53 protein-coding genes, 2 pseudogenes and 1 riboswitch (2 of these 56 only partly in view) are annotated in these 57,671 nt (G+C 41.5%); of the genes and pseudogenes, 14 read left to right on the top strand and 41 right to left on the bottom strand.

What is annotated here, in order from left to right:
* On the bottom strand, window positions 1–554 hold the 5' portion of the coding sequence (locus AC1D69_RS04835) for a queuosine precursor transporter (protein WP_495455017.1). It extends 133 nt beyond the left edge of the window; the window shows 554 of its 687 coding nt (coding positions 1–554); it begins with the start codon at window positions 552–554; its stop codon lies beyond the left edge, outside the window.
* A gap of 522 nt (window positions 555–1,076) precedes the next feature.
* Here AC1D69_RS04835 and AC1D69_RS04830 point away from each other — a divergent pair.
* Together AC1D69_RS04830 and AC1D69_RS04825 are read left to right on the top strand one after the other, a co-directional pair.
* A complete protein-coding gene (locus tag AC1D69_RS04830; protein WP_495455016.1) occupies window positions 1,077–2,765 on the top strand; it encodes a methyl-accepting chemotaxis protein in 1,689 nt (562 codons plus the stop codon).
* Between the two features lie 288 nt (window positions 2,766–3,053).
* Window positions 3,054–3,296, top strand: a pseudogene (locus AC1D69_RS04825) (transposase); the annotation flags it as partial.
* Between the two features lie 60 nt (window positions 3,297–3,356).
* Here the strand turns inward: AC1D69_RS04825 and AC1D69_RS04820 are convergent.
* From AC1D69_RS04820 to cobD, 12 genes are all read right to left on the bottom strand, one after another.
* Complete coding sequence (locus tag AC1D69_RS04820; RefSeq protein WP_495455015.1) at window positions 3,357–4,751, bottom strand: L-cystine transporter; 1,395 nt, start codon at window positions 4,749–4,751, stop codon at window positions 3,357–3,359.
* A gap of 206 nt (window positions 4,752–4,957) precedes the next feature.
* Window positions 4,958–5,767: an adenosylcobinamide-GDP ribazoletransferase gene (gene cobS / locus AC1D69_RS04815; protein ID WP_495455014.1), complete on the bottom strand. Its 810-nt coding sequence runs from the start codon at window positions 5,765–5,767 to the stop codon at window positions 4,958–4,960.
* On the bottom strand, window positions 5,764–6,336 hold the full coding sequence (cobU, locus tag AC1D69_RS04810) for a bifunctional adenosylcobinamide kinase/adenosylcobinamide-phosphate guanylyltransferase (RefSeq protein WP_495455013.1): 573 nt from the start codon (window positions 6,334–6,336) through the stop codon (window positions 5,764–5,766). The genes cobS and cobU overlap by 4 nt, the downstream gene beginning before the upstream one ends.
* On the bottom strand, window positions 6,333–7,403 hold the full coding sequence (gene cobT, locus AC1D69_RS04805; RefSeq protein ID WP_495455012.1) for a nicotinate-nucleotide--dimethylbenzimidazole phosphoribosyltransferase: 1,071 nt from the start codon (window positions 7,401–7,403) through the stop codon (window positions 6,333–6,335). Before cobT ends, cobU begins: the two co-directional genes overlap by 4 nt.
* A 45-nt stretch (window positions 7,404–7,448) precedes the next feature.
* Window positions 7,449–8,225, bottom strand: coding sequence for an ABC transporter ATP-binding protein (locus AC1D69_RS04800; protein WP_495455011.1), 777 nt, complete (start codon window positions 8,223–8,225; stop codon window positions 7,449–7,451).
* Entirely contained in the window at window positions 8,222–9,268 is a 1,047-nt protein-coding gene (locus tag AC1D69_RS04795; RefSeq protein ID WP_495455010.1) for a FecCD family ABC transporter permease, read from the bottom strand. The genes AC1D69_RS04800 and AC1D69_RS04795 overlap by 4 nt, the downstream gene beginning before the upstream one ends.
* The gene (locus tag AC1D69_RS04790; protein ID WP_495455009.1) at window positions 9,265–10,317 is read right to left on the bottom strand and encodes an ABC transporter substrate-binding protein; all 1,053 of its coding nucleotides are present in this window, start codon (window positions 10,315–10,317) and stop codon (window positions 9,265–9,267) included. The genes AC1D69_RS04795 and AC1D69_RS04790 overlap by 4 nt, the downstream gene beginning before the upstream one ends.
* 73 nt (window positions 10,318–10,390) lie before the next feature.
* Entirely contained in the window at window positions 10,391–10,582 is a 192-nt protein-coding gene (locus tag AC1D69_RS04785) for a hypothetical protein (protein WP_495455008.1), read from the bottom strand.
* Window positions 10,568–10,782: riboswitch (cobalamin riboswitch) on the bottom strand. Its footprint overlaps the gene before it by 15 nt.
* Window positions 10,783–10,875: 93 nt before the next feature.
* Window positions 10,876–11,475, bottom strand: a complete 600-nt coding sequence (locus tag AC1D69_RS04780) for a histidine phosphatase family protein (RefSeq protein ID WP_495455007.1) — start codon at window positions 11,473–11,475, stop codon at window positions 10,876–10,878.
* Window positions 11,466–12,440: an adenosylcobinamide-phosphate synthase CbiB gene (cbiB, locus tag AC1D69_RS04775; RefSeq protein ID WP_495455006.1), complete on the bottom strand. Its 975-nt coding sequence runs from the start codon at window positions 12,438–12,440 to the stop codon at window positions 11,466–11,468. The genes AC1D69_RS04780 and cbiB overlap by 10 nt, the downstream gene beginning before the upstream one ends.
* Window positions 12,437–13,159: an adenosylcobinamide amidohydrolase gene (locus AC1D69_RS04770; RefSeq protein ID WP_495455005.1), complete on the bottom strand. Its 723-nt coding sequence runs from the start codon at window positions 13,157–13,159 to the stop codon at window positions 12,437–12,439. The genes cbiB and AC1D69_RS04770 overlap by 4 nt, the downstream gene beginning before the upstream one ends.
* A 16-nt stretch (window positions 13,160–13,175) precedes the next feature.
* A complete protein-coding gene (cobD, locus tag AC1D69_RS04765; RefSeq protein WP_495455004.1) occupies window positions 13,176–14,267 on the bottom strand; it encodes a threonine-phosphate decarboxylase CobD in 1,092 nt (363 codons plus the stop codon).
* 167 nt (window positions 14,268–14,434) lie between these two features.
* On the opposite strand from cobD, the gene lplA reads away from it, so the two are divergent.
* Window positions 14,435–15,436: a lipoate--protein ligase gene (gene lplA, locus AC1D69_RS04760; RefSeq protein ID WP_495455003.1), complete on the top strand. Its 1,002-nt coding sequence runs from the start codon at window positions 14,435–14,437 to the stop codon at window positions 15,434–15,436.
* Between the two features lie 96 nt (window positions 15,437–15,532).
* Here lplA and AC1D69_RS04755 read toward each other — a convergent pair whose 3' ends face one another.
* The 7 genes from AC1D69_RS04755 to AC1D69_RS04725 all read right to left on the bottom strand — a co-directional run bounded on the left by AC1D69_RS04755 (window position 15,533) and on the right by AC1D69_RS04725 (window position 21,087).
* On the bottom strand, window positions 15,533–15,655 hold the full coding sequence (locus AC1D69_RS04755; protein ID WP_495455002.1) for a hypothetical protein: 123 nt from the start codon (window positions 15,653–15,655) through the stop codon (window positions 15,533–15,535).
* Between the two features lie 34 nt (window positions 15,656–15,689).
* A complete protein-coding gene (locus AC1D69_RS04750; RefSeq protein ID WP_495455001.1) occupies window positions 15,690–16,649 on the bottom strand; it encodes a DnaJ C-terminal domain-containing protein in 960 nt (319 codons plus the stop codon).
* Between the two features lie 254 nt (window positions 16,650–16,903).
* The gene (locus AC1D69_RS04745) at window positions 16,904–17,647 is read right to left on the bottom strand and encodes a hypothetical protein (protein ID WP_495455000.1); all 744 of its coding nucleotides are present in this window, start codon (window positions 17,645–17,647) and stop codon (window positions 16,904–16,906) included.
* A complete protein-coding gene (locus tag AC1D69_RS04740) occupies window positions 17,640–18,365 on the bottom strand; it encodes a hypothetical protein (protein WP_495454999.1) in 726 nt (241 codons plus the stop codon). The genes AC1D69_RS04745 and AC1D69_RS04740 overlap by 8 nt, the downstream gene beginning before the upstream one ends.
* 37 nt (window positions 18,366–18,402) lie before the next feature.
* The gene (locus AC1D69_RS04735) at window positions 18,403–19,611 is read right to left on the bottom strand and encodes a hypothetical protein (RefSeq protein ID WP_495454998.1); all 1,209 of its coding nucleotides are present in this window, start codon (window positions 19,609–19,611) and stop codon (window positions 18,403–18,405) included.
* Between the two features lie 180 nt (window positions 19,612–19,791).
* Window positions 19,792–20,052 (bottom strand): YqkE family protein, encoded by a 261-nt coding sequence (locus AC1D69_RS04730; RefSeq protein ID WP_495454997.1) that lies wholly within the window; start codon window positions 20,050–20,052, stop codon window positions 19,792–19,794.
* A 72-nt stretch (window positions 20,053–20,124) separates the two neighbouring features.
* Window positions 20,125–21,087, bottom strand: a complete 963-nt coding sequence (locus AC1D69_RS04725; RefSeq protein WP_495454996.1) for a LacI family DNA-binding transcriptional regulator — start codon at window positions 21,085–21,087, stop codon at window positions 20,125–20,127.
* Window positions 21,088–21,582: 495 nt separating this feature from the next.
* On the opposite strand from AC1D69_RS04725, the gene AC1D69_RS04720 reads away from it, so the two are divergent.
* From AC1D69_RS04720 to AC1D69_RS04690, 7 genes are all read left to right on the top strand, one after another.
* On the top strand, window positions 21,583–23,193 hold the full coding sequence (locus AC1D69_RS04720) for a spore germination protein (protein ID WP_495454995.1): 1,611 nt from the start codon (window positions 21,583–21,585) through the stop codon (window positions 23,191–23,193).
* 3 nt (window positions 23,194–23,196) lie between these two features.
* Entirely contained in the window at window positions 23,197–24,396 is a 1,200-nt protein-coding gene (locus AC1D69_RS04715; protein WP_495454994.1) for a Ger(x)C family spore germination protein, read from the top strand.
* 21 nt (window positions 24,397–24,417) lie between these two features.
* Entirely contained in the window at window positions 24,418–25,524 is a 1,107-nt protein-coding gene (locus tag AC1D69_RS04710; protein WP_495454993.1) for a GerAB/ArcD/ProY family transporter, read from the top strand.
* Between the two features lie 19 nt (window positions 25,525–25,543).
* Window positions 25,544–25,777, top strand: coding sequence for a hypothetical protein (locus AC1D69_RS04705; protein ID WP_495454992.1), 234 nt, complete (start codon window positions 25,544–25,546; stop codon window positions 25,775–25,777).
* 49 nt (window positions 25,778–25,826) lie between these two features.
* Complete coding sequence (locus AC1D69_RS04700; RefSeq protein WP_495454991.1) at window positions 25,827–26,909, top strand: GerAB/ArcD/ProY family transporter; 1,083 nt, start codon at window positions 25,827–25,829, stop codon at window positions 26,907–26,909.
* Window positions 26,910–27,069: 160 nt separating this feature from the next.
* Window positions 27,070–27,309 carry an EamA family transporter gene (locus AC1D69_RS04695; protein ID WP_495454990.1) on the top strand — a complete coding sequence of 80 codons (240 nt, stop codon included), beginning with the start codon at window positions 27,070–27,072 and terminating at the stop codon, window positions 27,307–27,309.
* Window positions 27,310–27,399: 90 nt separating this feature from the next.
* Window positions 27,400–28,200, top strand: a complete 801-nt coding sequence (locus tag AC1D69_RS04690) for a Cof-type HAD-IIB family hydrolase (RefSeq protein WP_495454989.1) — start codon at window positions 27,400–27,402, stop codon at window positions 28,198–28,200.
* 82 nt (window positions 28,201–28,282) lie between these two features.
* On the opposite strand, the gene AC1D69_RS04685 is transcribed toward AC1D69_RS04690, so the two are convergent.
* Window positions 28,283–29,368, bottom strand: coding sequence for a site-2 protease family protein (locus tag AC1D69_RS04685; RefSeq protein WP_495454988.1), 1,086 nt, complete (start codon window positions 29,366–29,368; stop codon window positions 28,283–28,285).
* 269 nt (window positions 29,369–29,637) lie between these two features.
* On the opposite strand from AC1D69_RS04685, the gene AC1D69_RS04680 reads away from it, so the two are divergent.
* A complete protein-coding gene (locus tag AC1D69_RS04680) occupies window positions 29,638–30,732 on the top strand; it encodes a peptidylprolyl isomerase (RefSeq protein WP_495454987.1) in 1,095 nt (364 codons plus the stop codon).
* 89 nt (window positions 30,733–30,821) lie between these two features.
* Here the strand turns inward: AC1D69_RS04680 and AC1D69_RS04675 are convergent, their stop codons facing one another.
* The 9 genes and pseudogenes from AC1D69_RS04675 to AC1D69_RS04635 all read right to left on the bottom strand — a co-directional run bounded on the left by AC1D69_RS04675 (window position 30,822) and on the right by AC1D69_RS04635 (window position 40,583).
* The gene (locus tag AC1D69_RS04675) at window positions 30,822–32,330 is read right to left on the bottom strand and encodes an alpha-glucosidase/alpha-galactosidase (protein ID WP_495454986.1); all 1,509 of its coding nucleotides are present in this window, start codon (window positions 32,328–32,330) and stop codon (window positions 30,822–30,824) included.
* Window positions 32,331–32,457: 127 nt separating this feature from the next.
* Window positions 32,458–33,357 (bottom strand): AraC family transcriptional regulator, encoded by a 900-nt coding sequence (locus AC1D69_RS04670; RefSeq protein ID WP_495454985.1) that lies wholly within the window; start codon window positions 33,355–33,357, stop codon window positions 32,458–32,460.
* Window positions 33,354–34,145: an MBL fold metallo-hydrolase gene (locus AC1D69_RS04665; RefSeq protein ID WP_495454984.1), complete on the bottom strand. Its 792-nt coding sequence runs from the start codon at window positions 34,143–34,145 to the stop codon at window positions 33,354–33,356. The genes AC1D69_RS04670 and AC1D69_RS04665 overlap by 4 nt, the downstream gene beginning before the upstream one ends.
* 409 nt (window positions 34,146–34,554) lie before the next feature.
* Complete coding sequence (locus AC1D69_RS04660; RefSeq protein WP_495454983.1) at window positions 34,555–35,613, bottom strand: sulfate ABC transporter substrate-binding protein; 1,059 nt, start codon at window positions 35,611–35,613, stop codon at window positions 34,555–34,557.
* Window positions 35,614–35,650: 37 nt separating this feature from the next.
* The gene (locus tag AC1D69_RS04655) at window positions 35,651–36,715 is read right to left on the bottom strand and encodes a sulfate/molybdate ABC transporter ATP-binding protein (protein ID WP_495454982.1); all 1,065 of its coding nucleotides are present in this window, start codon (window positions 36,713–36,715) and stop codon (window positions 35,651–35,653) included.
* Between the two features lies 1 nt (window position 36,716).
* Window positions 36,717–37,487, bottom strand: a pseudogene (locus tag AC1D69_RS04650) (ABC transporter permease).
* Between the two features lie 324 nt (window positions 37,488–37,811).
* Window positions 37,812–38,396: a TetR/AcrR family transcriptional regulator gene (locus AC1D69_RS04645; RefSeq protein ID WP_495454981.1), complete on the bottom strand. Its 585-nt coding sequence runs from the start codon at window positions 38,394–38,396 to the stop codon at window positions 37,812–37,814.
* Window positions 38,397–38,401: 5 nt separating this feature from the next.
* The gene (locus AC1D69_RS04640) at window positions 38,402–39,034 is read right to left on the bottom strand and encodes a YigZ family protein (protein ID WP_495454980.1); all 633 of its coding nucleotides are present in this window, start codon (window positions 39,032–39,034) and stop codon (window positions 38,402–38,404) included.
* A gap of 193 nt (window positions 39,035–39,227) precedes the next feature.
* Entirely contained in the window at window positions 39,228–40,583 is a 1,356-nt protein-coding gene (locus tag AC1D69_RS04635) for a glucose-6-phosphate isomerase (RefSeq protein WP_495454979.1), read from the bottom strand.
* Between the two features lie 188 nt (window positions 40,584–40,771).
* Between AC1D69_RS04635 and AC1D69_RS04630 the strand changes: the two genes are divergently transcribed.
* Window positions 40,772–41,671: an NAD(P)-dependent oxidoreductase gene (locus AC1D69_RS04630; RefSeq protein WP_495454978.1), complete on the top strand. Its 900-nt coding sequence runs from the start codon at window positions 40,772–40,774 to the stop codon at window positions 41,669–41,671.
* A gap of 179 nt (window positions 41,672–41,850) precedes the next feature.
* Here AC1D69_RS04630 and ppnP read toward each other — a convergent pair whose 3' ends face one another.
* Together ppnP and tkt are read right to left on the bottom strand one after the other, a co-directional pair.
* A complete protein-coding gene (gene ppnP / locus AC1D69_RS04625) occupies window positions 41,851–42,162 on the bottom strand; it encodes a pyrimidine/purine nucleoside phosphorylase (RefSeq protein WP_495454977.1) in 312 nt (103 codons plus the stop codon).
* A 45-nt stretch (window positions 42,163–42,207) separates the two neighbouring features.
* Window positions 42,208–44,247 (bottom strand): transketolase, encoded by a 2,040-nt coding sequence (tkt, locus tag AC1D69_RS04620; protein ID WP_495454976.1) that lies wholly within the window; start codon window positions 44,245–44,247, stop codon window positions 42,208–42,210.
* A gap of 745 nt (window positions 44,248–44,992) precedes the next feature.
* On the opposite strand from tkt, the gene AC1D69_RS04615 reads away from it, so the two are divergent.
* On the top strand, window positions 44,993–45,556 hold the full coding sequence (locus AC1D69_RS04615) for a hypothetical protein (RefSeq protein ID WP_495454975.1): 564 nt from the start codon (window positions 44,993–44,995) through the stop codon (window positions 45,554–45,556).
* Window positions 45,557–45,643: 87 nt separating this feature from the next.
* On the top strand, window positions 45,644–46,210 hold the full coding sequence (locus AC1D69_RS04610; RefSeq protein WP_495454974.1) for a TlpA family protein disulfide reductase: 567 nt from the start codon (window positions 45,644–45,646) through the stop codon (window positions 46,208–46,210).
* A 132-nt stretch (window positions 46,211–46,342) separates the two neighbouring features.
* Here AC1D69_RS04610 and AC1D69_RS04605 read toward each other — a convergent pair whose 3' ends face one another.
* From AC1D69_RS04605 to AC1D69_RS04565, 9 genes are all read right to left on the bottom strand, one after another.
* Window positions 46,343–46,666, bottom strand: coding sequence for a 2Fe-2S iron-sulfur cluster-binding protein (locus AC1D69_RS04605; RefSeq protein WP_495454973.1), 324 nt, complete (start codon window positions 46,664–46,666; stop codon window positions 46,343–46,345).
* Between the two features lie 105 nt (window positions 46,667–46,771).
* On the bottom strand, window positions 46,772–49,648 hold the full coding sequence (locus AC1D69_RS04600) for a VWA domain-containing protein (protein WP_495454972.1): 2,877 nt from the start codon (window positions 49,646–49,648) through the stop codon (window positions 46,772–46,774).
* Window positions 49,632–51,626 (bottom strand): vWA domain-containing protein, encoded by a 1,995-nt coding sequence (locus tag AC1D69_RS04595; protein ID WP_495454971.1) that lies wholly within the window; start codon window positions 51,624–51,626, stop codon window positions 49,632–49,634. Before AC1D69_RS04595 ends, AC1D69_RS04600 begins: the two co-directional genes overlap by 17 nt.
* 118 nt (window positions 51,627–51,744) lie before the next feature.
* Entirely contained in the window at window positions 51,745–52,680 is a 936-nt protein-coding gene (locus AC1D69_RS04590) for a DUF58 domain-containing protein (RefSeq protein ID WP_495454970.1), read from the bottom strand.
* On the bottom strand, window positions 52,677–53,666 hold the full coding sequence (locus AC1D69_RS04585) for an AAA family ATPase (RefSeq protein WP_495454969.1): 990 nt from the start codon (window positions 53,664–53,666) through the stop codon (window positions 52,677–52,679). Before AC1D69_RS04585 ends, AC1D69_RS04590 begins: the two co-directional genes overlap by 4 nt.
* Window positions 53,667–53,777: 111 nt before the next feature.
* Window positions 53,778–55,487, bottom strand: coding sequence for a DUF8809 domain-containing protein (locus AC1D69_RS04580; RefSeq protein WP_495454968.1), 1,710 nt, complete (start codon window positions 55,485–55,487; stop codon window positions 53,778–53,780).
* A 43-nt stretch (window positions 55,488–55,530) separates the two neighbouring features.
* On the bottom strand, window positions 55,531–56,475 hold the full coding sequence (locus AC1D69_RS04575) for an ABC transporter permease (protein WP_495454967.1): 945 nt from the start codon (window positions 56,473–56,475) through the stop codon (window positions 55,531–55,533).
* Window positions 56,472–57,401, bottom strand: a complete 930-nt coding sequence (locus AC1D69_RS04570) for an ABC transporter ATP-binding protein (RefSeq protein ID WP_495454966.1) — start codon at window positions 57,399–57,401, stop codon at window positions 56,472–56,474. Before AC1D69_RS04570 ends, AC1D69_RS04575 begins: the two co-directional genes overlap by 4 nt.
* Window positions 57,398–57,671, bottom strand: the 3' portion of a protein-coding gene (locus AC1D69_RS04565) for a DUF8725 domain-containing protein (protein WP_495454965.1). 2,093 nt of this gene lie beyond the right edge of the window; the window shows 274 of its 2,367 coding nt (coding positions 2,094–2,367); its start codon lies off the right edge, out of view — the gene reads right to left on this strand; the stop codon is at window positions 57,398–57,400. The genes AC1D69_RS04570 and AC1D69_RS04565 overlap by 4 nt, the downstream gene beginning before the upstream one ends.

The following is a 57,671-nucleotide window of genomic DNA, read 5'->3' as shown; positions in this document are numbered from 1 at the left end:
GAAAAGGCTATTAAACAAAAGATTAATGTATCCACGAAAGAACTGATCATCGTACTTCCATTATTACGAATCCAGAAATGCTCGGGCTTCGGATAGAACTTTCGAATCCAGCTGTACAACTTCACATCGAGAAACTGACTTACGAAGTATGCGCTTAGACTACCTACAGCTAGTCTTGGCATAAGTCCAAATACCTTCTTCAACGAATCTTGAGCAAAGTCTCCTTCTGCTGGCGTAAACAAAAGTGCCATCTGCATAATGACTGTTGTCATCAATAAGGTAAAGAACCCGAACCATACCGCTTTGCGAGCTTCTTCCTGCCCATACTTCTCATTTAGCAGATCGCTAGTCATATACAGACTCACGTACATGGTATTTCCTAAAGTCATAACAATACCAAACATATCGATCGTTTTGGTAACCTGAATATTAGCAATGACCGTAGCAACTCCAATCCATGCATAGAGCCCCTTCTTACCGAATAGGCGGTAACACAACAGAAAAAGCGAAAAGTTTACGAGCACATATACAATGCCCCACCCTAAATTAAACATGATTAATCCTCCTAGTTTTGATACGCGGGATGGTTACGAACCGCGGTCTTAAACGTCTACAACGTTCAAAACATGATCTACTTTAACATAAAGGACAGCTACTGACTAGCCTTATTTTAGAATCCTCCTTTTATTTATCCATAAGAGAGAACTCACTATATTTCTTTGGAAAAGTGACCAAAGACCTAGTATAATTAAGTATATGGAAATAATTTCATCACATGTTGTATTTTCTGAAATATTTCAGTTGAGCTATGAAAAAACACTATTCAATTATCTATTATTTTTGTAAAATAGTAACTACGTCATTGAATAGTTTCATTTATATTCTTTATTTGGTTGTTATTTCCGAAAGTTATGGACTAAGGTCCCCCCTTTTATCCTAATAAGCCAGAAACTATCATCCAACAAAAGACCACCTTTCTATACTGTGCTAGAAGCTGAGAATCGCAATATCACGATAGCATCCAGGGAACCGAATCAGAATTGCAGAATCTTAAGCCGAATAAGGAGATGAACCATATGTTTAAAATTAGAGATTCTATTGGACGTAAATTCATGTTTGTTGTTTCTATTGTGTTATTAATCGCTGCTTTACTCTTCAGTATAAGCTTCTATAATGTGTCTATGGGAATAATCAAAGACTATGTATTACCCAAGGTTGACAGCAGCCTTCAAACTAACTCCGATGATATTTACAAAAATCTTAACACATCTCAAATATTGCAGACTCAAAAAGGTAACGAAGGTTCTCAAAGCATGATTTCCTCTTACTTCGATCAAAAAATAAAGAAGTTTGAACTACATAACATCTATCTTGCAGACGTTAAGGATAATAAAGTAACCATTCTCGCTTCCAACACGCATTCACCAATGAAGGCGCAGGAGTCTGTTGAATTCCAAGCTGAAATGAATGCTGCCGTCAAGAATAAAATAGCTGTAAGTGATGTATATACAAATAAATTTGGTACGTTTAAAACAGAATTCATCGCAATCCCAGGAAGTACTATGATTCTTGCCATCAGTGTGGATGCGAGCTTTATTCCTGCAGAAACTCAACTCATCTTATGGATTTGTATAGGAATCACAGTACTTGTTATGGCTGTTGGACTTCTCATTGCGTTCTTTAGTGGCCGGGGTATTATCCGTCCCATTGTTAAACTTGTAGCGCACAGTAATCTTCTCGCACAGGGTGACCTACAACAAGAGATAACGGTCAAGGGACATGATGAAATAGCTCAACTTGCAAGTAGCTTCCATCGAATGACTCATAATTTAAAAGATATGATCGAACACGTGCAACAGACTTCCCTTGAAGTATTGAGTGGATCTGATGATTTGATGAAACGTACTGATTCTATGAAGACTATGGTTGAACAATCCAACTCCGTTCTGAGGGAAATTGACAAAGGCAGTGAAAGTATAGCCTCTACTTCAAGAGAAAATGCCATCGCCATGGATGAAATCACTCAAGGTATCAGCCATATTGCTAATTCTTCAGGTGACGTATCTGAACAGGTATCCGAAGCTTCTAATGAAGCAACTAGTGGTAATCTACTTGCACAGCGTGCTATCGATCAGATGCAACAAGTAGAGCAAATTTCCCTTGATTCATTAGAATCCTTCCGTTTAATGAATGAACGTTCGCAAATCGTAGGAGAAGTGGTGACCTTCATTACTGATATTACGAAGCAAATACAAATGCTCTCACTAAACGCCTCTATTGAAGCAGCTCGTGCAGGTGAGCATGGAAAAGGTTTTGCGGTTGTTGCAGGTGAAGTCCGTAAGCTATCCGATCTATCACGTAATGCGACGCAACAAATTGGAGAACATTTGTTATCGATTCAGAGAGATACCGAAGAATCCGTTACGACGATGAGCCGTGTTAATCAAGAAGTTCGCTCAGGTAAAGAGTTAGTACAAGATGCCGGAAAAGCTTTTAACCAACTTAATATGCTCATTCAAAATGTTAATCAGACCATACAAACCGTATCTGCAGCTACACAAGAAGTATCCGCTGGTACGGAAGAGGTAAGTGCCTCAGTCGAAGAGACTGCTCAAATCACCTCGAAATCACGTGACCAGATGCGTGAAATTTCAAATACAAGTGAACAACAGCTCAATGAGATGGAGGCGCATCGTACAACCGTTGCTAGTCTTCACGAATATGCTCTGCAACTGCAAGAATCGATTCAGAAATTCAAGATTTAACATATGTATTAAACTTTAGGGGCTGTCCCAAAAGTCATGAAAATGGCTAGGGGTGCCCCATTGTAATTTTTAGGAGAAAGTTAGGTGTTCCGAGAGAACGCTCCGCGAACGGACCGTTTTCTCCAATCGCTGTGGTCTCCAAATTTCTGGATTGAAACCGCTCAGCGGTTGAAATTCGGAGACCAAGTTTTTTTTGCAACTTTTCAACCGATAACAACACAAAAAAATCGCTATTTTTGGTAAAATGGAAGTACCAGCAACCATTTCAAAAGGAGCGATTTCTTTTCTTTGTACATTCAATATAACTTGAACCAGCTTTTCCTACCAATGGATTTGGAAGAAGACATTCCTCAAAATAACCTCGTTCGTCTCGTCAATGTAGCCGTAAATCGACTGGACGATGCGATCTTAGACGCAGCCTATCCCGGTGGTGGACGTGACAGCTATCATCCTAAAATGCTTACTAAAGTCATCATTTACGCCTACACCCAACGAATCTATTCCTCCCGTCAAATTGCAAAGTCCGTCCGAATTCAAAAATAACAGGACAGGGATAGCTCCCTGTCCTGTATTTCTAGTCTTCTACTTGACTTAAGCTTGTGTTGAATCTAAATCTATATTCTGATCAAGATAAACCTTGGAATCATTTTCTTTTAGAATTTTGCTAGTAATAAGACCTGAAGTCATGGAATCATTTACATTCAGTGCAGTACGTCCCATATCGATCAGAGGTTCCACAGAGATCAGTAAACCTGCTAATGCAACAGGTAAACCCATCGTAGAAAGTACAATAAGTGATGCGAAGGTAGCACCCCCGCCAACACCTGCAACTCCAAAGGAACTAATAACAACTACTAGAATCAATTTCAGAATAAAACCCCAACTTGTTACATCTATTCCCACTGTTGGAGCAATCATTACTGCAAGCATTGCTGGGTAGATTCCAGCACATCCATTCTGACCAATCGTAGCCCCGAAGGTAGCCGATAGGTTCGCGATCCCTGTAGATACTCCTAGTTTTCTTGTCTGAGTCTCTATATTCAGCGGAATGGTAGCTGCGCTTGAGCGTGAAGTAAATGCGAATGTGAGTGTAGGTAGAACTTTTTTCAGATATACTAACGGGTTAAATCCGAATAACGTGATCAATATTAAATGAATAATAAACATAACAATCAAAGCTACATACGAAGCAATTACGAAGTTAATTAACTTTAAAATTTCATCAATCTGGGTCGTAGCAATAGTCTTAGTAATCAATGCCAAGATACCGTACGGAGTCAGTCTTAACACAAGAGTAACCATCCGCATGACAACAGCATATACCGCATCGATCAAATCACGGAAGACTTGTGCCTGTTTCGGTTTCTTACGATCTATTCCAAGAACAGCTATCCCGATAAAAGCCGAGAAAATAACAACAGCAAGTGTAGAAGAACTGCGGGCTCCGGTCATATCTGCAAAAGGATTTTTCGGAATAAATTCAAGAATTTGCTCCGGAATCGACTGATCTTCCACAACGCCAAGTCTCTCTTCTAACTTCACACCTTGTGCCTGTTCTCTGTCGCCACTCGTAATATCAATAGCCTGTAAATCGAAACTTAGCGTAGTGATAATACTAACTGACGCCGCAATAGCCGTTGTAATAAGAAGAACAGCAATAATAGAAAAACTCATCTTCCCAAGGTTCTTAACACCATTCAAATTCATAATGGCAGAAATGATGGATACCATGATTAACGGAATTACGATCATCTGGAGCAAGCCCACGTAACCATAACCTACTAAGTTGAACCATTCTGTGGACTTACCAATAACATCCGAATCCGGTTTGAAGAAGAATTGCAGAACCACTCCAAATACGATTCCCAGCCCTAATCCTGTAAATACACGCTTAGTGAAGGAGATATGTTTCTTTTGCATCCATACTAGTAATCCAATCAGTACCAGCATAACCGCGATATTGATGATAATCCATAAAGTGTCCATTATATATGCCCCCCAAATAATAAAATATAGCAAATAAATATGATTGCATTGTCGACGATTCATATCATAGCATATACCATAGTATTTGGGTAGGATTAATTTGTTATTAAAAACCAGCTCTTTCTAGAGCATATTAGAACTATATGTCTTTCTTAAAGATTTAAACCCTTTTTTCACATGAATATCACGCGAAAGACATCATTATCTCACATATGATGGTACAACAGCACCAACATAAGTAATGCTACGACTTCAAGTAACTCATTAAGAGCACCATACGTATCCCCTGTTAATCCACCTAATGTGGCGTTTAGTCTCCGTGCCAGCCATGTTCCTGCAACCCACGCTGCCAGAGGAATCGTAATGAATCCAAGGAGTGCAGTCGTCCATGTAACACTGTCCATATATATTAGAGGGACTATCGATGCAACAACACCTGACAACACAATCGCCATAAGCAACGCGGCCATAATCTGCCCTTTATTCAACCCATGAAATTTACCAGCCAATCCATCCTTACCACGAGCCATAGGCCATGAAGACATTGCATGAACCATAAACCAACGGCTCCATATCAAAGGTAACAAGAGAAGTCCTGAGTCAACCCCACCATCTAATAGAAGTGAATAGATTAAAGAGAGCTTCAGCATAAGCAGCAACACACATGCCAAAACACCCATAGCTCCAACACGGCTATCCTTCATAATCTCCAACATTTGTTCACGCGGACGATAACTTAAAATACCATCTGCCGTATCCATCCAACCGTCCAAATGAAGCCCCCCAGTGAGCCCAACCCACAAGATGAGTGTCAACACGGCTGCTGGTAGTGGTGGCAATAAGTAACCAAATCCTGCGGCTCCTGCCCATACGACAAGCCCAATGGCAGCACCTACTAGCGGATAGAACTTCACGCTTTGGCGAAACAATGTGGGTGAATAATCAAGATTAGCCTTCACAGGAAAACGTGATAGAAATTGAAAAGCGGCCGCAGCCGCTTGTCCCCATTTGGTCATAATATATACTCCCTACTCTTCAGTTCAATAGGAATACCCGCTGTCACTAAAAAGACTTCAGGACAACATCTAGATATAGCCTGGTTCATAAACCCTGCTAAATCACGATACAATCTACCTAGGGGATACTCTGGCACAATCCCATTCCCAACTTCATTGGTTACCATAATTAAATGTCCTGGGTACTGCTGTACCTGTTCTACTAGATGTAGGATATCGGCTTTCACTTTCTCTTGCATATCCTGTTGTCCTTCATAAGATAGGAGGATATTAGATAGCCATATCGTGAGACAATCCACTAAAACCGTTGGTGCTTCATTGGCTTCACTCAGGTGATTCTCACGCCAATCACTCAGAAGCTTAGCGAGATGGAACGATTCTTCTACATTTCGCCATGGATAGTTAGCTTCCATACGCTGAAGTTTGTGAAGTGCGATCCGCTCTGTCATCTCATCATCAAAAGCTTGTGCTGTAGCAACATATACAGCTCCCTGTGACTTGGACATACATAACCTCTCAGCAAAGTTACTCTTCCCGCTTCGTGCCCCACCTGTAACAAGTGTGATCATTTCTTCTCTTCCTTAGTTTCACCCGATACGCCTGCACTTTCAAAGGTTGCCATTTCGTTTACTATACGGCAAGCCGCATCTACAAGATGTAGACACAATACACCACCTGTACCTTCACCTATGCGTAGGTCCAATTCCAATACGGGTCGAAGACCCAACTCTTGCAACAACATTCGATGTCCCTGTTCATGGGAAGCATGCGATACAATCATATAGTTAGCAGCTTCTGGACAAATCGCCTTGGCAAGCAACGCCGCTGCACTAGAAATGAACCCATCGATAATCACCGGACAACCATGTACAGCTGATCCAAGAATAACACCAACTAAACCACCAATCTCAAGTCCACCAACCTTCGCAAGAACATCTACAGGATCTAGTGGGTTAGGGGCATTCACTTTCAATGCTTGTTCTACAACGCTAATCTTATGTTGTAAACGTGCATCATCAATGCCAGTCCCTCTTCCCACCGCATCACTGACCGAAATATTGGACAGTGCACATATAATTGCTGAACTTGCAGTCGTATTACCAATGCCCATTTCACCCGTTATAAATAGTTGTACCCCACGGTTAACAGCATCTTCAACTATCTTGACGCCCACAAGAATGGACTGTATCGCTTCCTCATATGTCATGGCAGGACCTTGTGCCATATTAGCTGTACCATAGCGGACTTTACGTGAAATGAGTTCAGGGTGGGACAACTCACTATTCACACCGATATCCACGCAGACAACTTCCGCACCTGCTTGTCTAGCAAGTACATTTACCGCTGCACCACCAGCAAGAAAATTATGTATCATTTGAGGTGTCACTTCTTGTGGAAAAGCACTCACACCTTCTTCACATACCCCATGGTCCCCTGCCATAATAATGACTTCTCTACGGTCAAAGGAAGGCTTCACTTCGCCTGTAATCCCAGCAAGTTGGATTGCCATCGCCTCTAATTTACCCAAGCTTCCCGGTGGGACAGTAAGGTTACCTATATGTAATTTTACTGCCTGAATTGCAGTTTGATCAAGACCTTTGATTTCTCCGATTCGTCCCATGATTTCTTGACTCATTATTCATTTCTCCTTTTAGAGGTTTTATAACGTTCTTAATACATTTTAATGACGAGATAAAAGTACTTGTGGAACCCCACTATTGGGATGTTGAACAACAGCTGGCTCAACAGCATAAACTCGTCGGATATTGTCCTCTGTTAAGATCTCTTCGGGTGTCCCTATTCCAATAACTTCTCCCTCTTGTAGTACTAACAGTTTATCACAGAATTGAGCTGCTAAATTCAAATCGTGGAGTACGGCAATAACCGTAATTCCTGTTTCTTTACGCCAGTTAGCAACCAACTCCATGAATTGCAGCTGATAGTAGATATCTAGATACGTCGTGGGCTCATCCAACAATAGAATTCGGGGTTCTTGGGCCATTACTTTACCTAATGCCACACGTTGCCTTTGTCCACCACTAAGTTCATCTAATGGTCGATCACTTAGCTCCTGTAGCTGTAACATATCCATGACGTCATCAATAATAGTCTCAGCACTCTTTCCCCGATCTCGTCCGAGCCAGTCTTGAAATGGGAATCTACCCATTTCAATAATATCTCTAACGGGATAGTTAATGGCAGGAAGGCCATCCTGCTGAAGGACAGCCAACATCTGAGATAACTCTCGCCGACTATACTCCGAGACATGATGGCCTCGAATCATAAGTTCACCCGTGGATATCTTGTCGACTCCAGAGATTAATTGGAGTAGCGTTGATTTACCACTCCCATTAGGACCAATGATTCCCCACCACTCTCCTTCTTGTATGGAGCAGTTCACATCGATGAGTGCCATAAGCTCTCCGTAACATTTAGATACATTCCGCAACTCAATCATACCTTACCACCATTCCCTTGCTTCTTATTACGATATAACAAATATGCAAAGAAAGGTGCCCCAAGAAATGCCGTGACTACGCCTAGTGGAATCTCTGTTGGTGCAAGAATGGAGCGGGCAGCGGTGTCACACCACATGGTAAAGATCGCACCTCCTATTGCTGATAATGGAACGATGAGTCGATAATCAGGACCGGTAATGAGTCTAATCATATGCGGAATCACAAGACCTACAAATCCAATGACACCCGATACAGATACGGCAGCTGCTGTTAATAATGTCGATACAACTAACGTAATTAGCTTAATTCTCTCCACACGAAGACCCATATGTGCCGCCTGACGTTCTCCCAGTGCTAATAAATTTAAGGATCGTGCACTACTCCAAATGATGAGAAGCCCAATCAAAACGTATGGTAATAGCATTAAGGTATATGACCAGCCTCGGAAGCTGAGTCCTCCCATCGTCCAGAACAAGATTTCATTAATCGTCTCCTTCGACATCGCTGTTAGGAAGGATACTATAGCACCTAGAAAGGATTGCATCACTACGCCAGACAAGATCAGACTGTTAGTAGGAATCTTCCCCCCGTCTCGTGCCAGTGATAACACGCCCCATAGCGTCAATAAGCCCGTAACAAAAGCAACCAATGGCAGTGTCCAAGCACCTACAAGTGAATACTGTATGCCAAAGAATATGAGAACTGCAGCACCGACAGATGCACCTGAAGATACGCCAAGGGTGTAAGGATCAGCTAGTGGATTACGAAGTACACCCTGAAATCCAGAACCAGCAATAGCAAGAGCCGCTCCGACCAACATACCAAGGACAATTCGTGGTAACCGGACTTTGATCAATATTTGTTCAAAGGCAGGGCTCCAATTCGGAGTAATCGCATCACCAATCCATGGTGCCCTGTGCAATAGAATGGTTATAATATCTTTTACTGGGATCTCCACTGCCCCTATGCCAAGACAGAGTAGAAAACTCACGATAAGCAAGACTACCCCGAGTCCGCCATACCAAGCTAACTTTGTTCTCATGGCTTCATAAGTTCAGGATAAATAGCATTGGCAATGATCTTAAGTCCTTGTGTCACACGTGGACCCGTACGACTAATTAGACCATCATCTAATGCATATATATCATCATTCTTAATAGCCGTAATTTGATCCCATCCACTACGAGCTTTAATGACCTGGTCTAAGGTTTCTTTTGTATTCTCATCAATGACATTCTTCGAATATAGAATCACATCAGGATTATCATTAATAATTTTCTCTTCGCTAATTGCATTCCATCCCACTGTATCTGCAGCGACGTTAACACCCCCAGCTAGGGTGATTAACTCATCCAAAAATTCGCCATTTCCTACCGTCCAACCAAGCGAAAACTCCAAATATACTGTCTTTTTCTGTTCAGGTGTAAGTGATTTAACTACTTCCGTCACTTCATCGCGCTCTTGTTTCATTGTATCTACAACACGCTTTGCCTCTGCTTGACGATCGGTAATCTTACCCAATAATTCAATATTGGCAATGACCTCATCCACGGACTTCGCATCTGTCTTAAATGCTGGAATTCCTAAATCACGAAATTTCTCGTTAGCTTCAACATTCAAAGAAGTACCTGTAAGAACAAGATCAGGTTGTACCGCAATAATCGCTTCCTCATTCAGATTATATAAATCACCCATCTTAGGTTTGGATTTCGCAGCTTCTGGATAATCGTCATAATCAGAAACACCGACAATCTGTTCATCTAATCCTAGAGCAAATAATATTTCTGTCTCTGCTGTAGATATCGATATTAATTGATCCGGAGCCTCACTAAATGTAAAACTTTCGCCTGTCACATCTTTTACGGTAAGTGGATAGACCGTTCTCAACTCACTTGCCTGTTCTACAGGTGGAGTACCCTGTTCATTGACTATTGGTGCTGATTCCGTTACTTGCTTCGCTTCATTATTATTTCCACAAGCTGCGAGTGATAACGCTAGAATAATCGCTAGGGCACCCGAACTCCAATTCTTCCAATTCTTCCAATTCTTCCAATTCTTCCAATTCTTCCAATTCTTCCAATTCTGTTTCATTGTAATCTTTCTCCCCTATCTTCGTATTCCATAATTTACGAGACGCTCTCCATGTGATCTCAATGAATTGTCTTTACGAAGTCTTTGCATTCGCAACAAAAAAAACCTGATTTTCTTGTGTTAAGAAAGCATCAGGGGTTACGTTTATACGGGGTGTATGGTAACAGTCACCATGAGTTCCGCGGGCTATGTACCGAAATGAATCGGTGTACTTCCATAAGCCAAACGTAATCCCTTCCTCGAAGGACCGTCGTAATATACTCATAAGGCAGGTCTCCTGGCTCACAGGTTCGCTAATGTCCTCACCTTCCCATCCTGCTTGTCGCAGAACAGTGGTACATTAAGAACATCCCTGTTTCACAGTGGCGGGACCGCGTCGGAATTTCACCGACTTCCCTTTTAACTAGACGTTGAAGCACGCACGTATGGTGCACTTCTACCCTAGACCTCACAAGTTTATTATATTCATTTAAGGACAAGTCTTGCCTCTCTACTCAAAATTATAGGTTAAATAGAGTCACCTTACAATCTAATGTTAACAATACGCTATGGGATTCATCATAAGTGCCCTACCCATTGCCCCTCATGCAAGATCAATTTTAATGATAATAAGCTTCCCGGGTCAGCAGAGAAATCCCAGAACGTTGAACCTGGAATGGTCATACTTGCGAGTTGTCTGATAACCCCTCCATGCGTAACGATTAATATAGAAGACATACCCTTATCATCATTTTCTTCCTTTATGACACATGCCAGATTGTCCATAAAATCCACAAGGCGCTTCTGAAAGTGCCCCCATGATTCTCCTCCTGGAGGAGTTACGAGTTGTGGATTGTCTAACCATCCTCGATAATTATTCATATCTTTTAACTGATCGTAGGTATGCCCTTCCCACTCCCCAAAATCCATTTCTCGTAACCTTTCATCAAATGCTACGCTATCTATGGAAGTAGGATAGATCCATTGTAACGTTTCCCTACATCGCTTTAGATCACTACAGAATACCCTTTGAAACTTTCTTCCTTTAAGGGCTTCTTTCACTGGCAAAAGCTCTATTAATGACTCTTGGAGAATACCTATATCGGTATGCCCCAAATATCGTCTATCCTGATTCCATTGCGTTCTGCCATGACGGATACATATTAGTTCTAACTCCATAGCGTTCCACCTACACCCCATATCGTAAGTGTGCACAGCATGAGGAATAGTAATGAAGCGAGTATCATTAACCGTACGGTTGACTGAATATCCTCCTTAGCCATTGGACGAGAATACTCACCCATGTATGCACGAAAAGATAATACTCCATGGTACACGTTCTCACCTCCGAGCCGGATTCCTAAAGCTCCAGCTACAGCTGACTCCGGAAACCCACTGTTGGGACTGGGATGGAGCCGGGCATCATGTTTGATGGTACGATAAGATTTTTTGTAATCTAGAGACATCATCCAACTACTAACGACCAATAATACAGCTGTTATTCGAGCTGGGATAAAGTTCGCAATATCATCCAATCGTGCCGAAGCCCAACCTAGGTTGATATATTTCTCATTCTTATATCCAACCATGGAGTCCAAGGTATTGACCGCACGATAAGCCATGGCAAGTGGTGCTCCACCTATCAGGGCATAGAACAACGGTGACACAATAGCATCTACGATATTCTCTGCTACGGTCTCAACCGTTCCACGAACAATCTCAGGCTCTTCTAAATGTGCCGTATCTCTTCCAACAATCATTCCTAATGCTTGTCTTGCGGCAGGTCGATCACCTCGACTAAGATGACCATACACCTCCATACCCGCAGCTTTAAGTCCTTTCGTAGCTATGGTTGTAGCAATCAATATAACTTCTACTCCTGCTGACAACCAAGGATGAATCATATAGAGTCCTCTTAACAATGCCCACGTTATCACAAGAGAACCTCCGACGATAATAACTGGGAGTAGAATTCCTGCCATTTTCAATTGGACCGGTTGAGAGACTTTGCTGCGAATCTTCTTCTCTACACGTTTAATACAATTACCCATACCTATTACAGGGTGCGGTAACCAACGAGGATCTCCGATGACAAGATCTAGGAGGTATGCGCACCATAAAATACCTATTGCCCATGCCATCATGACGGTTTCACTCCTGCAGCCAAAAGGCTCTCTGTTACTGTTCCATAAACCACTCGTCCAATGGCAGCTCCTAGATCCGTTGCTGTTCCGCAGTAACGATGTTCAATCGGATAGGAAGTAGATTGACTTACTCCTAGTACAATAGCATCTGTCGTCGTGCCCGTAGCGATCAACCCATTCTCCGCATCACATATTCCCATATCCGCTAGAGCAGCCGTCTTCGCTTCTACCGCTGTAATGATAGCATTCACCATCGCCGCTTGAGTCAATCTTGCATCTATCATCAGCATGATATTAATCGTTCCAGGTTGATAGATTGGGAACGTAGTTCGTTCAGATCCCGCACGAGCGCCATTGGATATTCCCGCTGTTGTACAGCAGAATAGGGATGCGTCCTTCCCGCTCTCTTCCAGAACTGCTGCATGTCCCAAGCGGACAGCTGTCAATAACCCCGCCGTCGATTCTTGAGTATAATCCCACTCTTCGAACAAGCTTGCCACATCTTTTTCTGGATCATGACATTCATATTGCCAATCCACATAAATATTAGCTACGCGATCAATCTTTCTCATCCCTCCCCCATGTATAGCACTGCTAAGACTATCCATAGGGACAGGGGATTGAAGTAGTAAATGGCGTTCTTGTCGAGTAAGCGTTAGCCCGGGCCACACCATAGATTTATACAGGTTACTATCACCATTCAAAAAAGGTGTTGTCATCATTGATCTCCTATTCTTATACTAAGCTTTCTATCACACTCTGGATCTTTGTAAGAAATAACTGATTTGCATCTGCGCCTTTGACGGCGATTCGAATATGTCCTTCTTCAAGTCCAGGGTACATCGCACAACTTCGAATCAGAATCCCTCGAAGTCCAAGTTCTCGTTGCATATCTAACGCTCTCCATGGATTGGGCAGTCTGACGAGTAAGAAATTCGCTTCCCCTGGGCTGACCTCACATCCTAGCTTTGTAAGGCCTTGGACGAGTACTGCTCTCTCATGAGATATCAGTTCCAACGTATCACGCTCGAAACCTTCACCACTTTGAAGCGCTGCCTCACCTGCCAACAATGCTAGTCCATTCACACTCCACGTCACTTGCTTACCGCTCATCAATCTAATGACATCTGGGTGCGCCAAGGTATACCCTAATCTTAGACCGGGAATGGCATAGAACTTCGTCATAGATCGCACCAACAGGGTATGGGGATAGATCTCAAGCTCGGATAACAAGGAACACTGTTGCTGTACTGGGATGAAGTCAATAAAAGCTTCATCAATAACCAGATATGTATGACATTGTTCAGCCAACTCAGCTAATACATGTAGCTCTTCAAGTGTATACTGTACACCATTCGGGTTATTAGGCTGTCCAATAAATAGTAGATCTACCTGCTGTAGTAATTCTCCTATTGCCTCAACACTTGCTTTCCAATCCTTATCTTGTTCACCCTGTATCGATGTTACTTCTATATTGAATTGCTCGGATAGTTGCCGATATTCAGAGAAACAAGGTTCAATGATCCCTACCTTCTGAGGATGCAGCCCAAGAAGAATAAGAGACATACACTCTGCGGCACCATTACCTACACAAATGCAGTTCTCGTTCACTTTCAATTTTCGTCCAAGAAGTTGCTTAAATTGCCGATGACCTGGGTCTGGATAACGAATGATAGCTGATAGCGCCATCTCTAATTGTTGCAACACGTGTTGAGGTGGACCCAATGGATTAATATTGGCACTGAAATCGAGGAATGCACTCTCTTCTAATCCATAGGCATCCGCAGCACTTTCCAAATCTCCTCCATGTCCGTAACACTCTAACATTCATAATTACCCCTCTGCCTTAAATTTCTCCATAACAGTTCCATTATCGCGTGGGTTCTTCCGATGCGTCAATTCAAAAGTCTTTTTTTGTTTCTAACACCAATTTAGTTTACAATTACGTTTAGATATATGTAACCCTATGAACTATAGTAACGGAGGAATAACCTATGCTATTCATTGATAACCAAGGAATTCACGATCCTGCTATTAACCTCGCGATAGAAGAGTACGCTTTGAAGCACCTTCCTATGGAAGAAAGCTACTTGCTTTTCTATATTAATCAACCCTCGATCATCATTGGTAAGCATCAGAATACCATTGAAGAGATTAATCAAGAATACTGCAAAGAAAACAATGTACAAATCGTACGTCGCTTGTCTGGCGGTGGTGCTGTTTATCATGATCTTGGCAACCTTAATTTCAGCTTTATTACTAAGGACGATGGCCAATCGTTCCACAACTTCTTGAAATTCACTCAACCCGTTATAGATGCTCTACAAAAAATGGGCGTTAATGCTGAACTCAGTGGACGTAATGATCTACAAGTTGGAGAAAAGAAGATTTCTGGTAACGCGCAATTCTCCACTCGTGGTCGGATGTTCAGCCATGGTACATTGATGTTCAACTTGAACTTAGATAATGTCCAAGCTTCTCTTAACGTCAATCCAGAGAAATTCAAATCAAAGAGTACCAAATCTGTACGTAGTCGTGTGGCTAATATAAGTGATCTTATGGAAGACACCATGACCATTGAAGAATTCCGCGCTGAGCTACTCCGTTCAATATTCGGAATGGACGAGCAAGATGTTCCACAGTACCACTTACAGGAATCAGACTGGGAGAAGATTAACCAGATCTCCAAGGAACATTATCAAAATTGGGAATGGAACTATGGGATTTCCCCTGAATCGAATGTTAAACATTCGAAGAAGTTCCCTGTTGGTATTATTGATCTTCGAATGAACATTAACGAAGGCCGAATCCACGACATCAAAATCTACGGTGATTTCTTCGGTGTAGGCGATGTGGCTGATATTGAAAATGCTTTACGTGGCAAACGTTATGAGGATGCCGAGGTTCGTGAAGCCTTATCCAACCTGGATATGAAGCATTACTTCGGTAACCTTGAGTTGGATGAGTTTGTTGGTCTTGTATTTCTAGAAGAATAGGTTATAACAAAAGGGCGCTCCCGACACCATCACGGTTTGGAAGCGCCCTTTCGTTATGCAAATTAATAATTATCGCAACTTCTATTTGAATTTTATTCACAAGGAACTATGCGCTAGGGTATCAATCTCCTGATGACCGCTGTCTGTTGCCAGTGACTGTGCCGAAGCGACGGCTTCCTGTAACTTTTGCGTTAGTTTATTGAAATCCATAGCACTCACACCTTTCTACATCATTTATCTATAAGTACTTCGATTACCCTGCCGTTGTTTTACGTCGTTGTGAACCCCCATTTTGCCGTTTAGGACCCGCATTATAACTTCCGGATTCAGCCAGTTGACGATACAGATTCTTTTCCTTTTCGCTCGTATGCTCGGGAATAACAATCTCGATACCAAACAAGATATCTCCGCTCGTACCATTCTCACGCTTGAGTCCTTTCCCAGGAATTCGCAATGTCTTACCCCTCTGAATACCCGCAGGAATCTTTAATTTCACAGTGTTACCGTCTGGTAATGGTACCCGTGCATCTCCACCTAGTACTGCCTGCCATGGAGCAATTTCTACAATCCCATGTAGATCACCATCTCGCAGTTCATAGATATCATGAGGGAGAATATGCAATACGATTACTATATCACCAGTCTGTGCTGTCCCATTTTGAGCGTTTCCTGGGATTTGAATCATTGTGCCTTCATGCGACCGTGCCGGAATACTCACATCTAGATTTCTACCATCCATCTGTACTTTTAGGCTTCCACCTTTATATGCCTGTTCCAAAGTAATATCCATCTGTGCTTGCACCGTGTTATGAACGTCTCCCCATGGGCTACCTCCTCGACCAGAAGATCCTCTATTTCCGAAAAACATTCCGAACAAATCATCTTCTGGTATACCCGCACGCTGCGAAGAATAACTCCCACTCCATTCCGCTCCAAAGGGAGATCCCCCTGATGAAGATGAGGCTCCTCTAGTTTGAGTAGATCTGCCACCTCCCGAGCCGTAAAGCTGCTCTTCATCGTATATCTTCCGCTTTTCCTCATTACCTAATACTTCATATGCTTCAGCCGCTTGCTTGAATTTTGTCTCCGCTTCAGGCGCTTTGTTAACGTCAGGATGCCACTTCTTGGCCAGTTTCTGATAAGCCTTCTTGATCTCCTGCTTCGATGCCCTTTTGGTTACACCCAAAGCTTCGTAATAATTTTTTGATGCCATGTCAGTTCCCTCCTTTCTACGATATGATCTCACTTACTCTATAAATTGATTCTGAGAAACGAAGTAATAACTTTTAGCGATAATTAAATAGGTATTTTTTTGACCTTGACTATATTTGACCTTTATATAGATGAATTCATAATCACAACAATTTTAGCCCTGATCCTACTAGTGTTCATGAGTAAGAATCAACAAAAAAAGCTATGATGGTTTCTACAAAAGGTAGCACCAACATAACCTTATTATTCATCCTGTTACTTATATGCTTGAGGAATTTCCAGCTCATTTTCATTGAGTATTCGAACAAAATCTAATTGGATACCACCACTGTTGAAAGAGCTCCCGTTTACGGTGTTATTAAGAAAAACCTTTCCTTGATCTCCATAAGGAATCCAGCCAATGTACATAGATGATGATGGACTATTCATATGAAAAATAGAGTCAACCTGATTAGTGTTATTCATTCTTAGATTTCCATTCATAAGCTCTACCCAATCTGTAGGTAAAGATTGCACTCCATAATTCTTCTGTAATGCTATCGTCAACTCCATTTGAACTCTTGGTCTATATGACTTTAGACCAACACTTTCAATTGCAGCTCTCTCCCCGATAAGGTAATACTTGATCTTACTTAATTTATCTTTGGGGTCTATATTCCATACAATAAAATGCGTAGAAGCGTCCTTATCATTTATTTTCCATACATAAGGCTCGCCCCTTGTATCTATTCTTCTAAGTCTCCATTGAAATCGGTCCCATTCCCAGAAACTCATTCCATAATGGTCATCCCCCGAGATGTAAGGAACAAATAAATGTTTACTATCTAGTTCAATAACATCTGAGATCTCACTAATATTCACCTCAGCATACAGTTCAGTCATAACCTTAATCGTCTGTGTATTATCCAGAAACGGCTTTGGCTTCCCATCATAAAATAGAAACATACCGAGAGCAATCGTTACGATTAGTAAAGGAACTATCACCCTCTTTTTATTCATCGTTACATCCTCCCCAATCTATAAGAGGTTCCTTGGAGAGATAGTAATAGCTTCGATTGGATGTTGTAATTAATATTCCTCTACCGTCTTCCTTGAGATAAATCATGGGTTCCAGACCACTTCCCCATCTTGGGATCGTCCCTAATAGCCCATAAGGAAAGTATTCCTTATGGTAGTGCGACCCTGATTCCAAAACAGAATTCTTATACCACTCCATACCCAACACATCAGCAAATTGAAGATCACTTAACTGGCTCTGAAACCGATCCTTATTAAAACAAGCTGGTTGAGCAGTAGGGTGAATGGCTATAATAATGGCATGCTCAATATCAGAGATATATGTGGATGGATCTTCCTTGGGGTAGACCCAATTATCGATGAATCCAGACATCAACGCTGTTCCTATAAATATATAGTTGGCCCAAAACCCAATCCAAGCAAAAGAGCGATACTTCTGCCATGACTCCTTTGATAATAATCCATACACTATCCACACTCCTAGAGGTAGAATGGATAACTTCATCGGAGTATGAAATATATCCAGATTTATAGATAAGGAGAAAAGCCCGACCCATACTACGATTATAAATCGCCAATATGCAGGTTTCTCTTTCTGCTTCAAGTACTGTCGTGATGCAAGCATAAGAACAATTAGCCAGCCAAATATCCCACATAAAATGAAGATGACATTATTAGGCATCTCTAGGTGAAATGACATGATCCTCCTCCATCCAAAGTAATCTATGGATCACACCCTACTTAATCACACCCGGAATAAGTGGTTTAACCGTTACATCTTGAAGTCCCACTTTCTCTAGCACTTCAGGAGTTACGTATAATCGGAATTGAAACACACGACTGTTATTGCGGTCTAGCGTCATACTCTGACCTGTAGGGCCTGTTAATTTATATTGATAGTCATACATATCCCCTTCGCGCTGGCCGACACTTAAATTAAAGCTGGATAAAATAAATCGAAGCGGTATAAACGTCGTTCCCTCTTTTACAAAAGCGTATGGCACCAGCTCCGAGCCTTGTGAGGTGATCACTTCATGTTCATATAAATGGTGGATGGGCAGATCTATGATAGGCAACGCGACAACATCTAAATTGTCCGGTGCTTTTGTTGTCGGGCGAGTATCCCGCCATGTGTATAACTTCTCTCGTTCGTCCTCTGTAAGTAATCTAGATTTCCCTGTCTTCAAATCGAAGATCCATGAAAGTCGCTTGGGTTCATTTTTGGCAAAAACAAATGTCTGATCTTTCTCCGAATAACTATCTATCCTACCTAGTACAAGTTCTTTCTTCTTACCCGTAGCCGGATCATAGGTTGAAATAAGCTTTTGTTTAGCTACTGGACTATATTCATTTACAAGTAGTGTACTATCAGCAAGCCAATTCAGACCCACATACTGCGAACTAGAAATCCATTCTTTTAGCTCACCTGTAGTGATATTTTTGAGAAAATAGCTGTGTAATTGCATGTATTGAGCCGTTTTTCCATCCGATGACTTCTCTGCACCGAAATCAGGTGTCTCGTATAATCCCCATTTACCATCTGGTGAAATATCATAGAGATTACCTTTCACCGCTACCTTTTGTGTTGTATCCAAATATAGAGGTGTATAGTAGAATAAATCCCCCGCAGAAATACTTGAAAAGTGCTTACTGAGTCTTGGATGTATAGTCTCTTTCGAATACGAACTAATATTTGTGAATTTATCGTCCAACTGTGCCCATTTCCCATCCTTCGTTGAAACGATGACCTTGTTCAAATACTGATCATTCTGCATAGAACTCCAGTTATAATATGTACTACCGGTGGTTGGGTCTTCCCATTCAGCTTGAATCGTTGTTGTGTTCTCTTCGGCTTGGGCTACAGGTGCAACATATGCTCCCCAAGCTGAAGCTAGAAGTAACGTTGCTAGACACGCATGAATCCTCGTATTTCTAAATAACTGCATTGTTATATTCCTCCTCATCATTCTCTTCACTTTAAATAAGACGAAATAATATAAATAAAGTTACACGCCAATCCATATAAGCAAGCCAAAAAACCACCAGATCTGACTAGCCATGTGGCCTAATCCCGGTGGTTTCGCATGTTTCACAGTGAGGTCCGCACCTCATGTATGATCTCATTCCTATTTATATTTACGCCAATCCAGGCTACTGTTCTCAAGCAAGTGTTCGAAATTGTTATCCAATTTCTTTTGTTCCTGCTTACGAGCTTCTGCCTGCTTCAACTCTTGTTCTTCTTTTTTCTTCTTTTCTTCCGCCTTCATCTCATCTGCCTGGGACTTCAATTGTTCTAGAATGTCACCACTTAGTAAGTCCTTTAGCGTTGCTGGCTTGTAGTCGGAATCAGGCTTTGGTGAAGGGGTCGGTCTTTTTTTCTTAGCCATACAATCATCTCCGTTTCAGAACCATATTATATCAGTTTTGGCTTTGGGATTCTAATATAAATTCCTCGTTAGCTATACTGTTAATCGTTCAATTAATCTAACCAGGATCTCTTCGTGAGAATGCGTTGAACCGTCCATGGCTTGAAGAAATAGTTTTCTTCCAACGTCAACTAAAGGGATCTCAAGCGTAGTGATGTTCATAATTTTTGCTATGGGTTGATTATCAAATCCCATGATAGCAAGCTTATTTGGTATCGAAATATTCTCTTTTTTACAGCAAGTTAGAATTCCTGCAGCTACTTGGTCATTAGATACTAATAACGCGGAAGGTGGATTACTTAATTTTTGTATACGTTGAATAATCTGTTCTCCGTCTTCAAAATTTAAACACTCATAAAATATAACGTTTGAATCAAAAGGTTGATTGTATTTCGCTAGAAAATCTCTATAAGCAGCCTCTCTATGTTCGCTATTGCTTCCTGTTCTTCTTCCTATGCTATAACCAATGTTATGATGGCCTTTATGATATAAATACTCTAAAGCTTTGAAGAAACTTTTATAGTGATCGACAAACGTTGAAGACACGTTGCTACCCCTTGCATCCTCACATAACACAATGGGACCATACGACACATATTCATTAATTATATTCCATCCACAAGTTCTGGAACATATGATTAAGGCATCGATTTGTTTATTTTTCAACATGGTCAAAGCATCAATCTCTCTACTTTCTTCATAATTCGTTTGGAACAGAACTAACTTATAGTTGTTTTGTAATGCTTCATTAGCTATACCTTCCATTAACAACCCGAAATAGGGACTATTCGAGAACGGAACAACAACACCTATCAGAAACGTTTTACCTTTACTTAAATGAACCGCATTGATATTCCTCTGATAATTACTTTCCTCCATGGCTCGTATAACAGCATCCCTTTTGTCTGCACTTACATAAGGATGATTGTTTATTACACGTGAAACGGTGGTTACCGATACTCCTGCCATCTTTGCTATATCTTTGATGTTTGCCATATGAACGCTCACCTTCTCAACAAAACTTTTTCTTGCTCTGAAACGCATTTCATAATTTATGTTTAGCGTGTAGACAAAAAGGGAGGAATCGACGATGGTAATACTTTTAGGAATCTTGTGCCTTATTGTTATGTGTAGTTCTATTATCATTTTGGCATCAATACCTATTTCACTGCATCAACCAAAGAAATCTTCAATAGGAACAAAGGACCCTTACAACTTTTTATTCGAAGTATACGATGAACATTATGTCCCCATTGTAATTAAGTAAGAGCTAAATTGTCCACATTCGCCACTTAGAGTTCAATTATTATCATATACATTAGATTTTGAATTAAAAAAGTTAATGACAACAAGCTACCCCTTACTCAATTGAATGAGATCATGGGTAGCTTGTTTCCTCATGAATTGGTTAAGATCCTTCTTCCTTTGGTATAGGTGCACGTCATTATGGTAATACCGTAAATAGCAGCTATAGAGAGGGACAAAACAACTATGGATTTTTTAAGCAGAATGATTACAAAAACATTTAGTGACCCTTCACTCGGGCAATCTGACTCAAGTAAAGAATCACAGGATACGCAAGAACCATTAAAGTGCAATCTTCATGATAATATTCAACATATAAAAGATATGCTTGGTAACAGTAGTGACATTGTCTTCAGAGAAATTCAGATTGGCTCCGACCGACAGATCAAAGCAGCTATCATCTATACCGACGGATTGGCAGATGCCAAATCCATTCAGAACTTCATTATGGAATCGCTGATGTTAGACGTTACTAATAACGAACTAAATAAATTGATAACATCTCAAGAGGACACCTTTCAGGTATTGAAAGATCATTTCCTTACCGCTGGAGATATCAAGGATGTTATAACATTAGGCCCTTTGTTAACCTCACTGTTGTCAGGAGATGCAGTTCTTTTATTAGATGGGTACGAACAAGGCTTCAGTATCGGTATGCGTGGATGGAAAGACCGTGCTGTGACGGAATCGACAACAGAAACTGTCATTCGGGGACCCAAGGAAGGTTTCACGGAGAACTTACGTACAAATACGGCTTTAATCCGTCGCAAAATTAAGGACCCTAACCTTTGGCTAGAAACAAAAGAAATTGGAAGGGTGACCAAAACGGATGTCGCAATCATGTATATCAAAGGAATTGTGAGCGACGACATTTTGAAAGAAGTCCATACGCGCTTGGACCGGATCGACATCGATGGCATTCTAGAAAGTGGCTATATTGAGGAATTAATCGAAGATGAAACATACACACCATTTCCGACAATCTATCATTCGGAACGTCCTGATGTCATTGCCGCCGATCTATTAGAAGGAAAAGTTGCCATATTAGTGGATGGAACCCCGATAGTTCTAGTCGTTCCTACCATGTTCGTCTCTTTCATGCAGGCTGCTGAGGATTATTATCAAAGGGCGGATATTAGTTCCCTCATTCGTATTCTACGGTACGTCTGTATTTTCATCTCTCTACTAGGTCCATCTCTATACATCGCCATCACCACGTTTCATCAAGAGATGTTACCAACCCAACTTCTAATCAGTCTTGCTTCTCAACGAGAAGGCGTTCCCTTTCCTGCTTTTATTGAAGCACTCATGATGGAAGTATCGTTCGAAATTTTGAGAGAAGCCAGTCTAAGGTTACCCAAGGCTATCGCTCAGTCGATATCCATTGTAGGAACATTAGTCATTGGATCTGCCGCAGTTGAGGCAGGAATCATATCTGCAGCCATGGTCATTGTTGTTGCCATTACGGCCATTTCTAGCTTCGTCCTCCCTGCCTACGATATGGCTATGACCATCCGAATGTTACGTTTTCTCATGATGGGACTTGCAGCTTCCTTTGGTCTATTTGGAATTATCATCGGAGTCATCGCGCTCATTCTTCACTTATGTAGCTTACGTTCCTTCGGGATTCCATATATGAGTCCGTTCGCTCCGTATATCCGTGCCGATATGAAAGATACGATATTCCGAGTACCCCATTGGGCCATGTTCAGCCGTCCTCGTCTACTCAACCAGAAGAATGTCATCCGGGAACAAAGTACACCTCCGGAAAAGCCGCAAGACCAAACAGGAGGTTGACCTATGAAACGGGCAGGACTCTTACTGTGTATTTGTATCATCATGACTGTATCTATCACCGGTTGTTGGAGTCGCCGGGAATTAAATGACCTTGCTATTGCCGTAGGGTTGGGGATCGATAAATCCGGAGATAAGTATCATGTATCCGTTCAAGTTGTAGAGCCAGGGGAAGTAGCAGGAAAAAGTAGCGGTGTAGTACCAGTCACTATGTATCAAGCAACTGGAAATACCCTTTTAGAAGCACTCCGTAAAATGACAACGATTAGTCCACGTAAAATTTATATAGCTCATCTTCGAGTTGTGGTCATTGGCGAGTCATTCGCCAGAGAAGGAATCGCGGACGCTCTAGATTTCTTGACGCGAGAACCTGAAGCACGAAATGACTTTTTCATTGTCGTCGCGAAAGAAGTAAAGGCTATAGATACGTTAAAAATATTAACCAACTTGGAAAAGGTACCCTCTGTTCGATTATTTTCATCTTTGGAAGTATCAGAGAAACAGTGGGCACCTACTATCGCTGTTAAAGTGGATAAACTCATATCTGATCTTGTGAGCCAAGGAAAACATCCGGTATTAACAGGACTAAAATTAATAGGAGATCCCCAGGTAGGGGAAACAAAAAAAAATGTAGAGAGCATCCTCTCTCCTGCAGATTTACAGTACTCGGAATTAGCTATATTTAGAAAAGATAAGCTGATTGGTTGGTTGAGTTCCGAATCCGAAGAAAGTAAAGCGTACAACTATATTACCAACAATGTTAATAGTACGGCTGGGTCTGTACCTTGTCCTGATGGAGGGAGAATCGCATTAAAAATCCTTCGATCACATTCGAAGATTAAAGGAAGCATACGGGATGAACGTCCAATGATCGATATCGAAGTGGTCACCGAAGCGAATGTAGCCGAGGTTCAATGCCATCTTGATCTAAGAAGTGAGAAGACCATCATGGAGGTAGAGAAATGGGCAGAACGAAAAATGGAAGAATTGATTGATAAGACCATAACTAGAGTGCAACAAGAATACAAAGTCGATATTTTTGGGTTTGGTGAAGCCATTCGCCGCTCAAATCCAAAGGAATGGAAAAAATTAAAGGATAACTGGGATCAGACCTTTGTGAATATTCCGGTACACGTAAAAGTTACTTATGAGATTAAACATTTGGGGAAAGTGTCCAATTCGTTTCTGGAAGAAATGAAGAAATAATAAATGGGGTGAAATGAACCTATGCCTGAGAAGGGTAAAATAAGTATTCGTCAACTCACCATCCTAGTCATGTTCATTACCATTGGAGATTCGATTCTAGTATTACCTTCGGTCTCTGTTTCATTTGCGAAACAAGACACATGGATATCTGGCCTCATTGGACTAGCGGTAGGATTACTCGCCGTTCATATGTTCAGCGTAGTTGGAAACCTTCATCCCCAATTGACCTTAGTTCAATCTAGTCAGAAAATTCTGGGGACATGGATAGGGTCATTCGTGGCGGTTATATTCCTTTTCTACCCTTTCATTACTGATGTAGCATTTTTAAGGGAAATTGGTGATTTTATAACCACCGAAATGATGCCTGAAACCCCTTCACAAGCAATTCATATCTTATTTGCGTGTATCGTTGTCTTTGGTGTGCGTTTAGGTCTTGAAGTTATTGCACGGACAGGGGAAATACTCCTCCCCTTCTTTATCCTCCTATTTCTCCTTTTGCTCATTTTTCTATGTCCCCAAGCTGAATTCGAGAAACTTCAACCCATTTTAGAAAATGGAATAAAGCCCGTATTGCATGGCTCTCTCTCCTTTATAGCTTTCCCCTTTATGGAGCTAGTTGTCTTCTTAATGATTATTCCTTATATAAGTCAACCACAACATATAAAAAAGGGCTTTTTACAAGGTGCTCTGTTAGGTGGAATAGTTATACTCATTCTTATTGTGATCTCTATTCTTGTTCTTGGTCCCGATCAGACCTCGAGAAGCATTTATCCTAGTTATTCCTTAGTTAGAAGGGTAACCATCGGTCAATTTTTTGAGAGAGTTGAAGCCATGTTAGCCTTGATGTGGTTTTTAACCATTTTTATGAAAAGTGCTTTCTATTTTTATGTATTCAATTTAGGGTTAGCTCAATTATTAAAATTAAAAGGGTATCGAATGTTAACTTTACCTACAGCTCTTCTCTTGATTGTGCTCGCGCCGATTATTGCCCCTGACATCACTTATTACAATAACGTACTTGGCGAATACTGGCCATATTTTGATATGAGCTATGGCATACTCTTACCTTTGTTATTGTTGGTGGTGTATTTTATTCGAAAAGTGTTCACGAGGTCGACTAAAAATTGAAGAAGAAGGAGCAACCAGCATGTTGTCTATAGCGGTAATTCTTGTCATTGTTGCTATCATCATCGTTATTGATGTCCCCCCTCTGTGGAGAAACAAATCAATAAAGGAGCTATGGGTATTTTCCTTCATTCTATTATTCACAACAGTATTAGGTATAGCTCAAGCGTTACATTTCAAGACTCCCAATCCTTTGGATTGGATGACAGCTGTCTATAAACCGCTTGCTGATGTAGTTGATGTATGGTTGAAGTGAACCCTCGGTTTCTAAATATATTGCAAACTATAATGTTGGAGTTGTTACTATGTTAGAAAAGGGAAAAATCAGCTCACGTCAGTTCTCAGTATTAATCACTTTGTATATCATTGGCAGTTCTATTCTGACTATTCCAGCAATGTTAGCAGGCGTAGCCAAACAAGATGCTTGGATATCAGCACTCTTGGCACTGGCAGTCGGGTTGTTGCTAATACCTATGTACATTCATCTTGGCGACCGCTTCTCCCATTCAACGTTTACATTATATACCGAAAAAGTTCTGGGCAAATGGTTGGGAAAAGGAGTTTCCCTTCTGTTTTTTGTCATATACCCATTTCTCATTGCTGCACTTTCACTGCATAATATCGGAGATTTCATGGCGACGGAAGTTATGCCTACTACTCCAATTCAAGCAATCAATATTCTCTTTATATTAATAGTCATCATGGGAGTTAGACTCGGGATTGAACCTTTGGCTCGCGCAACAGAGATTTTTTTTCCTATTGTTATCCTTTTATTAATCATTTTTGTGATATTGATTTCTCCACAAATCAATATTGAGAACATTCAACCTGTGATGGAGGAGGGCTTTAAGCCCATACTAAAGGCATCTCTCTATTTTATTGCTTACCCTTTTCTCGAACCCATTATATTAATCACCCTGTTTCCATACGTTAACCATCCCGGAAAGAACGGAAAGGCATTATTTTCGAGCTTCCTATTAGGGGGAGGCATTATGGTCGTCTTGATTACGCTCACAATTCTAGTATTAGGAGAAAATACGGCAAATATCGCTTACCCAAGTTACGCTTTAGCCAAAAAAATCAGCATTGGAAATTTCATAGAACGAATGGAAGTCATCATTGCGGTGATTTGGTTTATCACAACATTTGTAAGAATTTCCCTATTGTTTTATGTTTCCATAGTAGGAATAGCCCAGGTATTAAGCTTAAAAGAATACCGGTTCTTAACTCTTCCATTAAGCATCATACTAGTCATCCTGTCTTTTATTGTATTCCCGAATACTTCCTACTATATGGAGTTCACACCCATCTGGACAATTCATTCTTTTATATTGGGGCTTGTATTTCCAATAATGTTATTAATCATCGGTTCTTTGAGAAAAAAGTAGAGAGACCATCGTTACAACAGGAACACGAGCCCGTCCCCAATTCTATTCTGAGCCTCTATCCCTGCAAGGATGGCAGCTCTTTTTTTATCTATATTTCCTTGTTCAACCCCTATTTTTGCGATACAATTTGGTCACTTACTTCTATGAAAGGATATCACGTATGAACCGTTCTCATCTTGCTAACCTCAGCCTACTTCTTGTTGCTATGATGTGGGGCTCTACTTTCCTCATCGTTCAACATGCAGTTAGGGTACTTCCACCTCTCGCCTTTAACGGATTACGATTTCTTGGAGCCACCCTACTATTAGCTCTTATCATTAGTATTTTTTATCGTCATGAGTGGAAGCAACTTTCGTGGAATCGGATGTATTTGTATTCTCACAGGTATGATTATTGCTGAATTGAAGTCGGCACCGAACACATCCATATCGAAATAGATTACAATAGAGTAAGACAGCACTATAAATAGATGTTTTAAGGAGAGAAATTCATGTATAAACTGATCGCAATTGATATCGACGACACATTGATTAATGACGACAAGGAAGTATTGCCATCCACACAACAAGCACTCGAACAAGCTGTAGCTAAAGATGTAGTTGTCACTCTTGCTACGGGGCGTGCTTATGCATCTGCGAAACATCTTGCACGTCAGACAGGTCTAAACGTCCCTATTATTACGTACCAAGGTGCCTTGATTAAGAATCTATTGGATGAAAAGGTCCTCTATGAACGTTTCGTACCGAAGGATGCTGCGCATAAACTATTTGATTACTGTATTGAACACGACCTACATGTACAGGTCTATATTGACGATAAACTATATGCAAGAGAAGAAAACCAAAAACTGATCGATTATTGTACACTGAATGGAACGCCTTACTTCATTGAACCTGATTTCATCAAAATGGTGGACCAACCTACACCTAAAATGCTAATCATTGATGATCCAGCTTATTTGGATGAGATATCCCCAGTTCTTCGTGAATTGTTGGGAGATCAAGTTCATATCACCAAATCAAAACCACATTTCTTAGAAATCATGCATCATGAAGGTACGAAAGGTCATGCCCTTACCTTCCTAGCTAATCATTTCAACGTTGAACTCTCGGATACAATCGCTATTGGCGACTCTTGGAATGATCATGAAATGTTAGAAGTCGCAGGTCTTGGTGTTGCTATGGGGAACGCCATTGATGCCCTCAAGGATATCGCGAATTATGTGACATTAAGCAACAATGAAGATGGCATCAAGCATGTCATTGATAAGTTCGTATTGAATGCAGAGTAAGTGAAATAGTAATAAAGTAGTTATATGAAAAAGGGGATGTCCAACAGTCATTAAATGACTATGGACACCCCCTTTATTTGTATTACACGTTAATATTACCTACGATATGTACGGAATACATCAGACCAATTAACACACATGCTAGTACCGCATAACTTATTCCAAATTTCCAACGAGACGATAACGGTACATCATAATACTTATCATTCTCATAACGGATATACTCTACTTCGCAGTTAATCTTAATACGATAATCCTCAGGTGTTCGTTGAAGTTCTAGACCATTCACAAGAACACTAACAAGAACCCTCTTAATGATCCCCTGCTGTGGCATAGAAATGGTACCTTGGAAATCCATACTAGCCCACTCTGTTTTAACATATTGCCGTTGTTCATCCAAATTACTATAAGTACTGAAGGGTAACTCTCTTTTATGCTCAGGTCCAGGGATTATAGCTCCTTGAGCATATACATGTTCTACGGGCACAAAGAAAATAGCATTTGCAGACTCAACTACACTTCTATTCCGATCTTTGACATACTTCTTATACAAATCGTATGCAAATAAAGCCCATATAACAAAAAATATAATCGAACGCAAATAAATAATGACGCCTAGTCCCCCAATCAATCCTACAAGCCACAACCATCTTGAAACTGCCGTAGCAATTCTACCCCCATCTAGCGGATGGATAGGCAATAGATTGATCAAGTTAAGGAAGAAACCAATATAGGCTAGTGAATACAATAAGGGACTGTCCATAAGATAAGCAGCCAGGAATACGCCAGCTGCACCTAATGATCCTAGCAATGGACCCCCGAATGCGATGTACGCCTCCGTCTTAGCATCTAACGGATTCTTTTTCATCGTAATCATCGCACCAAGAAAGGGAATAAACAACGGTGCAGATACCGGTAGACCATGTCGTTTCGCTGCCAATACATGACCCATCTCATGAATGAATAACAACCCGACAATCCCCAACGCGAATCCCCATGGATAGATCAATGCATACGCACCTATTGAAATGGCCATAGATACTATGGCACCACCAAGCTTACCGAACTTCAGAAGTGCTAATAGCGACTTACCCTTTACAAGCAGAAGTGCTACCGTACTTCCTATGTACATGAACCGAGAATCCTTTTTCTTCTCTTTATTCTGCAACTGTATTCTCCCTCACAATCTCTCGGATTACATTTTCTAGTAATATTTAGATAATATCATATGGATTAAGATGAGTAAAACAAGCCAATATCACGAGGTTTCCCCTCTTTTTGCAAACTACAAATATACAATCTCTAGTAAATCATGGTAGTCTTATGTTATTATAATAGATTACAGTCAACGACAAAAATGATACATATACATAGACAACTTTAGATGACATGTAATCCTACGTGAAACCATTATACGAATGAGGAGTTTTGTAAACCATGAGAATTAACAAAAAAAGAAGTATGGTCATTCTAGCTTCAGCTCTAGTTCTATCAGGCACAGTGATGGCCAACAGTACTTATGCCCAACAAGCTACGAAAACACTGAAAGCCATCTATAACAATATCAAAATAGTGTATAACGGCAAAACAATTACTTCCGCTACCAATGCAGAAGCCTTTACGATCGACGGAACTACCTATGTACCCCTACGTATGGCTGGTGAAGCTCTAGGCAAGAACGTCCAATGGGATGCAGCAAATAAACAGGTCAAGTTCACAGATCAAGAAGTTGTACCTGAGAACTCGGCTGTAGCTACAGTAAATGGTGTCGTGATTACAAAGGAAAAACTATATAACGAGTTGATTTCACTTGGCGGTGCACAAACTTTAGATAACCTTATTACAGAAGAACTTGTTGAGCAAGCAGCTACTAAGGCAAATATCACGGTTTCGAATGAGGAAATCACTGCTGAAGTCAATAAAGTTAAAAAGGACTTCTCAACTGAGGATGAATTTAATGAAGCACTAATCCAATCAGATATGACATTAAATGATCTAAAAGACGAAATGAACATGCAGGTAAAAATGAGTAAATTAGTAGGACCAAACGTAAAGGTAACCACCGCCGATATCAAGCAATACTTCTTAGACTATCCAGGTGAGTTTGACACAGAAGAGGAAATTCGTGCTTCGCATATTCTAGTAGACTCTAAAGAAGAAGCGACCAGTATTCTGAAAGAACTCCAAGGTGGAGCAGATTTCTCTAAGCTTGCTAAAGCGAAGTCCTTAGACACGGGTACTAACTCCGACGGTGGAGATTTGGGCTTCTTCGCTCGCGGTACCATGGTAGATTCCTTCGAAACAGCGGCATTCGCTCTTAAAAAGGGTCAAATTAGTGCTGTTGTTGAATCAGACTATGGATTCCACATCATTAAAGTTACCGATCGCACAGATGGGCATACAGCAACGTTAGAAGAAGTATCTGCAGAAATCAAAGAAATCCTAATCGATGAACAGATGTCAACCTTAAGTTCAACTTTGTTGGATGAACTTAAGGCTAAAGCTAACATCACTAATATATTGAATAAATAACATACGAATTATAGCAACAGAGATTACGACGATTAAATAGGTATCTTGTACACCTTATGGGTGTATCAGATACCTATTTTTAAACTTCACTACTGAATTACTTTAGCTCTATCTTTACCTTTATCTGCTTCGCCTGCGTTCTTGTTCGCAGCCTCACGATCCAGTTGCATTTCTTCTACTGTTTTCACTTTTAGTCGAGCTGCTCCTTGATACCCTTCTTTGGTTGGGATAAGTGCACCTGAAGCCAATCGTTCTTTCGATGCTGTGATTGCCTTACTATATTGCGGAAGCCATGCTTCTTGAGCAACAAGCATCTCATCAACCATCTGCCATATTTCCTTCGGATTACATACGGCACCCACAAGAGGATCCATCATGAACGCCTGTCGAAGTAACTGGTCATCCCCGTGCACAGCTGCTTCTACCGCTAAACGTTGTACCGAAATACTCACATTACACACAGCTGCTGGGCCTAATGGGATCTCTCCTACCAATGGCATTGCGATACCGTTACGATCTACATAACCTGGTGCTTCAATAATGGCATCACTCGGTAGATTAGAAATAATACCCTGATTGATCATATTAAAGTGACCACGATATACTCTACCCGTCTCAAGTCCTTCAATAATATACGAACCATGCTCTTCACTACGCTCTTCCTGCTTATATGCATAGGGATCTTCCTTCATCCAATTTGGAAAGTCCGTCTCGAACCAAGTGCGACCTTCCGTACAGACACGAAGATAACCACCTGTCTCTCCATTAATCCAATTGCCGAGATCAATCCACTCTTCAATTTCATTCGAGCGTTTTCTATACCAAGGGACATATTCACTCAAATGTCCATTCGATTCCGTACTGTAGTATCCGAAGCGCCGTAACATATCAATTCTAACCTTTTCTGTTCTACTGAAATCTTCATGCTTCTCAAAGGCTTCTAATAACTGCCCCGTCAGATCTTCGCCTTTATGACCAATCTGAACATACCATGTCTGATGATTAATCCCCGCGCAGATAATGTCTACCTCTTTCTTATCTAGACCAAATACTTCTGCAATTTGTGAATGTCCACCTTGCACGCCATGACAGAGACCCACCGTTTGAACCCCACCATACTTGTTACACGCCCACGTTAGCATGGCCATTGGATTAGCATAATTTAATAGAAGTACATCTTTCGCCGCCACCTCACGGATATCCTTACAAATGTTCAACATTTCTGCAATACCCCGTTGACCATACATGATTCCGCCTGCGCATAATGTATCCCCTACACACTGATCAACCCCATATTTCAAAGGAATATCTACATCCGTTGCGAAGGCTTCAAGCCCACCTACACGAATGGTACAAATCACATATTTAGCATCTTTCAACGCCACTCTGCGATCTGTAGAAGATTGAATCTTTATGTCTAGACCGTTCTCATGTATATCTCTCTGACATAGCTCAGTTACCATACTTAAGTTATGTGAATTAATATCCGTAAAAGCAACCTCGATGTGTTCAAATTCAGGTACTGATAGAAGATCTCGAAGTAACCCACGCGTAAATCCAATACTACCTGCACCAACAAATGCAATTTTAAATGACATGAAAACTACTCCCTCCAAGCTGAAATATCAGGTTAATCTGATAACTTGATTGTATCAGCTCACTTTAGGAAAGCGTTATCAAATTCATTACTTCTTTATTAGATTTGTGTCAACAATCCTCACCTTTTCAGGATCGAATGTGATCATCAGAATGCGACGATTTACGATATTCTACGGGTGTCATCCCTGTATGCTTCTTAAACATCATGTGTAGATACTGGCGACTTCCAATGCCAACGTAGTCAGCAATATCAGCAATTGGAATTTCTGTCTGTCGTAATAACATCTGCGTTTTTTCCATTCGAAAAGAATTCAAGTACACCATAATGGATATTCCCATCTTCATCTTGAATACTCTCTGCAAATAACCTGGATGCAAATTGATAGCCTCGGCAACATCCTTAATCTGAACGTTGCGATCATAGTTCTGATGAAGATATTCTATGCATTGTTGAACATACTTTCCTTGTATCCCTAAGGATCCCATGGCCATATTCTCTTGATGTAATCTCGCAATCCGTATCAGAAGTTGAGCCAATAGAATCTGAGCCATAGGTTCAAATCCCGATGAACTTGCATCAAGCTCAACGACTAGACTTCTAAGAACATGGTGAATATCTTGATACTCACGGAGTACGAGGAAGGAAACGGGATCATGAAATAATGCAGCAAGTGCTTCCTCCCGTTCCGCCAGTTGTTTCATCGATGGAAACAACTGGCCATTAGATAACGTGAATCGAAATTCTATATTCAGCATTCGGCAAGTATCCGCTACCAACAACCGGTGAGGAACATCACCATTCAGAATGATGAATTCCCCTTTCTTCAGCGTCACTTTGGAGCTATTCACACCTTCAAATAACACCTCTACAGAACAGACACCATCGATGACATACATAATCTCCGAAGCCTCGTGAGTATGGAATGACATATCGAAGGATTTCCATTCTTTATAATAATAAGCAATCACCTCTGGATGGTAATCATCAACCATCAGTAGCTCAGAAAATAAGCCACATCCATTCATTCTTCATGTTCATCCTTCCAAGTTAGATCAACTTCCAGACCCGTGAGCGCTAATGTCACTTCAGGCGGAAGTGGATACGATTGATTTAGATCAACATCATGAGACATATGTGTATAGATCACTTTTCGAGAATGAATTTCTTGCAACAATACTCCCGCTTCTGTCATATCGTATACCGAACGTGTTGAGAATTCAGCCGTTTCATGATAGAAGCTAGTCCCAAGCACTAGCAAATCTAAGCCGAATAAAGGTTCTTTCTCCCGATCATTCAGGTTAATAGAATCTGAGCAATATCCCCACACATACCCATCCTTTTCAAGCCGATAAGCGTAAGAAAATCCATTCTTTCCGTGGCAGACCTTCCATCCCTGGATATCCCACCCGCCTAATTGTATCCCTTGATCTATAGCTATTAATTCAATATGATTCTTTAACCAAGGAAATTGGGCTACAATGTCTGCTATTACTTCGCTCGGTGCGTACAGTTGACCCTTTCTTCCTGTCCAGCGACAAGCATCTGCCCATTCAGGTAATCCTGCGATATGATCGAAATGTGCATGTGTGATCAGTACCTGTTCTGTTATTCGTTCACCCAGAGTCTCCATTTGTCTACGCCAATCCGGTCCACAGTCAATGAGAAAAGAACCCCATTCTCCCTCAACCCTAACGGATGATCTCAGTCTATGATTCAATCCATTCTTCCTTGCCTCCGTACATACACTACATTCACAATAAACGCGTGGAACCCCCATAGCGTCGCCTGTTCCTAGAAATACTAACCTATCCATGCTGTATCTTCTCCTTATGCTTCTAACACATCTTCTGTTTAATTCTATTATAATTCATAACCTTCCTTTAGCAAAAAAAGAGAAGGGGCACCCCGTTTGTTTTTTGTAGGAGAAAGTTAGATGTTCTGGAAGGACGCTCCGCGAACGGACCGTTTCTCCAATCGCTGTGGTCTCCAAATTTCTGGATTGAAACCGCTCAGCGGTTAAAATTCGGAGACCAAGGCGACCGCTATCGCTTTTACGAAATCGTTCCGTCCTCTGCGCTACCTTAAGCATATTTTTGCAACTTTTCAACCGAAAACAACAAAAAAAGAAATCCCCCTTTGGTAAAATGGAAGTACCAACTACCATTTAAAAGGGGTGATTTCCTTGTAACATTTCATATACCGTGCCAACCTTCACGTTAATGTTAGATTCCTGCTAACACTTGATACCATACACCCCGTTTAGAATATATTGTATCCCTGACTTGGGCCCATCCACCAAGGTACTCAATATCAAATAATCCCGCGGGTTGCGGATAACTTCTCTCATTCTCAGCATACACCACGTCATTCACCGAACGAAATCCATGCTTCGAGAATATTCTTTGTGCGTCTTCACTCCACAGGTAGGTTACAAAAGCTTCCGCTAGCTCCCGTATATCATGTTTATCGGCGTATTTATGAACCACAGCCGCTGGGTTCTCGATAAGTATCGTGTTGCGTGGCACATTGATATCATATTTTTTCCCCTTTTGTATCCGTGCAAGAAGTTCGTTCTCATAGGTCACAATGACATCACCGACACCATATTCAAATGCTGCCATGGACGACCTACCGCTCTTATCCAGTGACTCTACATTCTCATGGACTTGTTCAAGAAATTGTTTAGCAACCCCGGGATTCTTCTTCCCATGTTCCTCAGACATTTTCAATCCCGCACCATATATCGCATTAATGTCCCACTGTGCTCCACCCGAAGTTTTGGGATTGGGATACAATACCTTCACACCTGGTTTCGTTAAATCACTGAAGTCTTGTATTCCAAGAGGGTTCCCTTCGCGCGTCCCTAATACAACAATAGACCGAGTGACCATTCCCTTCTCAGGTTTGCTCTTCCAATCCGTATCCACTAGTTCAGCCTGAATCAATTTGTCTATATCGCCTTCCATAGCAAGGAGGGTTACATCTGCTTCGAACCCTCCTACAATGGAGCGTGCCTGAGTACCTGAAGCTTCATAAGATTCTTGAAATTTGACACTTTGCCCAGTCTTTTCTTTCCATTCCTGTTGAAACAACGGTAGAATCTCGGTTAAAGCATCCTTTGCCACACTATATGCTCCAATGACAAGAGTCTTCTCTCCATCTCTTACAGGTTCTGTGGTAGAAGAGGGTAGTTCATTACGGCTACAACCTATAACCAGACAACTCATAACCATTAACATCATAGTGAAGTATGCGTAACGACTAGATATCTTCTTCATCATTTCGTTCTCCCTCTCCCCTTCCCACACACAATACCTCTTAGATCATGATGGAAATAGGAATATCCTTCAACCTATTCTCCATAATCCAGCTCCGTTCATCATTGAACAAGTAAGCACGGTGAACCAGTACTCGAACTTCCTGACCTATACTTAATGTTTCTTTCTCAAGTGAACGATAAGTGATCAGCTTATGACCTGCTACTTCTACTTCTACAAGCCATTCACTACCACGAAAATGTAAATGTCGGATCATCCCCTCTTCCGTTGCGGAAGCAAGAATGAATTCATGTTCATGGCCTACTTCAATATATTCGGGTCTAATTAAAGCACGTGTTCCCAAGTATTGATTCGCTTGTTCAAACCCCTTTAATTCCGATATATGATCAATCACTGTAGATTCACCAATAAAAGTCGCTACAAATGGTGTCTTCGGTTCTTTATATATGTCCCAAGGTGTGCCCTTCTGTTCAACACGCCCTTGATTAATAATCATAATTTCATCGGCTACTTCAATAGCTTCATCTTGGTCATGCGTCACAAAAATAGAGGTAATCCCTACACGTTCAATTAAGTCTCTAAGCCATGTACGAAGCTCCTGTCGGATCTTAGCATCAATAGCAGCGAAAGGTTCATCTAACAACAATAATTGGGGTTCAGGAGCTAACGCACGTGCAAAAGCAACACGCTGGCGTTGCCCACCGGACAATTGATGAGGATAACGTTTCTCAAATCCGCTGAGTCCAGTTAACTCAACCAGTTCCATAACTCTACTCTTCACTTTGGTATGAGGTAACTTCTTCACTTTCAATCCAAATGCGATATTATCGTATACTGTCATATGCTTAAACAATGCATAATTCTGAAATACGAACCCGATCCCTCGTTCTTGAGGCGGGAGTGCATTCACCAATTTCCCATGAAAGCGAATTTCACCAGAATCTAGACTTTCTAACCCTGCTAACATTCGTAATATCGATGTTTTACCACCACCGCTTGGTCCCAACAATCCAATCAGATGACCTTTAGCGATATCGAAACTTACATCATTTACAGCATGGAAATCGCCAAAATGTTTGTTTAGATTGCGGACTTCTATATGCATATTAGGACACACCCTTTCTTTTCTTCGTCCATTCCATCATAAGCAACAGTCCAATAGAAGTAGCTGCAAGTACAAGAGCCACACTATTAGCAGCCATCACATTGAAATTCTCTACATCCTGGTACACAAGCGTAGTTGCAGTCTGAGTCTTATACTATTTAAAAAGCCCTTGATCTTGCGACTAATCCAATGGCTTCTAACCAAGTAGATCGCCATCATTACCCCAAAGAGCGTGTCCTGTTGCCCCCATCGTATAAGCAGCTTCTTCTTCCGATGGATCAATTTCTTCTAATAATGGCTGTACGGCTCGAATCACAAAAGGAAATGTAACAAATACCATCGCGATCACAATAGCGGGTTGATGAAATACAATTTCAAACCCTAACGATTCTGCTATGGAACCAACCATGCTTCCAGGACCTAATAATAATAGGATCATTAGACCTCCAACAGCAGTGGGTAGTGCGAATGGTAAATCCACTAAGCTATTCAAGAATGACCTACCGAAGAAAGTATACCTAATTAATACCCATGCAATCATTGTCCCTATAACCACATTGATTAAGGTAGAAATAATGGCCAATTTCACAGTTAGGAGAACAGATTTCCCTGCAATGGGATCACTTACACTCTCTACGAACATCGACCATCCAAGGGAAAATGAATTATAATAAACCCCTAATAAAGGCAACACAATAAGTAACATAAAATATAAAAGAACCGTACTTCGAAATCCCCATATCCATCCCTTGTGCTGTAAAATCGTGTTCATAATTCATTCCCCCTGCCTCCAAATTTGTTTTTGGTCGGCTAATCGAGTCAACGTTAATACCCATTAAACCACTGGGTTTTATAATTATAAGTACTTTACCAAATATTTACTCTAATCGTCAACAGTTTTATTATCTCATTAGTTATTACTCCCCAAGATTTGAAGATCGATTATATTAACCATACCAAACAGGCGATGAACGAGCATTCACTAGCTTGCTCGTTCATCGCCTTTGTATTTACATCGCTATCTTTAGTGCAGTACCGCAATAATGTTATACCGCGACATCAATTAAACGCCTAAAAGTGTATGGACGTCATTAGATCACCTTAAATTGCGACATATCATTCGAACATGAGAAAAGGCTAATGGCTTAATGTCTTCATAGGTGACACGATTCTGAATATAATAGGATATGAATCCATGTAGTGATAAGAATAATGTCCGTGGTAATGACTCTGGTTCCTCTCCAACATGTCCACCATCTTGTAAATAGCTGAGAACAATGGATGTGAATAATTCAAAGCAACGATCTTGTTCCGTACGACAGTATGAAAGCAATTCCTCATCGCGAATCATAAACATAATCTCATATTGATGAGGGCTGTTCATACCAAATGATACAAATTCCATCATGAAGTATTCCAGCTTTGACAGTTCTTCTGTTTCTTGTACTCTCGATGCTTGAATCAAACGATGAGCGAGATGTGCGAAGTCCTCTACCACTATAGCGTAAAATAACTCTGCTTTCTCTTTAAAATGATAATATAAAGAGCCATGGCTATAACCAAGGTGCTGACCTATACTACGCATTGAAATGGCGCGATATCCCTTTGTAATAAATAGATTTCTAGCGGCTTCCAAAATCCGTTCCCTCGATAATTCCTGTTCCACTGCTCTTCTGGCCATAGACGTTATTCCCCTTCAATATAATAAAGCTGTTCTCCCTCCGAGATTAGGGATTGACCCTGAGTTAAGTCAATCATCCATGACTTAAACGTCTCCGCTTCACTATTCTTTGGAAGACATGTTAGCATGACCTTATCTGTAAAGAAGGTTTCTCCCATTCTAACCTCTTTATTCCGCAGTTCATTCTCCACCTTACCTAGCCAAGTATAATCTACTTCTACGAAAATTTGCCGATGTAGAACACGAGTAATGACTTCCCCTGCTTCAATTGCAACGACAGCACCATCCGTATACGCCCGAATTAATCCCCCAGCACCTAGCATTATCCCACCAAAATAACGAGTTACTACAATCGCAACATTACTTAACCCTTGATTGCGGATAACTTCAAGAATAGGTTTCCCTGCTGTTCCACTAGGCTCACCATCATCAGATTGCTTCTGAATCTCATTTCTCTCGCCAATCATATAAGCTGAACAGTTATGCGTTGCATTCCAGTTTTGCTTCTTGATATCTTCAATAAATGTATTAGCTTCCGATTCAGTCTGCACAGGCATAATATGGCCGATGAATCTTGACTTCTTAATGACTATTTCTTTAGATCCTGATCCTCGTACCGTCTTATAACTTTCAATCATACCGTAACCCTTCCCTAAAATACTAAGAAAATCAGGACATCCTACTCAAAGATAGGACGATCCTGCTTTAATAAAGAACATATGAACATCCTATATTCTTATATTTCAAGAAAGCAGTTCCCCGAATATGGTGCAACCGGTGAACTGCTTCTTAATCTTTGTAAGTATTCTATTTCATTTATTTAGAACAAGCCTATTCTGTAAGTCTAGCTTCAAGTTCTGCCTTTTCTTTCTCATACCCTGGTTTACCAAGTAATGCGAACATATTCTTCTTATATGCTTCAACACCTGGTTGGTCAAATGGATTAACGCCTTGTAGATATCCACTAATTCCGACTGCCTTTTCAAAGAAATATACGAGATATCCGAAAGAATAAGGTGTCATATTCGGAACCGTTACAATCAGGTTAGGAACTTGTCCATCTGTATGAGCAAGCATCGTACCTTGGAATGCCTTTTTGTTCACGAAATCCATTGTTTTACCTGCCAAGAAGTTCAATCCATCCAAATCGTCAGGATCGCTCTCAATCGTAATATGTTCTGCTACTTCTTCTACCTGAATAATGGTCTCAAAGATATTACGGCTACCTTCTTGGATAAATTGTCCCATCGAATGTAGATCCGTTGAGAAATCAACAGATGCAGGGAAGATTCCTTTATAATCCTTACCTTCACTTTCTCCGAACAATTGCTTCCACCATTCAGATACATAGTGTAGAGATGGCTCGTAGTTTACAAGGATTTCAATGGCTTTACCTTTACGATATAAAGCGTTACGAACTGCTGCATATTGGTAACTCATGTTCTCAGCTACGTTAGGGTTACTGAATTCCTTGGATGCGTCAGCAGCACCTTGCATCATTTCTTCAATGTTAATGCCAGCTGTAGCAATCGGTAATAGACCCACTGGTGTTAGAACAGAGAATCGTCCACCCACATCATCTGGAATAATGAAGGATTCATATCCTTCTTCATTCGCAAGTTTCTTCAGGGCACCTTTTTCTTTATCTGTTGTAGCATAAATCCGTTTGCGAGCTTCCTCTTTACCATATTTCTTCTCTAGATCAGCACGGAATACGCGGAATGCCACTGCAGGTTCTGTAGTTGTACCCGATTTGGAGATAACATTGACGGAATAATCTTTACCCTCAACAAGATCCAATAGATGCGTAATGTACGTTGAACTAATATTATTACCCGCGAAATAAATTTCAGGAGTTTTGCGTTTATCTTTAGGAAGCATGTTGTAGAACGAATGGGAGAGTGCTTCAATAGCAGCTCTAGCACCTAAGTATGAACCGCCAATCCCAATGACGATAAGTACTTCAGAGTCGCTTTGAATCTTCTTAGCGGCTTTCTGAATGCGAGCAAATTCTTCTTTATCATATTGTGTGGGTAGGTCAATCCAACCAAGTGCGTCTGATCCAACCCCTGTCCCATTGTGCAATTGCTCATGAGCAAGTTTGATCGGTTCAGCTAAATAGTCAATTTCATGTTGATTAATGAATGATAAAGCCTTGGTGTAGTCAAAATTAATTTTGTTAGACATAAGTAATGGTAACCTCCTGAATTTTATATATAATCCGTAAACCTTCTTTAAACTAGAATACTTCAAAATCATGGCACTGACAAGGTTCCATAGGATCATTTGGACTTATTCGAGCTACCCATGGATTGTACCAGAAGCTCGTGTTAAAATAAATGAAGTTTGTAACTTAAATAGAGAAGGTGATTCTTGTGAAAAAGATCGGGTTTATAGGACTGGGAACGATGGGATTACCCATGGCATCTAATCTAATTAACAAAGGATTCGAAGTTACGGTCTACAATCGTACCGTTTCCAAATGCCACCCCCTGTTAGATCGGGGAGCTACTCTAGCGTCAACTCCACGAGAAGCTACTGCAGGTAAAGACGTTGTGATCACCATGGTAAGTAATGATGATTCGATTCGCAGCATTTATTACGGTGAAGATGGTATTCTACAATCGGTGTCTAGTGGGTCAACCGTTATTGATTGCAGTACCATTTCTCCAGATCTCGTTAAGCAATTGGCTACTGAGGTTAATGAACGAGATGCAAAATTCCTAGATGCTCCTGTTACAGGTAGCAAACCAGCTGCCATCAACGGAACACTTGTCTTTATGGTCGGAGGTAATGCTGAAGTCATTGCTAAAGAAGCCGACATCTTCGATGCATTAGGTAAAAAGATTCTCCACATGGGACCCAATGGTAGCGGTGCCGTTGCCAAGTTAGCGCATAACACTGTAGTAGGTATTAACAATCTAGCTTTAATTGAGGGTTTATCCATCGCTTCAAAATCAGGTATTCCTGCAGGCACGTTCCTAGAACTTGTTCAATTAGGATCTGCCGGTAGTAAAGCCGCCGATCTCAAAGGACGTAAAATTATCGATCATGATTTCAGCAATCAATTCTCATTACAACTCATGCTGAAAGATCTAAAGCTTGCCTCTTCGCTCACAGACTCTATTGGTGTTCCTACACCCATGCTGAACCTAGCCAAAAGCTTGTTCCAAACAGGACAAAGCGAAGGCTTCGGCGAAGAAGATCTCTCTGCCGTCGTGAAATGTTACGAAGCATGGCTCGGTCATACCATTGCTGGTAAACCACTTCAGTAATTACTAGTTAGTCTTTAGTCATCTTTGAATCTTTATTCGTGGTAATAAAAAGGGTATGCCCGGAGTATTCTCCAGGCTTACCCTTTTTACTTTTATTTAAGTGTTGAATAAAGTCGAATACCCCTTATTTTATTCAACGTCCGTGTAATTGAAGTCCAGTCTAATTCACTGGACTTCAATTACACGTAAGAGCAGCAATAGTCCGTTACACTGTGGATTTCAAGTTTGAACTTCGATTGTCCAGGCACATGAAACGTGCCTGTTCCTTGAATCTTCTGCCACTCACTTGACCCTGGCAACATCACGTCCAGATCACCTGAAAGGATCTCCATGATCTCTGGTGCATCAGTACCGAACTCATAAGTACCTGGCATCATAATACCTAGTGTTACTTTCGCACCACCATCTAATATAACAGTACGGCTTGTGACTTTACCGTCATAATATACATTGGCAGCCTTAACAATTGTGGCATTGCTGAACTGTGACATGAAGACATCACTACTCCCTTATTCAATTAAAATATACGGTTGCGATTATAGAAGCGCTTTGACACGGCTAACAACATTCTCAACTGTAAATCCGTATTCCTTCATTACACGGTCTCCAGGTGCAGATGCTCCGAATGTAGAGATAGCTAGAATATCACCTTGATCTCCAACATATTTCTCCCATCCAAGTGGGTAAGCCATTTCAACCGCAAGGCGAGCTTTCACTTCTGGCAAGATGACAGAATCCTTATAAGCTTTATCTTGTTTCTCGAATAGATCCCAGCTTGGCATACTGATAACACGTACTTCAATGCCTTCTTTAGCCAATTCTTCTTGAGCTTTAACTGCAAGTTGAACTTCAGAACCCGTAGCAATAATCTGTGCAACTGGTTTGCCATTCTTCGCATCAGCTACAACATAAGCACCACGTTTAATTCCTTCACGTGCGCCTTCTACAGATGCAGCAAGGATTGGAAGATTCTGACGAGTCAATACAAGAGCTACCGGATTAGAAGTATTCTCAACTGTATAAGCCCATGCAGCAGAAGTCTCATTAGCATCAGCAGGACGGATAACCGTTAGACCTGGGATAATACGTAGAGATGCTAATTGCTCGATAGGTTCATGTGTAGGACCATCTTCACCTACAGCGATACTATCATGTGTAAGTACATACGTTACTGGAAGACTCATGATGGATGCAAGACGGACAGCTGGACGTAAATAATCGGTAAACACGAAGAATGTTCCTCCGAAAATCTTAAGCCCTTTGTGTAGCGCAATACCATTCATTGCAGCAGCCATACCAAACTCACGTACACCATAATACACGTTGCGGCCATCATAACTTTCAGCTGTGAATGATTCTAGACCATTCAAGTGAGTCATTGTTGAACTTTCCAAGTCAGCAGATCCACCTAGAAGCTGTGGTACATTACCAACTAGACCATTCAAAGCATTACCTGAAGCAACACGTGTGGAGACTGCTTTGTCTTCAGTAGTATATTTAGGAAGGTCTTTATCCCAACCTTCAGGAAGTTTCTCTGCAACAGCATTCTCAAATTGTGCTGCAAGCTCAGGATAAGCTTTTTTGTAGTTAGCAAATTCCTTTTCCCATGCTTGGTAAGTAGCAATACCATGTTCTTTTACTTTATCGAAGTGTTCGCGAACTTCTTGTGGCACATAGAAATCTTCTTCATATACCCATTTGTAAGCTTCTTTAGTTAACTTCACTTCTTCAGCGCCTAGTGGAGATCCGTGAGTACCACCATGTCCACCTTTACCTTGTTTGTTCGGGCTACCATAACCAATGACCGTTTTCACTTCGATCAACGTTGGGCGGTTCGTATCAGCTTGTGCTTCTTGAATTGCTTTCTCAATAGCAGGAAGATCATTACCGTCTTCTACGCGCAATACTTGCCAACCGTAAGCTTCAAAGCGTTTTTGAACATTTTCAGAGAATGACAAGTTTAACTTACCATCCAAAGAAATATCATTGGAATCATAAAGAGTGATCAATTTACCTAGTTTAAGATGCGCAGCAAGTGAAGCAGCTTCACTAGAGATCCCTTCCATCAAATCGCCGTCACCACAAATAGCATAGGTGAAATGGTCAACAACTTTGTAGTTTTCTTTGTTATAAGTTGCACCAAGTTGTGCTTCAGCCATAGCCATACCAACAGCCATACCAATACCTTGACCTAGAGGACCTGTTGTAGCGTCTACACCAGCTGTGTGACCATACTCAGGATGTCCTGGAGTCAAGCTTCCCCATTGGCGGAAATTCTTCAATTCTTCCATTGGAAGATCATAACCACTTAGGTGTAATAAGCTATACAATAACATCGAACCATGTCCAGCAGACAATACGAAACGGTCACGGTTAATCCATGTTGGTTGATCAGGGTTGTGGTTCATTGTTTTCGCGAATAGTTGATACCCCATTGGAGCAGAACCCATTGGCATACCTGGGTGTCCAGAATTCGCTTTCTCAATAGCATCAATAGCCAAAGTACGAATCGTTGTAATGGATAAATTATCGATTGTGTTGTTCGCTTCTTTGTTAATTACTTCATTGTTATTCATGTTTATCCTCCTCTTACATCTGTTAATTCGGAAATGACGGAGCTTCCATAATGTGTTTCCCGTGCTATATTATGAAATAAATCCGCTTGAATGTTTCAATATGACTTATTGTAACACTTGACTCACTTCATTTCCATATCCTTGTTCAGTTTTCACCTTCTCAACATGACTTATCCCATACAGCATATAAGAAAATTAATTCTGTACATGTCAAAATGAACTATTCATTTCAACTCTATCTGTTACAAAATCTGCTTTGGATTTTAATATTTGGATTATTAAGGGTACTATGTGTTAGGAAGACTTATAAAATGTAGCCAGCCTCAGAATCGAACTACTTGCTTATTACCCTCCTTAAGACTAGCATTACCCCGCCTTAGATCTAGGTACAAAAACCGCCTTTGGTCTGTTTTTAATCTTCCCAGATTAACCTAGAATAAGTTCATCAGGTTGAACCCTTAAATTTTTTTATAAAATCAGGGTAATTTTCAAAACAAGCGACCATAAAATAAAAGGAGTCTTTCACAAGATCCATGCCTATTTACATAGAAGTATTTCCTTATTAACCATGATGAGTGACCTGAACATAACGACTTACTAAAAATGTTACGATATCGTATAGGAAATATCAGTTAAAATATACTCGAATTATGGTAAACTACTATTATCATCTAAGAAGGACATAACGAGCTTTTGGTACGTTCAACTTACTATGGTTATAAGATTTGAGTAGAGGATGATGAGAATGTCAGAGGACCACGAAATTTATGTCCTGCTAACGGATACAGGAACTGTTCTTAACAGAACCATTAAGTGGTTTACGAAAGATCCTCTAAATCATGCATCTATCGCTTTTGACAGAGAATTAAAAGAGGTCTATAGCTTTGGTCGTAAAACTCAAAACAATCCATTCTTCGCAGGTTTTGTTAAGGAAGACATGAGCTGGGAATTATTCAGACACGCCACATGTGAGGTCTACTGTTGCAAGGTAAACACTGAGGTTTATAATCATATCCGCAATCAAATTCTTCATATGGTACGTAACCACGACCAATATAAATATAACCTTATTGGTATGGTGGCACTCCTTCTAAATGTTGAAATTAAAAGAGAACATGCTTTTTTCTGTTCTCAATTTGTTGCTTCTGTATTCGAGAACAGTGGTTTTCACTTAATCAATAAATCCTCATTACTTGCGACACCCGGTGACTTGGTTAATGCCCCGGATCTACAATTAATCTACAAAGGCAAACTCCTACCTTACATCCAACCTAATCGTGTGGCCTTCAAACGGATCAGAACTGCATAATGGTTCAAAGACAAGGAATAATTGTGTATTTCAGTCACGTATTCCATACTATAATCAATGCCATGATTGTCATACAAAGGGGAATTTATGAAGAAGAGAATCCAAGTCATTAGCACATATGCGTTACTCATTCTTGCAGTTTTCACGGTATTATTTGTTGTTCTAGATAAACAGACCTCAACATCAGACGAAAATTTGGAGATCGCTTTAACAAATACAGATCCTACATCTGTAAACCAAGAAAGTATTGTCTTAAGAAATTTCATTGATTCTAAGGAGACTTCAATTCACTTTTCAGACAAGCCAACCGTCTTAGCCTTCTTTACGACATGGTGCCCCTATTGTAATGATAATGCACCAAAAATCGTCGAACTACATCATAAATACAAAGATACCATGAATGTCGTTGGGATCAATCTAAGCTATCGCGATGATATGGAAGAATTGAAGCACTATGTAGACAGACATCATATTACATACCCCGTCCTACTTGATGAATCAGGAACTACATTCAGCCGATATGACGGAGATAGTTTTCCAGCTGTATACTTTATCGATTCAAAAGGTGATGTAATCGATGAGATCATCGGCTCCACTGACATCGCATCTATCGAAAGATCATTTATTTCTCTGCAAGAAAACTTTAATGAATAGAATCAACCATTATAAAAAAAAGCATCCCCTAGAATATTTCATTGGTTAACCTCGTGGTTATGGCCAATATAGATTCTAGGGGATGTTTTATATTACGGTAAGGAATTTCACTAGCATTAGATTGTTCTATTTCTATTCTTGTGGTCGCCCGCCTGGCTCCAACCCAGATTCGGAAGCTGTCATCAAAGACTTCACAGATAGATCTGCGTGTACTCGAACCTGACAAGAAAGACGGATATTGGGATCTGTGATTTCTTTTTTCGCAAGAAGTTCAGCTTCTACCTGCTCTATCGGTCCTGCATCTCCTTCAAGAATCTCAACACGACACGTTGTACATCTAGCGTTTCCGCCACACCGGTGTAATATATCTACCCCATTATCTTCAAGAGCAAGTACTAGCTTTCTTCCCTCTTCGACTTGAAATGTGCCTTTTCCTTCTACTTGAATCGTTGGCATGCTAATCACTCCATTCATTTAATGCTACTATACTAGTCTACCTCATCTTGGCATTAAGAGCTGAGAATACCCCTCACCACTAAAATAAGGAATGTAACTGAGACCTTAGCGAGAATTGCGTTTCTTCGCGGCTAGCAAGCGGTCCATCGATGAGGACCGATCATCAGGCGACACATCAGCGGGAAATCCAGCTGATGGTGTGCTCGTTGCATCAGCTCGCACCGCTGCTGATGGTGGCGCGCTCGGCGGCTTCGCCCGCTGCCGAGCTTGTTGTGCCGGCGGCTTCGCGCGCGGCGGCGAGGCGGTGCCGCCGCCGTTGCCGTAAAAGGCTGCGGCGCGTTCTTTGCGCGCCGCAAGCCTGTCTACGCCGGCGGATGGCGCAGCCTCGCCGGCAGGAGTGGGCCGCCGCCGCGGGATGGCGGCCAGCCGTGCCGCGATTGCTGCCCATGGCAGCGACAAGCGGCGCACGGCAATGTCTACGACCCATAGCAATAGCGCTGCTATGAGTAGCGCATAGCTTAAGTCATGCAGCATCCGGCTAGGTCTAGCCTCGGGTGCGAATAATTCCTCTGGCTTATCCCATGATAACATTCGCCCACCTGTAAGATCCGCAAGACGACTAAGCTCCTGTCTAGAATCTCCATTGGTAATTCGATATTCTGGGGAATAGGGTACAATTAGACCTGTCCCAGGGGCAAGAATCTGATCAGTCTCCCCTGTACTATCTACTAAAGACAACATGAATGCACCAGGTTGTTCCACCAACATCTCACCAGTATATTGACCAGGTGATTCCTGATACAGCTTAATTTCCTGTTCTTTTAAATCTTCACCTGTCACCACAGCAGTCATTTGATCAGGAGCCGTTTCACCCTCATTAACTGCTACTTGTAACTGAACCTCATTTCCCGTAACCTCTGTCTTTATTTCATAAGGAGAAGCCGTGAATTGTGGGAAAGTCCACTTTACCATCTGCGTTAATACATCAGAGAATGCTGACCAAGATACCCACTCCTTCGACCATTTCCCTGTTAGATCACTGGTCCATGCCACGCTACGCCCTGATCCATATTGCCATCTTGATAGCAAGGGGTCTGGTTCCGGACTGACTAAGGCCGTCTGTGCTGTCGACTTCGATGTAGTCGCTAAATAACCATTGATCATCGGTACACCTGCTTCAAAAAGTGCTCCCCAATCCCCGGGATCCTGCACTGCAGGAACAAATGGCTTATCTACAATATAGGATTGAGCCATCATGACCGCTTCACGACTGAATATAGCTGGAATGGTTGATGGATCCTGCACGAAGTAATATCTTCCTTTAGCTGCATCGGCTAACGTCTGTAATAATACGGTATCTGCATCCTGTCCCACAGCGACGGATGATAGTGTCATATTATCGCCTTTCATCTGTTGGATCAGTCCATCATACGCACCGTTACCAGCAGATTGTCCATCAGTCATAAGGATAATATGTTTTCTTTGGGCTTCAACATGTAGTAACTCTTGTACAGCCGAACTTAATGCCGGATATATATCCGTCCCACCCTGAGACTGAATCGACTGTATCTGACTGAGGACTTCCTCTTTATTGGTCATCTTTTGCGGTGTAACGACCCACCACGGTTGACCATCAAATGCCACAACACCAACCGTATCCTTCGGACGAAGTAATTCCACCGTCCGCATGGCTGCTTCTTTAGCCAGCTCTATTTTATCTCCGCTCATACTCCCCGAGCGATCTATGACTAGAATAAGTCCTAATGACGGTATTTCTCGTTTCCCTTCAAGATCCATCGACACAGGTAAGAGCTTCTCAATAGGTGTCTTGAAATAGCCACCCATTCCAAAACTATCTTCGCCCCCAGCCATCATAAATCCAATTCCGTAACTTCTAACCGCTTGTTCAATTAGATCCATCTGACGTCCGCCAACACGATTTGCTGATACGTTATTAAATACAATACTATCGTAAGCTCCATATTTCGCTAACTCAGAAGGTAACAATTCAGGTGTAATCACATCAAATTGGATCAGTCCAGAGGACAAAGCAGCTGTTATATTACCGGATGTCTCGGGTTCTCCCTCCACAATCAGTACTTTTGGGGGACCTTCCACACGAGTATAAGCATACCCGGAGTTATTGGCTGATTGCTTGTCTCCATTCATGAAAATCTCGGCTCGATAACGGTGAAGTCCCGTGGTTGTTGCCAATCCCTTCATACCGTAACGATTCTCTCCTGATGTTACCTCAACCTTCTGCCTTCCGATTTCACGATTATCTTCATATAGACGTAGTTCACCTGTCGCTTCATACGTACTTCGAAGCAACACTTCGAAATAAAAGGACTCTGCTTGGTACAACTTATCAGGTACGATCAATTCTTCAACAGCGACGTCCTGAATGTCAGCCTGGGGGGACTCTAATATATCTACTGCGATCCCCCGGTCTTTGAGTAACCTTCCAGCTGAAAGCATACTGCCTACATTCTCTTCCCCATCCGTAATCATCACGATCCGAGCATCACCTTGGTTACTGAGAAGACTGCTTCCTAATTGTATACCCGTTTCTAAATTGCTGAATTCCCGCTTCAATGACGCATTCATCTGCACGTTATCCATCCTTGCAGATGACAGTTTTTGCTCAACAGCAGCACTCAACCCCGTTGATACAATCGAGGCCTGATCTTCTTTCTCTTTATGTTCTGCCGATTGCTGAATCCAATCTTTTAATTGCGCTCCATCAGCCATACTAAAGGAACGGTCAACGAGATATACCATTTCTTTTTGATAAAGAACGGTGTACGACTGTAGTCCTGATAACATTAGAACAAGTAACAGTAAAATCGTTGAACGAATACCAATGGCCCATTTCTTTCGTGTACCTGATAACCTGAAGTCAGATCTATAGGCATACACCATGAGCCCTACAAGCGGAATAAGTAGTAATAACAACCACGGATGACTAAATTGAACGCCCACGTTGGTACACCCCCCATTCCAACAACATAATCACGAGCGTAGCTGCAGCGGCAATCCACATTAGAGACATAGGAAACTTTCCATTGTTAGTCTGTTGATTCTCTTCGTTGTCTTGTGTTCCAGCGGTGCTTTCCGTTCCTTGCATGGCCTCTTGAGTAAATGATAATACGATCTTGTCTTCAATTTCCCCCTCAAAAGGATCCACCGCTACATCCACCCAATAACTTGATAATTTCCCCTCTGCATTCTGCTGTTCAAATGCATATAGTCCAGGAATAGAAGGCGTCCGCTGTAGCGTTGTGAACCCTTTAACTCCCTGATCTGCATCTATTGGATCGATACCCGTTGATACAGCTAATCCCCCTTTTGCTACCCACCGCGCCTTCGTAGCTTCAGCAGAGATAGGAATATCTAAGCTATTTCCTGCAATAACTCTTCCTAGCCCGTATCCATCTCCACTAGTCAACCATGAGACCGCATTATTCACCATGATTGGAAATTCAGAAGACAATGGAAGATCCGTATCTTCTAATTTAAAAAGATAGGCTAATCTTGAATGCCCACCCTCCTTACCTACATAAACCGCGGGTTTATTCCCAATCTCAACAATCGGGTCCCCCCATTCTGGAGAGTCTATTTCAACAACTGTACCAAAATATAATCCAGATAGAGAGAGATACTTGTTAATGGCGTGACTTTCTAACTTCACTTTCTCGCCACCCACCTTGATATCTTTACCTGTTCCACCGATTGTCCATAACGGTGTCTTCGTTAGTAGTTGTTCCCATTCACCCTTTACCGCGAAATCCGGCATATCTCCATCTACAATAATTAGATCGGGTACATCCTGTGGAACAGGAGGAGATGATAGGTCTGACTCACCCTCTCCCTCTACCGAATTCTCAGCTTCTGTCCCCTGAATATTCATCTTAGTAACCTCTGCTCCAGTTAACTGAAGGGCCTTTTCCAAGAACAAATTTCCTGATGACAGAAACAGTACTCGTGGTGTTGAACTCTTTTTTCCAAATGCAAAAGACACATTATCAGCTTCATAAGCATCAGCCCCCTGTAACTCCAGGCGATAGACTTCTGCATCCTGTAAATCATCTAGTCTAAGCGTCGCGATTCCTTCTTCATTCCATTCAACAGCCTGTGTTGCCAGTAACTGATCGTCCCCGTACAAATTGTATTCCATGGGACTAGTCTTACCTGCGGTACGTTCCAAGACAGCAACTGCTATACTGCCTGTGGCCTGATGTTGTACACCGAACTGTTTGACGGCAACATTGCTTGAAGGCGATGCTCCTATATCTATCACTCGACTAGGTACTTGAAAAGAAATCCCTTCTCCATCACCCTTCCACTGGCCATCTGTAAATACAACCACTTCAGCATCCTGTTCATCCCGAGTTAATGCGGAGGCTAGCGATATCGTTTCTTGGTAGGCTGCTTTGCCGTAGTAAGGTTGAATCGCATCAAGTGCTTCTTCCACACGAGAAAGATTCCCCTCACGAGATACGATAATCTGAGGTTCAGCTGCCATACTCAATAGAGTGATCTCGCTCCCCTTGGCATGGTCCTTCACATAATCATCAATCTTCTTCTTCAAAAGATCCATCCTTGTAATCTCTGAATTAGGATCTCCTTCCTTAACGATTACGTCCGTAGTCCTTGCACTCATGCTGCCTGAGGTATCCGCGACAATGACCACATGACCCTTAGCATCATCGGACACCCACCAGTACGGCTGCATCAATGCAAACACGAGTAAAGCAGCTGCCGCCAACTGTAACCAGAGCAATAACCTGTTCTGCAGTCTCTGCCATGGACGGTTAGCCTCTATATTCCGAAGGACCCTCTCCCATAGAAGATGACTCGGCACCAACGTATCTACAAATTTTCTCTTCAACAAATACATCAGTAGTATAGCCGGAATACTTAAGCCAAAGATCATCCCTAGCCATGATCCGATCCCCATATTGAGCTCCTCCTCAAAAGCTATGCTACGCAAAGTTATCTTCGTAAGCATACTCTTAGCTTTGCGTAGCATAGCTAGCATAGCTAGCTTCGTAAGCGCACACTTAGTTTTGCTTCTTTTATGTCATCACTAATCCCGACTCCGCTAGTACTTCAAACACAGCTTGTTGCAAGGGCATATCATTGGGAATAAGAACATATGAAATCCCTCGTTCTGCTGCGTAACTCGATAGGTTGTTCCGATATTTATCCCATTCTGAACGATATGCCTGTAATATCTTTCCTGTCAAAGCGACATCTTTACCCGTCCCAATCTCACTATCAACAAGCCTTAAATCTCCACTATACGATGGATCCATCTCCTCTTGTGACAAGACGTGCACCAGCACCACCTCTTGACCCGCACCCGCAAGACGGGACAAAGCATTTCCGATTTCCTCTTCTCCATCACGTAGCCAGAAATCCGAAAAAATCCAAGTCATTCCTGGTAATCGAGGAATTGCCCCTGGCTCCCCAAGACATGCAGCTAGACTCCCTTCTCCACCCACTGGTGTCTCCTCTAAGAATTGAAACAATCGATGGATAGCACCACGTCCTCTTAATACGGGTAGACGGGAGTCTACCGAACGACTATAGCAAGTTGCCTGTACACGCTCATAAGAGCAAAGAGCGATATAACCAATACTTGCTGCTAACTGCTTAGCATACTGTAGTTTACTTGGGATCTCGCCGTTTCCTTCTGAGTTCCCCTTCATTTTACGGGCACCAAAATCCATCGAAGCTGAACAGTCAATATACACGCTTACCATCAGTTCCTGCTCATCCATAAACTGTCTTATAAATGGCTTACCTGTACGAGAATATACCCCCCAGTCGAATCGACGGATATCATCTCCAGCCGTATATGGACGATAATCGGCAAATTCAAGGGATGAACCTAACCGACGTGAACGTCGTTTACCTTGAAGTGTACCTGCTACTCTCCTACCCGCACCTAGACTTAATCTCTCTAGACGAGGAAGGAGAGCGGATGGGAGTAAATATTGCCCATTCATGCCGTACCTCCTAGAGTATCTATGATTACCTGAATAAGTTGATCCGTCGTAATACCTCTGGCTTGTCCTTCGAAATTCATAAAAATACGATGTCGTAACGCAGGGATAGCTACCGCATGAATATCACCTGTAGAGAGATGCATTCTGCCTTGGCATACCGCACGTACCTTCCCTGTTGAGATGATTGATTGTATTCCCCGCGGCCCCGATCCAAACCTTACATACTTCCGAACACTCTCTGGTGCAGAGGCTTCTTCAGGATGAGTCATCATCATTAATCGAACTGCATAATCCAGCACTTCTTCTGCGACTAATACTTCACGTGACCCCCGTTGAATCTCCATAAGTTCTGACGCCGTTGCTTGTTTACTTACGACCGTTTGGTGCGATGAAGTCGTTCTGCGAACAATTTCTTTTAATTCTTCTGCATTAGGATATGGGACCAGAATCTTAAGTTGAAAGCGATCTAGCTGTGCTTCTGGCAATGGATACGTTCCCTCATTCTCCAAAGGATTCTGTGTTGCCAATACGAAAAAAGGCTGGGGCAATTGATGCGTATCATTCCCAATGGTCACGGTATGTTCTTGCATTGCTTCTAATAGAGCACTTTGAGTCTTAGGTGTAGCACGATTGATCTCATCAGCAAGCACGATACTACTGAAGATCGGCCCACTCTGAAAAGTCATCCCCGTCACCCCTTGATTTCCAAAGGAAAGAACTTGAGTACCCGTAATATCACTTGGCATTAAATCTGGCGTAAATTGAATCCGTGAAAAAGATAAATCCAAACTATCCGCAATCGTACGAACTAACATCGTTTTACCAAGTCCAGGTATCCCTTCCAACAAAGCATGCCCACCTGCAAAAATGCACCACAGCATCTGCTCAACGACCTCTTGCTGACCCACAATAACCTCGCCAATCTGCTCCCTTACACGAGATATCGTTTCTTTCCAAGCTTCTGGCTGTATCTTTATTTCAGGCATATTTTTTCTGTCCTCCTAAAAGTTTTTTTATATGTGCTACTTTCATATCTATCATCAAAAAAACTTGCATCGGAAGCATAATCTAAAAGTTTTCTAGCGTTACTTCTTGCACTAAGGATTAGGATTAATCGATATGAAATATTCTTCTACCAACCCTTGCATTTGCTGAGGTAACTCATTTCTATCGATTGATTTCTTCGCTTCATCTGCATACTCTTCATATACTTCTTCATACGGGCGACTAGCACCATCTATGGTAGGGGAAGTTCCACCCTTCTGAACGGTTCCACCTCCACCTTGAATAGGACCACCGTCACTTTGCAATCCGCCTTTGCCTTCCAGTGAACGTGGTGTGGTTACGAGCTCACGACTTCCTGTTCCTAGACCCGCGCCACTTCCGGTACCACCAGATCCATTACCACCTGAACCTGCTCCCCCACCTTGACCTGAGCCACTTCCTTGACCGGATCCAGATCCGCTACCTTGACCTCCCCCTGAACCAGGAGTGCTACCTTCTCCTGTAGAACCCACCGGTCCATCACTTGGCTCACCTGCATTCGGATCACCTGTTGCACCCGCCTGAGCAAGCGCTTCTGCACTTCCCCCACTACTCCAAGTATCGGAATAGGCCAAGCCAGCGGCCGCCATTTGATCGGCCAGTCCGAGACCTTGTTGGGCTAATGTAGCACTAAGAGCTGAAGCAGCATCCGACTGTTCCGTGGAGGCTGATTTCGCTTCAATGGCTTTAGCTAATTCTTCTGCCAGCTGTTGTAATGCTTGTTCTTGCTCAGCTGCGTCGCCCTTCTCTAACGCTTGCTCCAATTTCTTCAATGCATCTTTCATCTTCTTATTATTAGAGTTCGTAGGCGTGTCTTCATCTAATTTCTTAAGAGACTCTCGTAACTTTTCTTTCTGCTCGGGAGATAATTTCTGCATCTCCTTCTTCAGATCACTCATTGCTTTCTTAAGCTCATCTTGATTATTATTCTGTAAGCTTTTAGCAAGAGAAGATAACTGTGACACTTGTTTCATTTTCTCAGCCATCTCAGATAACGATTTCTTTTTCAATTCCTGTTGCTTCGCTAATTTCTCCATAGACTTCATGCCTTTTTCTAACTGATCCAACGCCTTCTTAGGATCCTTCACATCATTTAATTCCTTTTGAAGCTTATCTATCTGCTCTTGAAGAGGTTGTTTAGTAATAGAGGTAAGTTTGGCAGTCTTAAGCTTCTGAGAGAGTTCAGAAACCTGGTCTTCCTGACTCTTAACCCAATCCTGCTGTTGCTTGGCTTCAGCCAATACCTTATCTTGCGGATTCGGAAATACGGCAAGGATCAGAACGATAATACACATCGAAGCGCAAGTCATCCATAACTTCCTTCTTTTTGGACGTGGAAGTCGTTGCTTCATATTTGTAGCAAATCGTTGTCCGTATTGTGCTGCCTGTTCTCTTTGCCAAGAAACGGTAACATTATCTAGGTTCTCAAATGCTAATGCCGTTACCATCATATCGCTTCGCTCAGTTCCTTCTATGGAACCATCCATGATGATCGCAGATTCCTTTAGGGTTACACGATGGAGCCAGCCCCAGATGAATCCAACCAACACACTGTATCCGAACACACTCATTGCCCAATATCGCACGCCCTCGATGGGCCACAGTCTAGCTGCGATGAATAGGATAATCCCCACAGCTAAACCACATGCACAACCATAACCTCCATAGGACATCATGCGAAATAACTGGAGTCGCCTGCGAGTCATGATGACAGAACGTTGAACCCTATCCATACTTAAGTTCATCTCTTTATTCTGATCCACTCATCATCGCCCTCCTTTTTTGAACCATGATGTTGCTCTTCTGTTAATCGTCATTGAGTTTGACCATTTCACCTTCAGGTTGTACCAGCTCGTCGTCCGTATGCTTCTTGCGTCTTCGAACAGGTCGAATAGAACGGATACTAATCCATAGAGAGCCAATGATAACAACCGTATATACAAGAACAAACTCTACCCACAGTTGTATAGGAGCTTCGGTGTTCATAGCCGCTCCGTTCATAAAGAATGCCGACTTTGATATCTCAGGCTGGAATATACTTAACATGGCTCCCGCGGGGTTTAAGCCTAATATGAACCCAACCCATGAATAAGCTGGTGGTGTTACTGATCCCCTATATGCTTGTTGCCACATACTTAAGAGGAATAAGTAGAGAAGGCCTGTTATCAGGAAAATAAAAATGCCTACACCATACGTAACGATGATAGATATCATGGTTCTTTTAAACAGCGTTGAGAACATAATGCCAAGCGAACCCAGTAACAACATCATGAATAAATAGAACAAGAATAAGGATATTAATTGACTTGGTGAAATTCCACCATATAAGAATACGATGCTATATACAGGTAAGGTTGCAATGACGATCAAAGCCATAAAACTTAATGAGGATAATAACTTACTTAGAATAATCGTCGTTGAACTTTGCTGAGTTGTAAGGAGCATACTCAACGTTTGTTTCTCGCGTTCACTACTGATTACTCCTGCTGTGAGTGCAGGTGCCATGAAAGCAATCATTAACAATTGGGAGAAACTCAGAACATAAAACATCATCTGACTCATACCTGAGTTAAATTGTTGCGTGCCACCGTTATTGTTATTTAAGTACATTGTCACATAGATGAAGCCCATCGCTATGAATCCCAAAGCTAGCACATATAGCATGACAGATACCATCGAACGCGGCGTCCGCATCCGAAGTCTAAATTCTTTATCAAGTACGGGATTTATCCATTTCCTACTCCAGTTCATTGTCCCATTCCCCCTTTTGTAATCTCTAGGAATACATCTTCTAAGTTGGTTTGAGCTTCATGGAACGAAAGGACTGGAAATTCTAAAGAAATGATCTGCTGAAGTAAGCGAGATTGTTCTTCTTCCCCTCCACTGAAATGAACGTGAACACCGGTATTATCACTAAGTACTCCACTTACATAGGCTTCATCACGAAGAAATACAGCTAACTCTTCTTGTCTTTCTAGGGTACGGATATGCAATATTTTCTTTACACGCATACGATTCTGAATATCTGATACTTTTCCTTGAGCCACCATCATACCATGCTCAATGACACCAATTTCATCTACCATTTCTGCAAGTTCCGGCAAGATATGTGAGGAGATAATAATCGTTTTGCCCATTAACTTCAATTCTTTCAATATCTCTCTCATCTCAATTCGCGCGCGTGGATCTAGACCTGATGCGGGTTCATCCAGTATCAACACTTCAGGATCATGTACTAGACATCTAGCCAGACAAAGACGTTGCTTCATCCCTCTTGAGAGGCTATCTACGTAGCTATCACTCTTATCACTCAAATTTACCAAATCAAGTAATTGTGGAATAAGTTTCTCGCGTTCTTGGCGTGGAATATTATAACTAGCTCCATAGAAATGTAGATATTCCGTCGTCTTTAATTGATCATATACTCCAAAAAAGTCTGGCATATACCCTATTCTTTTTCGGACTTCCTTAGGGTGTTCTGTGACTTCATACCCATCCACCTTGGCAGTTCCTGAACTTGGTAACATCAACGTTGCTAGAATTGACATGGTAGTGGATTTCCCAGCACCATTTGGACCTACAAAACCAAATACCGTTCCTTTGGAAATGGTGAGATTAATATCTTTTAATGCATCGAAATTACCGTAACGTTTACTAAGATTTGTGATTTCAATCATGGTTTCACCTTGCCTTTCAGTCTTAATTCCGGCAGAGTAAATGACGTCTGATCTTTGGCTGATACAGTCAATCGCAACATCTTACCATTCATTAAATAATGTTCAACATCTGTATTAATGGTATAACCCCCACTTTTCCACACGACAACTTCCCAATCCAATTTTTTCTCATTCCATATTTTGAATTCTGTATTCTGATTAACGTTCGTTCCTTTTAAAGTGAGTTCTTCATACACTGCATCGCTATCAAAATGAGGTAATTCGTATTCA

The sequence above is a fragment of the Paenibacillus sp. Y301 genome (genome assembly GCF_059445505.1).
Note: the sequence above shows the minus strand (reverse complement) of the source record. Positions and strands in the feature narration are given on the sequence as shown.

Excerpts from the sequence above, each read along its gene's own strand:
- AC1D69_RS04830 (WP_495455016.1), top strand. The coding sequence starts at position 1,077 with ATGTTTAAAATTAGAGATTCTATTGGACGTAAATTCATGTTTGTTGTT.
- AC1D69_RS04820 (WP_495455015.1), bottom strand. The coding sequence starts at position 4,751 with ATGGACACTTTATGGATTATCATCAATATCGCGGTTATGCTGGTACTG.
- cobS (WP_495455014.1), bottom strand. The coding sequence starts at position 5,767 with ATGACCAAATGGGGACAAGCGGCTGCGGCCGCTTTTCAATTTCTATCA.
- cobU (WP_495455013.1), bottom strand. The coding sequence starts at position 6,336 with ATGATCACACTTGTTACAGGTGGGGCACGAAGCGGGAAGAGTAACTTT.
- cobT (WP_495455012.1), bottom strand. The coding sequence starts at position 7,403 with ATGAGTCAAGAAATCATGGGACGAATCGGAGAAATCAAAGGTCTTGAT.
- AC1D69_RS04800 (WP_495455011.1), bottom strand. The coding sequence starts at position 8,225 with ATGATTGAGTTGCGGAATGTATCTAAATGTTACGGAGAGCTTATGGCA.
- AC1D69_RS04795 (WP_495455010.1), bottom strand. The coding sequence starts at position 9,268 with ATGAGAACAAAGTTAGCTTGGTATGGCGGACTCGGGGTAGTCTTGCTT.
- AC1D69_RS04790 (WP_495455009.1), bottom strand. The coding sequence starts at position 10,317 with ATGAAACAGAATTGGAAGAATTGGAAGAATTGGAAGAATTGGAAGAAT.
- AC1D69_RS04785 (WP_495455008.1), bottom strand. The coding sequence starts at position 10,582 with ATGAGTATATTACGACGGTCCTTCGAGGAAGGGATTACGTTTGGCTTA.
- AC1D69_RS04780 (WP_495455007.1), bottom strand. The coding sequence starts at position 11,475 with ATGGAGTTAGAACTAATATGTATCCGTCATGGCAGAACGCAATGGAAT.
- cbiB (WP_495455006.1), bottom strand. The coding sequence starts at position 12,440 with ATGATGGCATGGGCAATAGGTATTTTATGGTGCGCATACCTCCTAGAT.
- AC1D69_RS04770 (WP_495455005.1), bottom strand. The coding sequence starts at position 13,159 with ATGACAACACCTTTTTTGAATGGTGATAGTAACCTGTATAAATCTATG.
- cobD (WP_495455004.1), bottom strand. The coding sequence starts at position 14,267 with ATGTTAGAGTGTTACGGACATGGAGGAGATTTGGAAAGTGCTGCGGAT.
- lplA (WP_495455003.1), top strand. The coding sequence starts at position 14,435 with ATGCTATTCATTGATAACCAAGGAATTCACGATCCTGCTATTAACCTC.
- AC1D69_RS04750 (WP_495455001.1), bottom strand. The coding sequence starts at position 16,649 with ATGGCATCAAAAAATTATTACGAAGCTTTGGGTGTAACCAAAAGGGCA.
- AC1D69_RS04745 (WP_495455000.1), bottom strand. The coding sequence starts at position 17,647 with ATGAATAAAAAGAGGGTGATAGTTCCTTTACTAATCGTAACGATTGCT.
- AC1D69_RS04740 (WP_495454999.1), bottom strand. The coding sequence starts at position 18,365 with ATGTCATTTCACCTAGAGATGCCTAATAATGTCATCTTCATTTTATGT.
- AC1D69_RS04735 (WP_495454998.1), bottom strand. The coding sequence starts at position 19,611 with ATGCAGTTATTTAGAAATACGAGGATTCATGCGTGTCTAGCAACGTTA.
- AC1D69_RS04730 (WP_495454997.1), bottom strand. The coding sequence starts at position 20,052 with ATGGCTAAGAAAAAAAGACCGACCCCTTCACCAAAGCCTGATTCCGAC.
- AC1D69_RS04725 (WP_495454996.1), bottom strand. The coding sequence starts at position 21,087 with ATGGCAAACATCAAAGATATAGCAAAGATGGCAGGAGTATCGGTAACC.
- AC1D69_RS04720 (WP_495454995.1), top strand. The coding sequence starts at position 21,583 with ATGGATTTTTTAAGCAGAATGATTACAAAAACATTTAGTGACCCTTCA.
- AC1D69_RS04715 (WP_495454994.1), top strand. The coding sequence starts at position 23,197 with ATGAAACGGGCAGGACTCTTACTGTGTATTTGTATCATCATGACTGTA.
- AC1D69_RS04710 (WP_495454993.1), top strand. The coding sequence starts at position 24,418 with ATGCCTGAGAAGGGTAAAATAAGTATTCGTCAACTCACCATCCTAGTC.
- AC1D69_RS04705 (WP_495454992.1), top strand. The coding sequence starts at position 25,544 with ATGTTGTCTATAGCGGTAATTCTTGTCATTGTTGCTATCATCATCGTT.
- AC1D69_RS04700 (WP_495454991.1), top strand. The coding sequence starts at position 25,827 with ATGTTAGAAAAGGGAAAAATCAGCTCACGTCAGTTCTCAGTATTAATC.
- AC1D69_RS04695 (WP_495454990.1), top strand. The coding sequence starts at position 27,070 with ATGAACCGTTCTCATCTTGCTAACCTCAGCCTACTTCTTGTTGCTATG.
- AC1D69_RS04690 (WP_495454989.1), top strand. The coding sequence starts at position 27,400 with ATGTATAAACTGATCGCAATTGATATCGACGACACATTGATTAATGAC.
- AC1D69_RS04680 (WP_495454987.1), top strand. The coding sequence starts at position 29,638 with ATGAGAATTAACAAAAAAAGAAGTATGGTCATTCTAGCTTCAGCTCTA.
- AC1D69_RS04675 (WP_495454986.1), bottom strand. The coding sequence starts at position 32,330 with ATGTCATTTAAAATTGCATTTGTTGGTGCAGGTAGTATTGGATTTACG.
- AC1D69_RS04670 (WP_495454985.1), bottom strand. The coding sequence starts at position 33,357 with ATGAATGGATGTGGCTTATTTTCTGAGCTACTGATGGTTGATGATTAC.
- AC1D69_RS04665 (WP_495454984.1), bottom strand. The coding sequence starts at position 34,145 with ATGGATAGGTTAGTATTTCTAGGAACAGGCGACGCTATGGGGGTTCCA.
- AC1D69_RS04660 (WP_495454983.1), bottom strand. The coding sequence starts at position 35,613 with ATGATGAAGAAGATATCTAGTCGTTACGCATACTTCACTATGATGTTA.
- AC1D69_RS04655 (WP_495454982.1), bottom strand. The coding sequence starts at position 36,715 with ATGCATATAGAAGTCCGCAATCTAAACAAACATTTTGGCGATTTCCAT.
- AC1D69_RS04645 (WP_495454981.1), bottom strand. The coding sequence starts at position 38,396 with ATGGCCAGAAGAGCAGTGGAACAGGAATTATCGAGGGAACGGATTTTG.
- AC1D69_RS04640 (WP_495454980.1), bottom strand. The coding sequence starts at position 39,034 with ATGATTGAAAGTTATAAGACGGTACGAGGATCAGGATCTAAAGAAATA.
- AC1D69_RS04635 (WP_495454979.1), bottom strand. The coding sequence starts at position 40,583 with ATGTCTAACAAAATTAATTTTGACTACACCAAGGCTTTATCATTCATT.
- ppnP (WP_495454977.1), bottom strand. The coding sequence starts at position 42,162 with ATGTCACAGTTCAGCAATGCCACAATTGTTAAGGCTGCCAATGTATAT.
- tkt (WP_495454976.1), bottom strand. The coding sequence starts at position 44,247 with ATGAATAACAATGAAGTAATTAACAAAGAAGCGAACAACACAATCGAT.
- AC1D69_RS04615 (WP_495454975.1), top strand. The coding sequence starts at position 44,993 with ATGTCAGAGGACCACGAAATTTATGTCCTGCTAACGGATACAGGAACT.
- AC1D69_RS04610 (WP_495454974.1), top strand. The coding sequence starts at position 45,644 with ATGAAGAAGAGAATCCAAGTCATTAGCACATATGCGTTACTCATTCTT.
- AC1D69_RS04605 (WP_495454973.1), bottom strand. The coding sequence starts at position 46,666 with ATGCCAACGATTCAAGTAGAAGGAAAAGGCACATTTCAAGTCGAAGAG.
- AC1D69_RS04595 (WP_495454971.1), bottom strand. The coding sequence starts at position 51,626 with ATGGGGATCGGATCATGGCTAGGGATGATCTTTGGCTTAAGTATTCCG.
- AC1D69_RS04590 (WP_495454970.1), bottom strand. The coding sequence starts at position 52,680 with ATGAATGGGCAATATTTACTCCCATCCGCTCTCCTTCCTCGTCTAGAG.
- AC1D69_RS04585 (WP_495454969.1), bottom strand. The coding sequence starts at position 53,666 with ATGCCTGAAATAAAGATACAGCCAGAAGCTTGGAAAGAAACGATATCT.
- AC1D69_RS04575 (WP_495454967.1), bottom strand. The coding sequence starts at position 56,475 with ATGAACTGGAGTAGGAAATGGATAAATCCCGTACTTGATAAAGAATTT.
- AC1D69_RS04570 (WP_495454966.1), bottom strand. The coding sequence starts at position 57,401 with ATGATTGAAATCACAAATCTTAGTAAACGTTACGGTAATTTCGATGCA.